This is a genomic window from Bacillus sp. BHET2 (assembly GCF_005938125.1).
Lineage (GTDB): Bacteria > Bacillota > Bacilli > Bacillales > Bacillaceae_B > Rossellomorea.
Window position 1 is genome coordinate 1,266,101 of sequence record NZ_VCQN01000001.1, and the last position, 57,671, is coordinate 1,323,771.

Here is a 57,671-nt window from a genome sequence, read left to right on the forward strand (position 1 = left end):
GAAAGCTTCGTTGGCCATACGAGACCGTTGCTATCATTGAATTGCTCTGCAACGGCTGCAAGGGTACGGGACACCCCAATACCGTAGCATCCCATGATAATGGATTGAGACCGCCCATTTTCATCCAGGAATGAACTTCCTAAAGCATCCGAATATCTTGTTCCCAGTTTGAATACATGCCCCACTTCAATGCCTTTTGCGAATACAATCGTACCATTCCCGTCTGGTGATGGGTCTCCTTCTTGAATAAAGCGAAGGTCGGCATACTGAGATACCTCAAAGTCACGTTCTGGGTTGACGTTTGTAAAGTGGAAGCCTGCTTCATTTGCCCCCGCTACTCCATTACGAATGTACTTAACTGCCTGATCAGCAATAATTTTAATGTTTTCTATTGAACAAGGGCCAATCGATCCGATCTCACACCCGATGAGAGCCTTCGTATCATCGGCAGATGCCATTTCAACCACACTTGCATTTAGAAGATTCTTTACTTTAATATCATTTATTTCGTGATCACCACGAGATAATACCAACACGTATTCATCATCCACTTTAAAAAGAAGTGATTTAATGCATTGGTCTTTATCTACAGAAAGGAAAGTGGATACGTCTTCGATTGTTTTACTATCAGGAGTAGAAAGCTTGTCTAATTCAAGCATCTCTTCCGCCTGTTGTGTGTAAAAATCCACCACTTCTGCCATTTCAATATTCGCAGCATAATTAGATGAATCGGAATATGCAATCGTATCTTCTCCTACTTCTGATAACACCATAAATTCATGGGTATCTTTACCGCCCATCGCTCCAGAATCAGCAATGACCGCCCTGAAATTCAACCCACATCGACTGAAGATATTCGAGTATGCTTGATATAATGTATCATACGTATCGTCCAGGCTTTCAAATGAGGAATGGAACGAATATGCATCCTTCATAATGAATTCCCTACCTCTAAGCAGTCCAAAGCGAGGTCGCTTTTCATCCCGGTATTTGGTTTGAATCTGATACATTGTGAGAGGCAGACGCTTATACGATTTTATTTCGTCTCGCACTAGGCTCGTAATGACTTCCTCATGAGTGGCCCCAAGTGCAAATTCGCGATCATGGCGATCATTCATACGCATCAGTTCCGGTCCATAAGTCCCCCAACGTCCCGATTCCTTCCAAAGTTCCGAAGGTTGAAGCGCAGGCATTAGTAATTCCACAGCCCCTGCTGAATCTAATTCTTCACGTATGATTTCTTCTACCTTTTTTAACACTTTATTCCCAAGTGGCAAAAAGCTGTATATGCCGCTTGCATTTTGTCTAATGAAACCTGCACGCAAGAGAAGCTGATGACTTTTTATCTCTGCATCGGCTGGAACTTCTCTTAGAGTGGGTATGAATGTATTTCGTTGCTTCATTTACTAGCACCTCAGTTACTATATAAATTAGTTATGTAGAGTAGGAAATTCCTTCTCACTATTTTATCTTAATTCAACAGGCAGTAACACCCTCATTTTTTGAGTACAGAGGGAGAAACTGCCTGTTATAAATTCATACGTTATATTTTACAAGAAAAATCTTTGGATGTCATTCCATGTAACGACAAGCATCAGAACCATGAGGAGGGCAAACCCGACAAAATGGACCATACCCTCCATTTGACGATCGACTGGTTTTCCTCTTACGGCTTCGACAACGAAGAACAGAAGCCTGCCTCCGTCAAGAGCCGGAATTGGTAGAAGGTTCATGATTCCAAGGTTTATGCTCAGGATGGCTGCCCACCTCATTAAATAGTAAATTCCGGATTTAGCAACTACATCTGTTGACTGATAGATCCCGACGGGTCCTGATAATGCATCGATTGAAAATTCACCGGATACCAGTTTTCCTAGAAGTACAAATATCATTTTGGTCCATTCATAGGTTTGCTGGGCACTATTGGATACCACCTTGAGAGGAGATTTTTCAACAGGACTATGGACACCGATAATTCCTATTTCTTCCCCTTCAATTTCTTGAGGCTTTGGCGTAACAGGTACCTCTGTGTTTGCGCCATTACGATCCACGTTAAATCTCAACTCATCTCCCGGGTGCTTCTGAATGACCGTCACAATATCATCCCAGGTGGAAATCTCTTTTCCATCGATGCTTAACACAACATCATTCTTTAGCAGGCCGGACTCTTTCGCTGCACCATCTTCAGTCAGTTCTCCCAGAACAGGGTCATTTGTCGGGACCCCTTGTAATAGACCGACGAGGATAAAAATGAAGAAGGCCAAAATGAAATTGAATAATGGACCTGCAAAGATTGCCAGTGCCCGCTGGGGAAGAGTCTTTGAAGCGAATTGACGATCCCAAGGTGCGATTTGCGTTTCCACACCGTCTTCAATAAATACAGCATCTCTCGAAATAGAAAATGTTTTCAATTCTTCTTCATCTTCTTCATATCCACGGATATGCAGCCTGTGTTCCAAGTCTGCTTCTTCCACTTCAATGACACGGATATTCGGATAGCGATCTTTGTTATTCAAGACAATTTTTTTTATTTTTTCATCTTGATCGATTACAAGACCAACACGATGTCCGGCCTTTAATTCGACCATTTCCGGGTCTTCGCCCGCCATTCGCACAAATCCCCCAAGAGGTAATAAGCGAATCGTGTAGGTTGTTTCATCTTTTTTATACGAAAAAACTTTAGGACCAAATCCTATGGCGAATTCACGACACAGAATTCCTGCACGTTTAGCGAAGATTAAGTGTCCAAGCTCATGAAAAAATACTAAAGCTCCAAAAATTACAACAAAGGCAATCACCGTTTGCAAATAAAAAACCACCTTTTTATAACCTGCTCGTAACAGATTTAAATGTTAAATGATAGACGGAAGTAACATGTCCACTATCATTCTACGCACAATTTCATGTGAACATGCCTCAATGACTATACTACTCTACAACCAACTAAAAACGAGTTGGCGAGTTTGTTGATCAATCTCATGAATGGTTTCAAGATCCGGTCTATGTATCACTTGGTGAGCACTCATGGCTTTTTCAATATACGTTTCAATGTCCAGAAATGAAATTTTATCCTCCAAGAACATTGCTACAGCTGCCTCATTTGCCGCATTTAATACCGTTGTCATGCTTCCACCGATGCGTCCTGCCTCATAGGCAAAAGCGAGACAGCGAAAACGGTCAAAATCCATCTTTTCAAAATGAAGTTTACCTATTTCAACTAAATTCAGCCTCTTACCTGGTCTATCAAGCCTGTCCGGGTACGTCATCGCATATTGGATCGGTACACGCATATCTGGTGTACCCAATTGCGCCATGACGGATGAATCATGAAATTGGATCATAGAGTGAATGATGCTTTCTCTATGTTGCACTACGTCAATTTGATCATATGGGATATCGAATAACCAATGAGCCTCTATGACTTCCAATCCTTTGTTCATCATTGAAGCTGAGTCGATTGTAATCTTTGCTCCCATGGACCAGTTGGGGTGATTCAGGGCTTCTTTTACCGTGACACCAATCAATTCATCCCTTGTCCGGTCTCTGAAACTGCCACCAGATGCAGTAATGATCAGCTTTTCGATATTTTTTTCCTTTTCCCCTTGCAGGGATTGGAAGATGGCTGAATGTTCACTATCAACAGGTAACAAAACAGTTCCTTTTTTCCTTGCAGCTTCCATCACTAAGTGTCCAGCAGTTACGAGCGTTTCCTTATTCGCGATTGCGATGGTTTTACCTGCCTCAATCGCCTGAAGGGTAGGATATAATCCAACACTTCCAAGAACCGCGTTAACAAGGATATCCGCCTCCTGGTGACAAGCCACCTCCACCAGTCCCTCTTCCCCGTAGAGAATCTTGACGGTAGAAGGGAATTCTCTGGACAATGATTCAGCATCTTCCTTGCGCTGTACCGAAACCATGTGAGGACAGAATTCTATCATGATTTTTCTGGCTTCTTCTATGTTTTTGCCAACAGACATAGCTGTCAGTTTGAATTCTTCAGGATGTTCTCTTATGACATCAAGAGTCTGCATGCCAATCGAACCCGTAGCACCCATTATACTAATTTTCTTCACCAACTACACTCCTCTCGCTGAAGCCTTCTTCCTATTATCAATGCTTGTTATAATAGAAAGTGAAGAAGGGGCAAAACAAATAATAAACTATCAAAACGATCCAGCATTCCACCGTGTCCTGGCAGCATTTGTCCGGAATCTTTCACTTTGTAATGTCTCTTTAGAGCAGATTCCACTAAGTCACCCACTTGCCCAAAGACAGATAGTATAGCAGTCACGATCATGAGTTTAGGGATCGACATATCAAGGTCTGCAAAGAACGTCATAATGACTCCAACGATCACAGCACACACGATGCCTCCTACAAACCCTTCAATCGTTTTATTCGGGCTAATTTCAGGCCACAGCTTCTTCTTCCCCATTGCTTTTCCAATGAAGTATGCCCCTGAATCTGTTGCCCATATGATGAATAGCGCATAGAATACAAACTGAACTCCATATTCCAAACGGATTTCCATAAAATAATAGTAACCAATTCCTACATATAAAACACATAAAATGGAATAAGCTACATCGTCAAAATTAAAACGATTCTTGGTAGCCACTGTATATGTTAAAAAAAGTAACACCGCAAGAAAAGCAAGCTCAATTTTGGAGTATCCGAAATCGGTTATGATTTCAATCGCTTCTCTCGGAATAAGGAAAACCCATAGCAACGCTAATGATAATAATCCTGGAATGGTAAAAATCCACTGCCCTCTCATCTTTAACGCTTCATATAAACTGATAGATGCAATGAGATACATTAAGAGCACAAATGGCAATTCACCAAAAATGATGATCGGTAAAAAAATCGCTGCCGCTACCACCGCTGTAATAATTCTTTGTTTCATTATGATTCCTCACTTTGTAACCCGCCGAATCTTCGTGAACGACCTTGATATGCTTCAATGGCTTCAATTAATTGCTCCTTGCCGAAATCAGGCCACAGTACATCTGTAAAAAAGAACTCTGTATAAGCCAGCTGCCACAGCATAAAGTTACTTAGGCGGATTTCTCCACTCGTTCGAATAAGCAGGTCCGGGTCTTTTAAATCTTTTGTCATTAAATAACTTGAAAATACTTGTTCATTCAGTTCGTTTTCATCTAGTATTCCATTCTGGACATCTTTTAAGACATGCTTCATGGAATCGATAATTTCTGATCGGCTTCCATAGTTTAAAGCAAAATTCAATATTAGCCCATCGTTATGTTTCGTCGCTTCCATTGCCTTTGTTACAGCTGTCTTGGTATGTTTAGGCAACGCTTCCGGAGATCCCATCATTTTCACTTGTACATTTTCTTCTACTAACTCAGGAAGGAACGTTCCCAAAAACTCCTCTGGTAGTTTCATAAGAAACTCTACTTCCATTTTCGGGCGTTTCCAATTCTCGGTTGAAAAAGCATATAAGGTCAATGCTTCTAATCCCAATTCATTTGCAAGTTTGGTAATCTTTCGCACGCACTTCATGCCTTCATGGTGTCCTGCTATCCTAGGCAGGGCCCTTTTCTTTGCCCATCTACCATTGCCATCCATAATAATGGCTATATGACCCGGAATCGGGTGATTTAATAATTCTTGAAATCGTTCATCCACTTCCTCAGAAGTCTGTTGTCGTTTCCATTGCTTAAGCTTGTTTAGCATAAAAAATCCTCCACCAACAATCAAAAAAATATTTGCCCTTACTATCATATCAAAAAATAAGGAAGATATCTTCAAGAAAATAGATTATGTATATCCCTATTAGTATAGAAACGTTTATTTGGTCCAAACGTACCGCTGATCATCACTAGATCAAAACATTCATTAAAGAAAAGCATTATTGCAAGTAACCCTACCCTAAACAAGCTAAAACAAAGGGACCGGCCCATAAGGAATATGAGTTCACTTATAGGACAGCCCCTTAGGTTTGAATTATGATTGATTATACTTCTAACATTTCTTGCTCTTTATTTTTTGCGACGGCATCTATTTTTACGATGTTTTCATCTGTTGCTTTTTGAACGTCATCAGAGAATCCACGAAGATCATCTTCAGTAATATCTCCGTTTTTCTCTTTTTTCTTAAGGTCATCATTAGCATCACGACGAATATTACGGATGGCTACTTTCGCTTCTTCCGCTTCTTTCTTCACAAGCTTCACAAGTTCCTTACGACGTTCTTCTGTTAAAGCAGGAACAACGATTCGAATAATATTTCCATCACTTGTTGGTGTAATCCCTAAATCAGATTTCAGAATTGCCTTTTCAATATCACCTAAAGCCGTTTTATCATAAGGCTGGATAACCAACATACGTGCTTCCGGAATCGAAATCCCTGCTAATTGGTTGACAGGTGTCGGTGCCCCGTAGTAGTCAACTGAGATTTTATCTAACAAAGAGGCATTGGCTCTCCCTGCACGGATACTCGCTAACTCACGAGAGAATGTTTGGACCGCTTTGGTCATTCTTTCTTTTGCATTTGTTATGATCGTGTTTGGCATTATGATTTCCCCCTTACGATTGTACCTATATTTTCACCAGTAATTGCTCTTTTGATATTCCCATTCTCCATAATAGAGAAGACGATAAGTGGAATATCATTGTCCATACAAAGAGAAGAAGCTGTCGAATCCATTACAGCTAATCCTTCTTTCAACACATCTAAATAGGAAAGTTCTTTGTATTTCACAGCCGTTTCGTCCTTCTTAGGATCTGCTGAATACACACCATCTACATTGTTCTTAGCCATTAGAATCACTTCAGCATCAATCTCCGCTGCTCGAAGTGCCGCAGTTGTATCCGTTGAGAAGTATGGATTTCCAGTTCCTGCTGCGAAAATCACAACACGTTTCTTCTCTAAGTGACGTATGGCTCTACGCCTAATGTATGGTTCTGCAACCTGACGCATATCGATGGAAGTTTGAACTCTTGTTTCGATGCCCATCTGCTCAAGACTGTCTTGAAGAGCCAAAGAATTCATGACGGTAGCAAGCATTCCCATATAATCGGCAGATGCACGTTCCATTCCCATTTCACTACCTATCTTACCACGCCAGATATTACCTCCGCCAACAACAACGGCCACCTCTACATCTAGTTCAGCAATTTCTTTTACTTCTTCTGCTACATTTTTAATGACAGAAGGATTAATTCCGAAGCCATCATCACCTGCTAATGCTTCTCCACTAAGTTTTAGAACGACACGCTTGTATTTTGGAACGCTCATGGAAACCTCCATAAAATAGAATTTTTCTTGAAAAATAGGGAACACACTAAGTGTTCCCTACAAAGAATTGTTTAACTTTAGCTGATTTTATTTGTTTACTTGGTTCATTACTTCTTCAGCGAAGTTTTCTTGACGCTTCTCAAGACCTTCTCCTACTTCGTAACGAATGAAATCAGTTAAAGTAGCTTTATTAGCTTCAAGGTATTGACGTACTTTCTGATCCGGATTCTTAACGAATGTTTGATCAAGGATACAGATATCCTCGAAGTATTTGCCAAGACGACCTTCCACCATTTTTTCAACGATATTTTCAGGTTTTCCTTCGTTCAACGCTTGTTGTTTAAGCACTTCACGCTCACGATCCACTTCTTCAGCAGATACTTGATCACGAGATACATATTTAGGGTTTAATGCAGCAGCGTGCATCGCAACGTCTTTCGCAACACTTGCATCAGTAGTACCTTCCACCACTGTAAGAACAGCGATACGGCCACCCATGTGCAGGTATTCACCGAAAGCAGCGTTATCATCTTTAGTACGGATTTCAAAACGACGCAGTGTGATTTTTTCTCCGATTTTAGCGATAGCAGCGTTGATGAATTCACTTACAGTAGAACCATTGGCCATTTTTTGCTCAAGAGCATCTTCAACAGAAGCTGGTTTGTTAGCAAGTAAGTGGTCAGATAATTCTTTAACAAGGTTTTGGAAGTTTTCGTTTTTCGCAACGAAATCTGTTTCTGCGTTCACTTCGAAAATAATAGCAGTGTTTCCTTCACTTGCAATGTAAGTAGTTCCTTCAGCTGCGATACGATCAGCTTTTTTAGCTGCCTTTGCAATCCCTTTTTCACGTAGGAAGTCAATTGCTTTATCCATATCTCCATCAGTTTCAGTTAACGCTTTTTTACAGTCCATCATTCCAGCGCCAGTTTTTTCACGAAGTTCTTTAACCATTTGTGCAGTAATTGCCATTGTAGGTTTCCTCCTTAGTTTGACTATGTAGACTTTTATCGCCAAATGACGACAGTCATAAAATATGCTGTCTCTGTATTTGAGTGCAGCACATGTGAATACTCTTTAAAAAAAGGTGATAAGGGTAAGCCCTCTTATCACCTTTCCTTAATTACTCAGCTGCTACAGCTGCTTCTTCACCTTGCTTAGCTTCTAAAATAGCATCTGCCATTTTACCTGTAAGAAGCTTAACCGCACGGATTGCATCATCATTCGCAGGAATTACGACATCAATTTCATCCGGATCACAGTTTGTATCAACGATACCCACGATAGGGATATGAAGTTTACGCGCTTCAGCTACAGCAATACGCTCTTTACGAGGGTCAATGATGAATAGTGCATCAGGTAGCGTGTTCATATCTTTGATTCCGCCTAGGAATTTAACCAAGCGTTCATGTTCTTTTTTCAGTTGTACAACTTCTTTCTTCGGAAGTACTTCAAACGTACCGTTTTCTTCCATCTTTTCGATGTCTTTAAGACGTGTAATACGCTTTTGGATTGTTTCGAAGTTAGTAAGTGTTCCACCTAACCAACGTTGGTTAATGTAGTACATACCAGCACGCTCTGCCTCTTCTTTAACAGACTCTTGTGCTTGTTTCTTTGTTCCAACGAAAAGAACTTTACCGCCGTTACCAGCTAATTCTTTCACGAATTTATAAGCTTCTTCAACCTTTTTAACTGTTTTTTGAAGGTCGATGATGTAGATGCCGTTACGCTCAGTGAAGATGTATCTCTTCATCTTTGGGTTCCAACGGCGAGTTTGGTGTCCGAAATGAACACCAGCTTCTAGCAATTGTTTCATAGAAATTACTGACATGTGTGTTTCCTCCTAATGGTTTTTGTTTTCTCCTCCGTTTCTGTCATTTTGAAAGTAGAAACTATTCTATTGAATAGCACCATCCACTTCAATCGAGAAACGTGTGTGATAACACCATGAATACTATAGCATACCTATCCCAACCAATCAAGAACTTCCTACATAATTTGTCGGAATTTTAACAGGAGCTCAATTTCTGTTTGACCTTTTCCTACGCTCTTAGCAATTTCTTCAATTGGCATCCCTTTTTCCTTAAGTAAGATGACTTGTTGAATAAGTGGATCGTTCTCTGGTTGTTTCATTTTCATTTGTTCGGTCGGGTGGGCAGGTTCCGATATGAGGTTATTCGTTTGTTGATACGCCTTCTGAGCAACCTTATAACCTGCGCCTGTCCGTATTGTCCGCGCGTCGGATGCTTGACCATTGTCTTGATTCATATCATTCGTCTGACCAAACCCCTCTGTTTCGTCCTGTACCTTGGTTTTGAAAGTCCTGATAAACTCATCATTTTCTTCTTTCATTTCTATCAGATAAGCTGAAATAACATCTTCCATATCACTTATCATTTTCTTTTGTTCTTTTTCCATGTGTACAAAACGATTTTGTCTGGAGTATAAAATAACGATCGAAAGCAGGGAAATAATATTTAGAAGAAAAGATAAAAAGAGTAGAAACGTTACCATGTCATCACCTAGTTTGTATGATTTGCACCCTTTGTATTAAGAGCCAAGCAGATTGCGTAATTTAAATATGGATTTGGAATGAATTTGAGAAATTCGGGAAGTAGATAGTTTCATGATTTCTCCAATTTCAGTCAATGTTAATTCTTCTTTATAGAATAAGCTTAACACAAGCTGTTCTTTATCTGATAGGGTCCTGATTGTCTTCTCAAGTTCACTCAGCTTCTCACCTTTTAGCACTTCCTCTTCAGGCGAAACTGTCTTGTCATCTTTAAGAGAATAGTTCTGCGTTTCGTGATCATCATCTGTTAACTGTTCATCCATGGACAGGACATTGGCAAAAAAATGCTCGTTCGTTGCTTGATACACTTCTTCTGGGGACATCTCCAGGGAAGCCGCTACCTCCTCAGCTGATACGTGACGCAATAGCGTCTGTTCCAATTCAACCGTTTTCGCTTCGATTTTTTTCGCTTTATCTCTAGTAGACCTGGGAAGCCAGTCCTCTTTTCTCAAGCCATCAAGTATGGCCCCCCTTACCCGAAATGAAGCATATGTATCAAATTTCAAATCTCTTGTCGGATCAAACTTCTGAAGTGCATCCAGTAATCCCATCAACCCAAGACTCTTTATATCTTCTCTCGAGACATTTCTTGGCAGCCCAACGGAAATTCGCTGAACATGATACGATACAAGAGGCATGTACTTCTTCACTAACATGTCTCCGGCTTCTATATCACGACTGTTAATCCATTTCTCCCAATATTGTTGTTCATCTGTTCGAGGGGGTTGTTGAGACATAAGAATCCTCCTTGCTACCTATTTTCTTTCTCAGAAACATTTAGATATTCGATTTCGGTCACTGAGGACGGTAAATGAATGATTTAATAGATGGAATTCACAATTCCTTTATCCCTTCATTGACTGTCCGAACCTGAAGAATCCCTGTAGAAGTGAAGAATTCAATGGTTCTGCCTTTGTTACCGCCTAAATCCTCAGCCACAATTGGTACCCCATGCTTCAAGAGGACCTCTTTGACCGCTTCTGCATTCCTCGGGCCAATTCTCATGACATCACTCTTGGATTGAAATTGGAACATTTGTGCTCCTCCTGCCATTTTGCATTGGAGCCTCCTCAAATTGGCGCCACGCGTTTTTAGTTGGCGGATAAGCTCTTCTATTCCTGTGTCAGCGTATTTGGCTAAATTCGGCTTAACTTCTTTTCCAATCGATGAATCGGGGAGCATCACATGCACCATCCCGGCCAACTTTATCCATTCATCATACAGAACGACACCGATGCATGAGCCCAGTCCTGACGTACGGATAGAGGTTTCACCATCAGCGATATTCATATCTGCAATACCGACTTTCACTACCGTACTTACACTCATCATAGTTTCACTCCGAGTGATTGGAAAATGATTTCGAATGATTCAGGGTCAGGCAGAAGGAAAAAATGTCCCTTCACACTCTCAGACGACATCCCTTCATCTTCTTGTAAAGCGGTATCAATGACGATTGCATAATCACTCACTTGAGATATTTCCAGTAAACCAAATCCGATTATTGCACCAGCCATGTCTACGGATAAAGCCGGAACAGATGGTAAAAGCATTAAATTTGTAAAATCAGACAGTGATGATAAGTAAGAACCAGAAAGGATATTACCTAATTCTTGCATAGCAGATAGCCCTAACTCTGAATAAGGAGGCTCATTAAAGGAAAACGAACGATCGTCAATCATCGTTCGTATGTACATGGACGCTTGTTCAACTGGTAATAAGAAAAACATGCTACCAGGGGCTTCACCTTCAATTCGCAAGAAAACACTTACGACGACATTGTCGGGACCCCCTGCCATATCCATCATTTCATCAAAGGAAACGACTTGTACACTCGGTACTTTCATATCAATCTTTTTTCCAAGAAGGGTGGAAAGGGCGGTTGCTGCATGCCCTGCCCCGATGTTACCTATTTCTTTCAATATATCCAAGTGCATTGAAGAAATTTGCTTTTCATAACCCATGTCTAATCGCCCCCCTTAGATGGATTGTAGTATTTTATCCAAATGGAGCAGAATCAGTAGTCTTCTGTTTTGCTTTACTACTCCACCTATATACTCTGCTTCGACTACTCCCACAACTTCTGGAGAGGGCTCTATCGATTCCCTTGTGACATCCAGTACGTCGTTTGCCGCATCCACTATCAAACCTACTTCTTTGTCTTCTACTCCTGCGATGATTACCCGTGTGCTTTCAGTCGGCTCTGAGGATGGTAATTCAAACCTGCTTCTTAAATCGATTATCGGTGTTACTACCCCTCGTAAATTTATAACACCCTTTACATATGAGGCGGTACTCGGCACTCTTGTAATATGTTGCAGCTTTTCGATTGAACGAACCTGATTGACCGGTATCACATATTCCTTATCCACTAATTGGAATACGATAAGTTTTAGGTCTTCCACTGTTTCTGTCACTTCACTCATTACCCTTACCCCCTATTTAATTAACGCATTACAATCAACAATTAACGCGACTTGACCATCCCCTAGTATCGTTGCACCGGAAATGGCAAATACATCATTCAAGTAATTCCCTAAAGATTTCAGGACAATCTCCTGTTGACCGATGAAGGAGTCGACCACTAACCCTGCCATCTTCTCTCCCTTACGTACAATGACAACAGAATACAAATCCTCTTCTTTTGAATCTTTAGGAACTTCAAATACATCTTCAAGGAATAATAACGGAACTACCTTCCCTCTGAAATCGATGACTCTTTGATTGTGGGCATTCATGATTTCTTCCTTTTTCACGATGGCTGTCTCTATAATGGAAGAAAGCGGTATTGCATATTTCTCTGCTTCGATTTCAACAAGCATGACAGAAATAATCGATAACGTTAATGGTAATTGAATCGAAAACAATGAACCATGTCCGACTGTGGAGTCAATAGTGATCGAACCACCTAAAGATTCAATTGTTGCTTTCACAACATCCAATCCAACACCTCTTCCGGAAATATCCGAAATTTGTTCGGCAGTAGAGAAACCTGATGCCAAAATTAGTTCATAAATTTGTCTGTCTGACAATGTATCGGCTATGTCTTCAGAAACGATTCCTTTTTGGATCGCCTTTTCCAACACCCGTTGCTTATTGATACCGGCTCCATCATCTTCAAGCTCAATAAATACATGATTTCCACTATGATATGCTTTCAATTTGACCGTTCCCTGTTCAGGTTTGCCATTTTTCACACGAATGTCCGGCATTTCAATCCCATGATCAAGGGCATTACGTATTAAATGGACAAGTGGGTCACCAATTTCATCTATTACTGTACGGTCAAGTTCGGTTTCGGCACCGATGATTTCAAGTTCGATTTTTTTATTTAAATCTCTTGCCAGTTGTCTCACCATTCGTGGGAATCGGTTAAACACCGTCTCTACAGGAACCATCCGCATATTAAGGATGATGTTTTGCAAATCTCCGGAAATCCTCGTCATTCTTTCTACTGTTTCATTAAGCTCTGGATTGTTCAAATCTTTTGAAATTTGCTCCAGACGACCCCTATCAATAACAAGTTCTTCAAAAAGATTCATTAGGACGTCAAGCCGTTCGATATTGACCCGAATCGTTTTACTGGTTGGGCTCGTTTGTTTGGCTGGATTGTTTGCTGGTTTAGGCGTCTGAACTTCTTCCTGCCCCTTATCCGCTATTTCCTTTCGTTCTGGTGCTGTGTCATTGAGGTTAATTTGAAGATGGTGGGACGTTAGTTCGAAAATTGAGACTTTTTCCACTTCAGAAACCTTGCGGATACTTTCCTCAATAACACGTGCATCTTCTTTTGAGACAACGGCGATAACGAAGGAATGGTCAAATTGCTCCTCTTCTAGCTGATCTACCGTTGGATGTGATTTTATTACTTCTCCAAGTTTCCCAAGCACCTCAAATACCATATAGACTCTAGCTGCTTTCAGTAGGCAATCCTCACGTAATGATACAGTAATTTCAAAACAGTTGAATTCTTGCTCAAAGGATTGTTGAATGACCGTTTGTTCAAATGCTTCGTATTGCATGGATACCTTCATGTCGGGAGCTGCTGTTGCAGCAACTTCATTGCTTGCAGAAGGTAATACGCTTTCACCTTTTTCAATCGCCTGTAGCATCGCCACTACTTCTGTTACATTTCGTTTTCCATCCCCTCCATCCGCAATGGAAAATACCATCGCTTCAAGATCATCCACAGATTTAAACACAACATCTAAGATTTCAGGTGTTACTTTTATTTTTTCATTCCGGATCGCATCCAGTACATTCTCCATTTTATGGGTGAGATTGGCTAAATCTTCATATCCCATTGTGGCAGACATCCCTTTTAAAGTATGAGCTGAACGAAAGATCTCATTGACAATAGCAAGATCTTCAGGATTTTTCTCCAATTCTAGTAACTGCTCATTGCAGGTTTGCAGATTTTCTTTACTCTCTTCTATAAAAACTTCTAAATATTGACTCAATTCCATGTGCTCCACACCTCTCTACATCATGTACTTCATTATTGATAGGGATATATCCTCGATATTTTCCACACTATCTACTAACTTAGTAGCGATAGCTGATTTCGGCATTCCAAACACAATACAGGTCTCTTTTGCTTCAGCAATTGCTTTAACTTCGCCCTGTTCTTTAAGCTTAATTAATCCTTCAGAGCCATCAGACCCCATCCCAGTCATGATGACAGCTATCTTTGCATAATTACGAATCAAACTTGCTGATTCGAATAAGGTATCAACGGAGGGTCTATGTCCATTTCTTGGTGCCTCTTCCTTAGTCAATTGAAAGGATAAATGTGAACCTAGATCCATCACCCTTGTGTGAAAACCACCAGGTGCTATATAGGCTGTTCCTTTTTGCAGGGTTTCTTCATGTTCCGCTTCTTTAACTTTAATAGCGGATTGACCGTCTAATCGATCGGCAAGTGATCTTGTAAATCCAGGCGGCATATGTTGTACCACTACTACCGGTGCATCAAGGTCAGGAGGTAATTCTGTCAGTACTTGCTGCAAAGCCCTTGGACCTCCGGTTGATGTCCCAATTAGGATTACTTTAGATGAATTCATGTTCCACTTACGATTGATTGTTTTCGGTGAGTTTGCTTCAAAGACACTTTGATTTGGTTCTATTTCTTCTGTCCTTTTTCGATACACTTTCGTCATTTTCTTTATGTTCACTTTGCTTGCGGCAACTACTTTATCAACGATTTCATCCTGTACTTTGTGAAGATCCAGAGAAATGGTTCCGGACGGTTTCGCGATAAAATCAACAGCCCCCAGTTCCATTGCTGTAACTGTTTCTTCTGCCCCTTCTTTCGTTGTGGACGAGAGCATAACCACAGGGAGAGGACAGTCCTGCATAATTCTCCTTAACGCTTCAATCCCGTTCATCTTCGGCATTTCAACATCCAGGGTGACGACATCAGGACGAAGTTTATGAATCTTTGCAATCGCATCTTCACCATTCCTGGCGATACCTATTACTTCTAGCTGATCTGAGGTCGTTAAGAAGTCACTAATGAGCTTTCTCATAAATGCTGAATCATCGACAACTAAAACCTTTTTCATTTAGGACTTTTACCTCCCAAAAAATAATTTTTTGATTTTTTTTACAAATCCGGTCTGGTTGTTAGCTGAAGGACTCGACGTGCCTGTCAGGTGATGCACCATCGTCCGCAGGCTTAAGGTCATAGCTGAAGCAGGATACCCCACCACTATTGGGGTTTGATCAATCACGGATCTCCTAACAGCTGCATCTTCTGGTAACACCCCTAAGGATACGATTTCTTTGTGAAGGAATTTTCTGACCGTCTCTTGTAATCTAGTGATGGTTTCAAGTCCTTCTTTCTTTATTTCAGCCCTATTACAAAGAAGGTAGAAATGCTTCTCTTGATCTCTCAAGTATATATATTTCATCATGGAGTAGGCATCTGTAATAGAGGTGGGCTCTGGTGTTGTGACAACAATGATCTCATCCATTGCGAGGAGAAACTCCAGCGTTTCTTTCGTCGCACCCGCTCCCATATCGAACAAAATATAATCATAATGATGGACAGCATAATCCATTACGTGGAAGAAGCGTTCGATCTGTCTATCTTTCCACTCCACTATATTTTTCAGGCCGTTCCCCCCACTAATGTAAGAAATACCATGAACATTTTCACATATAATGGTCTCGATTCCTAGTTCTTTTTCCTCGATATAATCCATAATAGAGTAGGGATGATGACTTCCTAGTAAGATATGAATATTCCCCATACCTATATCAAGATCAAATAACAATACCTTCTTATTCTCTTTCCCTAGTAAAATGGAAAGGTTAGTTGATATATTCGATTTACCAACCCCTCCTTTTCCGCTAACAATCGCAATCGTTTTCGCAGGTTCAGAGTCATTTAAGAGCATTTTCCTCCTTAGGTTGTATGCTTGATCATTCATAGCTATATCCTTTCATTAGCAAATGGGCAATTTCATCATCGTTCATCTCGATAATGTCTTCCGGGACATCCTGACCAGTCGTGACGTAAGCTGCACCGATCTTCACTTCTGTCATTACATTTATCATAGAGCCATAGCTTGAAGTTTCATCCAATTTCGTGAAAATAAAGCGGTCAATTCCAACAGAAGCGAATTGTGAGATGATTTCTCTCATATCCTGTTCTTTGCTCGTTAGAGAGAGAACCAAGTAAGTCTCCATTTGATGTTCGAAATCGATGATCTCTTTCAAATCATCTACATATTTCTTTTCTCTGAAATTGCGGCCAGCTGTATCGATGAATACATGATCATAATCCTGAAACTTTTCGATTGCTTTTTTAAAGTCATCCATTTTATATACAACTTCAACCGGAACATTTAAAAGACCTGCATACGTCTTTAATTGCTCAATGGCGGCAATCCTGTATGTATCCGTTGTGATGAAGGCGATTTTCATCCTTTTCTCAATGACAGCTTCAGCCGCCATTTTGGCTAAGGTTGTTGTTTTACCTACACCAGTCGGACCAATCACATTGATATATTTCTTCTTATAGCTCATTCCACCTGACTCGATACCCAAGAGATGATTCTGAAGAAATCGATTTACTTCTTTATGCGCCCACTCATCTTTAGGATCTGTGGAAAAAGAGCCAATGTTTATTCTTTCTTCCAGATACTCTCCGAGGTGAAACAGGATTGAATCATTTACCTCCTGCTTTTTAAGATAAAGGAGAATTTCCTGAACAATATCCGTGAATTTTTCAAATTGGTTTTTGGAATTCAAAGTAGAAATCATTTGTTTTAATTCCTTTAACTCTGACTCAACCGATTTATTGGAAGCCTTCTCAGTTTGTTTTTTTATGGGTGCTGTAGTGGTTGGCGGAGGAGGAGTCGCCTTTGTTTTCACCCTACTCATTTCAACCCTCTCATTTTCAACCTCTGGATCGATTGCTGCAATCACTTCAATCATTTTCTTTTTGAACAATCCCATAAACCCACCGGTATAAGTGACTTTAGAGTTCAATATGACTGCATCTTCACCTAATTCAGCCCTTACCCTTTTCATTGCTTCATTCATGGATGGAGCTCCATACTTCTTTACCTTCATCCTACATTCACCACCCCTAAGCTTTGTACTTCTACATTGGCTTCCAACTCGTTATATGAAATGATCGGCACTTGTGGGAAATACCTTTCTGTTAATTGTCTAACATACATTCTCACTGCCGGAGAGCAGAGAATGACGGGCGACTCCTCCATAAGAGAAAGCTGTTCCACTTGGGAGGCGACTGCTTCTAATATACCTTGCGAGTCATTCGGATCCATAGATAAATAATTTCCATGCTCTGTTTGTTGAATGGCATCTGCAATCATTTTCTCCACTTTTCCTGACACCGTTACCACCTTTAGTGATGCATCACCCTGCACGAATTGGTTTGTAATTTGCCTTGCTAACGATTGTCTTACATACTCTGCCAACAAATCTGTATCCGAGCTCATTTTCGCATAATCCGCCAGTGTTTCAAATATGATCGGCAAATTTCGTATAGATACGTTTTCCTTTAATAGCTTAGCCAATACCTTCTGAACTTCTCCCACGGTTAACGGATTTGGTGTCACTTCCTCCACGAGGATAGGATAGGAATCCTGTAAGTGATCAATGAGTTGCTTCGTTTCTTGTCTCCCTAGGAGCTCGTGGGCATTCGACTTGATCATTTCGGTGATATGTGTTGATACCACTGATGGGGGATCCACGACTGTGTATCCGAAAATTTCAGCTTGCTCCTTCATTTCTTCCGAGATCCATTTAGCAGGGAGACCGAATGAAGGTTCGATAGTATCGATTCCTTCAATCGAATCATCTTCTACTCCAGGGCTCATAGCCAGATAATGGTCGAGCAAGAGCTCTCCCCGTGCCATTTCATTTCCTTTAATTTTCAAGCGATATTCGTTTGGCTGTAGTTGTATATTATCCCGAATTCGCACAACAGGTATGACGAGACCCAGCTCAATGGCTAGTTGGCGTCTGATCATCACGATCCGGTCAAGGAGGTCTCCTCCCTGATTGGCATCAGCAAGGGGAATCAGTCCATATCCAAATTCGAATTCAATGGGGTCTACATTCAATAGATTCACAACGCTCTCAGGGCTCTTCATTTCATCCTGCTCTACTTCTTCTTCCATCTCCATAGCGTCAGCCTCATTTTCAGTAGGTGACCTCGAAAGCAAATATCCGCCGATTCCTAATAAAGCTGCAACAGGAATCGTTAAAATATCATTTATGGGTGTAGCTACACCGAGCATAAAGATCGTGAACGCCGATACATAGAGCATGATAGGATAAGCAAGGAGCTGGTTCATAATATCCTGTCCCAGATTTCCTTCCGATGCTGCCCTTGTGACGACGATACCAGTAGCTGTTGAAATCAGCAGGGCAGGAATCTGGCTGACGATGCCGTCGCCAACTGTTAATAATGAATATCGGGTTGCCGCTTCAGCAATTGGGAGCCCTTGTTGGGTCATCCCAATGATGATTCCGAATATTAAATTGATCAAAACGATGACAATTCCAGCGATCGCATCACCTTTTACAAATTTGGATGCCCCGTCCATAGCACCATAGAAATCGGCTTCTCTACCTACTTTGTCTCTTCGGTCTCTTGCATCATGCTCTGAAATCATGCCAGCATTTAAATCGGCATCAATACTCATCTGCTTACCGGGCATGGCGTCCAGGGTAAAGCGGGCCGCAACCTCAGAAACACGTTCTGATCCCTTCGTAATGACGATGAATTGGATAACGATCAAAATGATAAACACAACAAGTCCTACAAGTATATTTCCACCAACAACGAATGTTCCAAAGGTTTCCACAACGTCCCCTGCTTCACCCTTACTAAGGATCGATCTCGTTGTGGAAACATTTAGACCCAGTCTGAAAAGCGTCAAAAGCAATAATAAAGAAGGAAATATAGAAAATTGCAATGGTTCATTCATATTCATAGAAATTAGGAGGACAAGGAGTGCGAGTGAAATATTAATAATAATCAACAGGCTTAACAACCACGATGGGAATGGGATGATAAGCATAGCGACGATTAATATGACACTTGCTAGTACGGATAAATCTCTTGCTGACATTGTTTCTCTCCTAACTGCTTACAGCTGATTTTTTATACGATAAACGTATGCTAAAATTTCTGCCACTGCCTTGAAAAATTCTTCTGGAACGGCATCGCCTATTTCGGCCGATTCATAGAGGGACCTGGCTAACGGACGATTCTCTACCATTACGATTTCATTTTCATTGGCAATGTATTTTATTTTTTGTGCCAGGTAGTCCACTCCTTTTGCCACAACAAATGGAGCGTCCATTTTATTCTCATCATATTTTAGAGCAATGGCGAAGTGAGTGGGGTTAGTGATGACTACATCAGCATCAGGCACTTCCTGCATCATACGTCTCATGGCCATCTCACGTTGTCTTTGTTTGATCTTTGATTTAATCAGTGGGTCTCCTTCGATATTTTTATGTTCGTCCTTTAAATCCTGTTTTGACATTCGGATGTTCTTTTCAAAATCATATCTCTGATATAGAAAATCAAATAGGGACAAAAATAATAATGCCAAGGATGCCGCGATTCCCATTTGAACCGTCAAGCTCGCCATGGTGGCTAATGAATCACCGACTGATTTAAATGAGAGACTTAACACTTGTTCGATGTTCATCCATAGAATGACAAATGTGATCGCTCCCACAAATGAAATTTTTAAGATTGATTTCAAAAGTTCTACAATCGCGCGTATTGAAAAAATCCGTTTAAACCCCTTTATGGGATCGATCTTTTCTAATTTAGGTTGTAAAGGTTCTGTCGTAAACATGACACCTACTTGTATATAATTGGAGACCAATCCAGCAAGAAGTGCCACAAGCATAATGGGACCGAGAAGCAAGGCAACTTCCTTCATAATGTCCATAGTAATGACTTGTACGGTATTCTCTGTAAGCTCCATGAGCATATATTCCTGAAACGTTTGATGGAACAGATCAAAAACGATATTCCCGATATAGGAAGCACTGAAGGTAAGAAATAAAAAAACAGCAAGAAGGATAATGGCAGTATTGACATCCTGACTTTTCGCTGTTTGTCCCTTCTTTTTTGCATCTTCCCGTTTTTTCGGCGTCGCTTTCTCAGTCTTTTCCCCACTAAAATACTGTAGGTCTAATGATAGCCACTGCAATTTATGTGCCTCCAATAATTTTCATTAAATCTCTCATCGTCACAAACATCATTTCAAACAGTTGTTGCATGACCGTAAACGTGACCCCCATCACAATGAATAATACAATAAAGGCAACTGCAATTTTTATGGGGAATCCAACAACAAAGATATTCAACTGGGGTACGGTTCTTGCAACGATACCTAAAGCCACGTCCACCAGAAAAAGAGTGGCGACAACGGGAATGGACATCTGAAATGCAATGATAAACATAGAATTAAAGGATGTTATAACATAATCGATTAATTTCTCATCTCCAAAAGGAATCCATGGACTATCGATGGGAATGAGCTGATAACTATAAAAAATCCCATCCAATAATAGATGATGACCATTCAGTGCAAGTAACAATAAGAGGGCAAATGTATATAAATATTGTCCCGTTAAAGGACTTTGAGCTCCTGTTTGAGGATCAATCACGTTGGCTATGGCAAACCCCATTTGGAAATCAATGAACCCCCCTGCTATCTGAATAGCGGTAACAATCATATAAGCAACAAAACCGATTAACAATCCGATCATTGCTTCTTTCATTATTAACAGGAAGTACTGACCGTTGATTTCAAATGCCTTTGAATCTATCGTATAGTACATGACCCATGAAAGTACCACTGAGAAAGCGATGCGATGTTGTGCAGGTATATTCCGATATGAAAATAATGGCATGGTGACAAAAAAAGCGGACACCCTTACAAATACGAGTAAATATACCGATAGAATAGGTACAAGCTCTTCCATCCCTCTACCCTACGAACCTTGTTAAATCCGAGAAGATTTGGGATGTATACGTGACGAGCTTTGTCAGCATCCACGGGCCAAAAAAGACAATCCCGATCAAAACTGCAACGATTTTCGGTATGAATGCAAGTGTTTGTTCTTGTATTTGTGTTGTTGCTTGAAAAATACTGACGATTAACCCCACTACAAGGGCTAATAACAATAAAGGGGCAGAAACGATTAGGGTCACGTAAATCCCTCGTTCTGCTATGGCAATAACCGATTCAGCATTCATTGAAACTCACCTACTTAAAAACTTTGTAAAAGAGATTTTATTACTAAATACCATCCATCCACTAACACAAACAGTAAAATTTTAAACGGCAAGGAGATCATGACCGGCGGCAACATCATCATTCCCATTGACATCAAGACACTGGCTACGACCATGTCAATGACTAAAAAAGGAATAAAAACCATAAAGCCGATTTGAAACGCCGTTTTAATTTCACTTAATGCAAAGGCCGGCACCAAGGATGTGAGAGGGATATCCTTCACAGATTCTGGTCGTTCAGCCCCGGAATATTGTAGAAACAACTCAAGGTCCTTTTGTCTTGTCTGCTTACTCATGAATTCTTTAAACGGTATCGAAGCTTTGTCGTAAGCTTCATCAAGATTTATCTCTTCGTTAAAAAGAGGTGTCAATGCTTCATCGTTTACCTCTTGAAAAGTAGGAGCCATAATAAAGAATGTGAGAAATAAAGAAAGTCCTATCAAGACTTGGTTCGGTGGCATTTGTTGTGTTGCAAGGGACGTACGGACAAAGGATAGGACTATCATGATCCGGGTGAATGATGTCATCAAGATTAGAATGCTTGGAGCAAGTGAAAGAACGGTAAATAATAATAATAGCTTTACACTTGTGGAAACATTTTCTGCAGAACTACTGTTAAAAAACTCCATGAACTCATTCATCTGAATGATTCCCCTTGTTTTTCAAATCCTGAAGCATCTTTTTTCTCCCCTTGTTCATTTCTTCCAGTTGAGTTTTTAACTGTGATTGAAATGAGCCAGTGGGTTGAGGTGATCCTTTAACCTTTGTCAGCCAGCTTGATACCGCTGCCTTTGCATCGGGAAATTGAGTCTCCTGATAATAGGATAGAATCTCTTCCTTTTCCTTTTCATCCCGGACCTCTTTCAATAACTGAATATCCTCGCCTACGCCTAATACGAGTACTTGCTTGCCTACCTTCACAATTTGTACGGAGCGATTTCCCCCAAGAGGTGCTCCTCCTAAGTGATTGATTAATTTCGTTTGTTGAAAGGATCTTCCCTTTTGATTAATAAACTTCAATAAAAAATAGATAAGAGCTACGACAAAGATAAGAGCAATGATCATCTTTAGGTAATCTATAAATGTAATAGAGGTGGAAAGCCCTGTTTCAGAACCGTCCACTTCGTTTGTTTGTTGCCCGTTGCATTTTTCTGGTTGATCTATACAGTCTTTCACATTATTCACTTCTGCAAATGCTGTAACACTCCCAACAGATGCAGTTACGATGAATACCATTATAGCTAATAGAATTTGAAACTTCTTCAATCACATGCACCTTCTTATTGATCAGTTAGCTTAGAGCTTTCTGGATTGCTTCAATTACACGATCTGCCTGGAATGGTTTTACGATAAAATCCTTCGCACCTGCTTGAATGGCATCGATTACCATTGCTTGTTGTCCCATGGCAGAACACATGATGATTTTCGCGCCAGCATCAACTGCTTTGATTTCCTTCAAAGCTGCAATACCATCTTTTTCGGGCATCGTAATATCCATGGTGACAAGATCAGGTTTCAGCTCTTTATACTTATCAACTGCCTGATTTCCATCCGCTGCTTCTCCAACTACATCAAACCCGTTTTTCGTTAAGATATCTTTAATCATCATTCTCATAAAGGCTGCATCATCCACGATTAGAATTTTATTCGACATTACCTTCATCCTCCATCTTCTAGTTAAAATTAATTTGTTATTTTAGTTTTTTTATACGATCACTTTGACTAACAATATCTGTGATCCTGACACCAAAGTTTTCATCGATTACGACGACTTCACCCTTTGCCATCAGCTGGCTGTTCACGAGAATATCAACCGGTTCTCCCGCTAATTTATCAAGTTCAATAATAGATCCCGACGATAATTCCAAGATATCCCTGACTGATCGATTCGTCCTTCCAAGCTCAACCGTGACTTGCAAAGGAATATCCAACAACATATTTAAGTTGTTTGTTTCATTTTGTCCCAAAGTAGTAGGCTCAAAGTTACTAAATGTAGCAGGTTGTACATTGACTGGTTCAGATTGCATCCCTTGTCCACCCAGATGCTGTGGAGGTGTCTGCTGTGTTGAAGCAGCAGGCTGTGCCTGTCTTTCCTGATGTACAGGCTGGGGTGTTGCATGGGCTTGTTCAGGAGCTTGAGTAATAGTGGCTGCCACTTCCGCTTCCGTTTCTCCCCCATTCATTAATTCATCAACAAGACTCTTTGCAAAGTGTAATGGTAGAAGCTGCATTATGTTTGAATCAATGAGGTCTCCTATTTTTAATGAAAATGAGACCTTTAACAGCAAATCTTGATTGGGAATGTTTTCTTCCCCTTCCCCTTCAGGTATGTACATGAGGTCAATGGAAGGTGGTGAAATATCCACTTTCTTACTGAACACCGTTGACATAGAAGTCGCTGCGGAACCCATCATTTGATTCATCGCTTCTTGTACTGCACTAAGCTGAATTTCCCCTAATTCACCGGATGGATTTCTTCCATCCCCGCCGAGCATTAAATCAGCTATGATCGAGGCATCCGATTGCTTAATCACTAATAAGTTAGCTCCTGAGAATCCTTCTGTATATTTAACCTGGATGGCTGCATATGGATGAGGGAATTCCTCTTCTAAATAGTTCCTATCAATGATACTTACTTTAGGTGTCGTTATTTCAACCTTCTGATTTAATAACGTGGATAAAGCTGTTGCTGAACTCCCGAATGAAATATTCCCGATTTCACCTAAAGCATCCTCTTCCATGGTACTGATGTATTCACTCATGTCAATTTCTTCGCGGACTTCAACTTCCTCTTCTGGCTCAGCAGACCCCCGGAGCAACGCATCTATTTCATCTTGTGATAACATATCATCACTCATCATCGTCGTCTCCCTCCTTCAACGAATCTAAAATTTGCACAGCCAATTTTTTATTTGATTTACCTGGCTGAGCTGTGAATTTAGGAACCTCACCCACTCGTATTGTTAATGGATCATCGATTCGGGTATTCATCTCGATGACATCCCCGACACCAAGCACTAGGAATTCTTCAATCGTTATATCAGAATGTCCTAATTCAGCAACAATGGGTACTTGTGCTTTCTTGATTCTTCTTTCAAGTTGGGCGGTTTCTTCTGGATTACTTTCTTTCTTTTTGGATTCCATCCAATAACTTCCGGATAACTTCGGAAGGATTGGCTCTAAAACAACGTGTGGAATACAAATATTGATCATGCCGCTTGTTTCACCGATTGTTGTATTTAAAGAAATGACCACAACCGTCTCATTTGGAGACACCATTTGAAGGAATTGAGGATTCACTTCAAATTCAGCAAAGAATGGATCTATATCTGCGACCGTGCTCCACGCTTCCCTTAAGTTCTCGAACGCTTTTTCAAACAGCTGACTCATGATCCTGGTTTCAATTTCAGTTAAACTCTCTACTTTATTCACGCTGACACCTCTGCCCCCCATTACTCGGTCCATCATCGAGTAGGCAATATTCGGGTTGATTTCCATCAGGATCCTACCGTCCAGAGGGGGAAGTTCATATACGTTCAATATCGTCATTTTCGGGACAGACCTTATAAATTCTTCATAAGGAATTTGGTCGGCAGAGGCTACATTAATTTGAACATACGTCCTGAGCTGTGCAGAGAAGTAAGTCGTTAATATCCTGGCGAAATTTTCATGGATTCTGGTTAAACTTCTAATTTGATCTTTTGAAAAACGCAAAGCCCTTTTGAAATCGTATACTTTGACTTTTTTCTCTTCTTCTTCTTTCTTGAAATCGTCTGCACTCATCTCCCCTGTATTGAGGGCAGATAACAACGCATCGATTTCACTTTGAGATAAGATTTCACTTGCCATTCCTTCACCTCCAAACCTTCCGCCATAGGCTGCTTTATTGAATCATCATAGAGGTGATATAGACTTTTTCTACCATTCCTTCTTGCATAAGGGAATTCACTTTATCCTTGACCTTGGTCTCGATCAAATCTTTTCCCTTCTTCCCTTGCAGTTCTTGAGCTTTCAATTCTGAAAGCTCTTCTATGATGATATTGTTCACTTGAAAATTTCTCTTTTCTAATTCACTTTTCGCTTTCTTACTATCGGTTTGAATCTTAAAGGAAATTCGAATAAAGTCATTGCTCATTAAGTTCGTTGTCGTCTCAGGTATGTCCACTGAGTATTCAATCACTTCTTCGATGCTAGGTTCTTTCGATTCTTCATCTCCTGAGAATTTCAGAACCACGACTAATGCTATAACACCAACGAGAGTGATCGTCACTAACGAAATCATCATGATGGTTAGGGCTTTACTCTTCAACCTGTACTCCCTCCCTCATGTGGCAGACTGAGTACATTTACTTTTTGAAAGAAGGAAAGTGAAAGACTGTTGACCTCATTCACTGTTTCTTTCACAACATATCGTCTACCATTTGTTAATAGAATTGTCGTATCCGGGAACGCTTCAACTGTTTCTATGTATAGAGCATTCAATGTGAATGTCTTTCCATTCAGTCTTGTCAACGTGATCATTAGCTATTGGGACTGACCTAGCCATCTAGTGAAATTGCATCTTTACCGATTAGTCAGTCCCTTCCTCCCTTTTTTAAGGAATTATCGTTTTAAGTTTACAAGTTCTTGCAGAATTTCATCCGACGTTGTGATGATTCTTGTGTTTGCCTGGAATCCACGCTGAGCCGTGATCATTTCAGTGAATTCTTCCGACAAATCTACGTTTGACATTTCAAGCGATCCGGACTGGAGTGCCCCCCTACCCTCACCCGCAACTCCCAGGTTTGGAAGGCCGGAGTTGTTCGAAGCTTGGAACAAGTTATTGCCAGCTTTCGTCAGACCACCAGGGTTAGAAAATGTGGAGAGAGCAAGTTGGCTCAACACCCTTACTTCACCATTCGAAAATACTCCGTTCACTTCACCGGAGGAACCGATGTTAAAGCTTTCCAAATAGCCTTCTGAGTTTCCATCCACCGTATCGACATTAGCAGATGAGGAGCTGTCAAACTGAGTGATCTTTGAGAAATCAAGGTCAATTGCTTGGGTTGGGTTAGCACCAGTACTATTATTCAGTGTAACTTTATAAGGAGTATAGCCAGTTGTTGGTGCTATGACTTTTCCTTCGTTATCAAATTTTATGTTGGTGGAAGAAGTACCTGCATTAACCGCAACCCCATTTGTCAAACTTGATATGTCCACGCTCCACTCATTTAACCCAGTCTTTTTCATAACCATTTTTAAGCTAATATCTTGACCAAGAGAATCTTTCACCTTAGTCTCTAATTCTACTTCTGTAGCGTTTGGTGCACTTGACTTCAAGTTCCCATTGTAAGTGGCTTTGCTCGTAGCTTGAGGTGCCATCGTCGTATTTGTATCAATTTTGATATCTGCTACACCGCTTTTATTCACTTCTCCGTTTGCGTTAACCGGATACCCTTGCACAAGATTCCCCTGACCGGTTACAAGATTGCCGTTTGAGTCCAAGTAGAAGTTACCTGCACGGGTGAACATTTCGTTATTTCCTTGTCTTACTACGAAGTATCCATCACCTGATATGGCAACATCTAATGACCTTCCCGTAGTCTGAAGGCTTCCTTGAGTCTGGATTGTATCAATAGAAGAGAGAGATGAACCAAGTCCTATTTGCTTTGCATTTTGCCCTCCACGATTTTCAGTTGCTCGGCTTGCACCGGAAACGGTTTGGTTCATAAGATCCTGGAACGTGACGCGGCCTTTTTTATAGCCGTACGTATTCACATTGGCGATATTGTTGCCGATAACGTCCAGTTTTGTTTGAAAGTTTTTCATTCCACTAATACCTGAATACATTGAACGTAGCATGAATTTTTTCCCCTTTCGTATCTGCTGCTTCAGTCAATCCACAGCGTTAGGCTTCCATCGAAGGTCCAGCCTATGAATCGATTAATATGGTTCCATTAATATTAGTGAAGATTTGTGAGCTTGCTTCTTCACGGTCCAATGCTGTAATCACCGTTTTATTGGTTGCACTTACAATCAATGCGGCATCTTTCAATATCACCAGTGAATCCTTAACACCTTTGGATTTTGCTTCCTTCATTTTCTCCCCTATCTCTTCCCATGTTTGTGGTGAAATAGAGATGCCTCGTTGTTCCATTCTTATCTTTGCATGTTTACTGATCTGTATAGTGGGATCATCTTGAATCGCGTGATCCAATTGAACGGCAAAGGATGTTGACAGACGTGCAGAGTGTTTAGCTGTCTTTGAATGATAATTTGGCGTAATAGGTTGCGGTGAACGATGAAAGAAAGTCTTTTCCATACGGCCACCTCCTAAGATTCGATTTTAGTCAATGTTCCACTGGATACTTTCTCTCCTGCCTCCGTATGAATCCAAATCTGTGAATCCTTCTTGGAAACCGATTGAACCACTCCGCTCAGTTCCCCATCGTCGCCAGTCCAGGTTACCTTCTTGCCAATTAATAGAGAGGCATTTACTAGGGAAGACTCCCCTGTGCCAGTGGTATTTACTTGTGAAATATTTCCTGGATTCAAGATCGTTCCGTCCTCCATTATGAATTCCACAGAGTCTCCTTTAAAGCGAACTCCTTTAACAAGTCCTTGACCTTCCTGAATCTCTGGTACTTCATCAGCTTCTGACTCCTTGATTTTATGCCAGGTCACTTGTTTCCCTACAAATTGATTATAGGAGATCAATTGTGACTGACTTTGGTTCTCAACAAATTTCTCCATCGTTTTAGTGAGATTCGTCATTTGCTCCAAAGAAGAGAATGTAGCCATCTGTGCAATAAAATCTTTGTCTTGCATCGGGTTTAACGGATCTTGATTTTGCAGTTGTGTCATGAGGATTTTCAGGAAATCATCTTTCCCTAAAATATCCTTCCCTCCTTCACGCTGCTTCGCTTGAACGGTGGAATAAAGTAAATTGGGATCAATTTTCGTCATGTTATCACCTATATTTCGGTATTTACGAGATAATCTTTAAAAGATTGAATTTCTTCTTCCCGTTGTTCTGATTGCTCAGATTGATTTTGTTTTTGTTGTTGTGAAGAATGCTGCTGGGACTGACCTTTATATGGTCGTTCTGTATCTGCGAATGCCTGTGCGATCTCAATTTTTTCCACTTGCAGATTCTGAGCAGAGAAGGCATGTTTTAATCCCTGAATTTGAGAATCCAGCATTTCTTTCGCAGTTGAGGTCGAAGCTAGTATCTTCGCTGTCATAACTCCATTTTGTTGAAGTAGTTCAATCCGCAATGAACCCAATTGTTCTGGGTAGAGCTTAATTAATAACTTACTCATATTTGGTTGAGTCGTCATTTGTGCTTTACTTAGGATCTGTTGAAATTCTTTGACAAATTGCTCATATTGGATGGAGCGGTTGCTAGAAGTGAGATTCATAGAAAAGGTCTCCGTCTTCGGAAGAACAAAGTGAAGATTATTTCCTTGAATCCCTTGTGTACTTTTCTTTTCTACAGATATGACCTCATCTTTGGGATGGTTATCAAGAGACTCAAGAGATACTTGTCGTTGAAATGCTTCCTTTAGTAAACCTTTCCAATCCTTCGATTGTTTCATGAGGTTGACTATCGTGCCTTCAATACCAGCTTGAACGTTCTTTAACACATCTTTCAGCTCAGATGCTTTTGATGCATCTTTCACATGAAGATCTTGGGTTCCGGATAATAATTCGATTACCTTCGCAAGTTTCAATACCTCTTCTAGTTGTCTTCCGCTTCCATCGTTCCCATTCTGTTTCAGAACACCTTGTAATCCTTTACCATTATGATGAAGAGCAGATTGCATAAGCTGCATCATTCCAACCAATAGTTCATAAGGATCTTCCTCACTTTCAGAAGAGAAATCCTTCTGAGTACCAAGCAAGGTCGTCTGGAGATTCGTAAATAGTAACTTTATCTCATCCACATTCACCCCGATTATTTCAGCAATCTTAGCGAAGTCAAGATCGGTTATTTGCAAGAGTTCACCCTGCTGCTCTTCGGTAAGACCAAGCTCGTTCACATTCACTGCACTAATAATATCTTCCATGCGAATAAGAGAGGAAAGTGTTTCTGGTGGGTTCATTTGCTTCTGGTCAACACCTTGAGATGATATAAACCCTAACAGTTGCTGGGAAAAATCTTCGACTCCCCTTTTTGGTAAGGTAGATCCCTTGCTTACCGCCATAGGGGGACTGGTACTCTGATTAGCAATTCCGATTTCCACTGTTTCACCTCCTCTAAATAAATCTTTTATCATTCCTCAGTTGAAAGTAGTTCCGTATATCTAGCTGCATCTTCTGGAGGCATTTTCTCCAAAATATCTGCCAAGGTATTCGGTTTAATGCTTGATAGAATCTTCATCGCTTCGTCATCTTTCATATTCAAAAGAACAGGGGCTGCACTCTTCGCAGACATTTCCTCAAAGGTATTGACTACCTCTTTAAAGGCCCTTTTGTTTTCTTCTCCGATTTGTCTTAATTCTTCAAGCTCTTCTTTCTGCTGTTGAATAGTTGCCTGAAGCTGTCCGTTATCGCTATCTTTCGTTTCGATTTCGCTTTGAAGTTGAGCGATTTTGGCTTTTTGGTCTTCAATGGACGCCTTTAATGAAATCATTTTCTCTTGTAACTGTTCACTTTCCTGTCCTTCGTTTGACGGTATGACATCCGCCAAAAATGGGATGTCCGAGCCCAATGTTTGAGCTTTTTCGAAAACATTAATTCCTGCTACAGCCATGATGACAAGAGCGAAGGTTATGGCAAACAAGAGAGGAATCAAGATGATAAAAACGACCCTCTGGAAACGACTGTTTGACTCTTTCTCTTCTTTTTCGATTACCTTTGCCATGAACTCACCTGACTCCCCGCTTCAAATATTGTACAACCGACACTTCATCTAATTGTTTATTCTCAATATCTTTAATGTTTTGAAGGAAACGGTCGAAATCCTTTTCCTTCATCTTCTCGTATTTCTTAACTTCTACATTCATATCAACAAGTTTCTCTTCGTACCAGTTCATACGATTTCTCGCTTGTATCACCAAGTCCTGATAATAGGAAATGGTTTTTTCCAGATTAGTAATGAACTGTTGATGATGACGAATATCCAGTACAGATAAGCCTCCCTGTAACTTATTTTCTTGATGCTGTTCCAGGGTTTCTTTCTTTTTCAGAAATTCATACAGTTTCTCGGCAACTGTTTCAAACTTTTCGATGGATCCCCTGTACAATTCTTGGACCTCATCTTTTTCTTTTTCTTTTAACGTTAATATGCGTTGGAACTTGTATTGATAACTCATTGAATTCATCCACCTTTTTCCGATAGCTTTATAAGCTCATCAACACTCGCGGGAAGAGAAATCTGTTCGTAAACCCCCTGCTTCAAGAAGGAAATGATATCCGGATAGTATTGAATGGCTTCATCAATTTCACGGGAAGTTCCTTTTTTGTAGGCGCCAATTTGGATAAGATCCTCTGAGTTTATATAAGTACTTAACAATTCTCTTATTCTAGTGGCCGCTTGTAGATGTTCGCTTGTAGCTAAATGATTCATTAACCGACTTACACTCTTTAAAATATTGATGGCAGGATATTGCCCTCTATTGGAGATTTGCCGATCAAGCACGATATGGCCATCCAGGATCCCTCTAACAGTGTCGGAAATAGGTTCATTCAAATCATCCCCATCCACAAGGACTGTGTAAAATGCTGTGATACTTCCATGGAGATTCGTTCCGGTTCTCTCTAATAATTTCGGTAATATAGCAAAGACAGAAGGTGTATAACCTTTCGTCGTAGGCGGTTCGCCAACTGCCAATCCAATTTCCCTCTGTGCCATTGCCACACGTGTGGCGGAATCCATCATAAGCATGACGTTCAAGCCTTTATCCCGAAAATATTCAGCAATCGCTGTAGCCGTAAAGGCACCTTTTATTCTCATTAATGCGGGTTGGTCGGAAGTTGCAGCAACGACTATCGTTCGCTTCAATCCTTCTTCCCCTAGATCTCTTTCAATAAATTCTCTTACTTCTCTTCCCCGTTCGCCTACCAGTGCAATCACATTTATATCCGCTTTCGTATTTCGGGCAATCATTCCGAGCAACGTACTCTTACCCACACCGCTTCCAGCAAAAATACCCACTCTTTGTCCTTTACCCACTGTCAACATACTGTCGATGGCTCTGACTCCTACCTCCATTTTTTCGTCGATGGGAGGTCTTGATAAAGGATTGGGTGGCTCTTGCTCAGTATAAGCTGTACTTAAACTAGATGGCAGTTGACTGCCATCTAGTGGGTGACCAAGGGAATCAATCACTTTTCCAATCAATGATGGGCCTATTTTGATTTCAAGGGGCTTCGCGGTTGCTTCCACCAAACTACCTGGTGAAATGTCCTGCATATTCGTATATGGCATGAGGATTACTAAGTCATCATTGAACCCAACAACTTCCGCTAATATCACTTTTTGTTTCCCTCTGGAGAAGATATGGATATGACACACTTCCCCAACAGAACTTTCCGGGCCCTGAGACTCGATCATCAGCCCTACAACTCGTTTCACCTTCCCGAACTTTTTGAATGTAGGAATATGTGGGATATGCCCGATAAGATCTATAGCTTTCATTCTTCATCACCCTCTAGGAGATGATGAAGTTTCAGCTTTAATTCCTTTAATTGAGTATCGACACTCACGATGACACGCCCTTGATTCGTTTCGATGTAACATTCCTCATCGTTCAAGTCATCATTGGCATATATAAAACATTGAACATCTGTTGGAAACATGACCTCTAATTCAGTTTTATGATCAACAAGAAGTTTATGCTTTTTGGGGTGAACATGAATTTGTATATGTGGTAAATCCCTTACTTCCTTTAACCCACGTTCTACAATGGAAAGAAAGTGTTGAGGTTCTTCCTCAAGCTTTTGATTCATAATCTTCTCAGCACATGCTAACCCTAAGTTCAAAATGATCTTCTCTGCTCTTTGAATATAATCTTCATACAGTTGTTTATTGCGCTCATTTATCTCATTAGCCTCTATTAACCGATTACGATACTCCTGGTAGCCTTTGTTTCTTCCTTCTTCTTCTCCTTGAAGAAACCCCGTATTATAAGCCTCCTGCATAAGCTGTTCCCGTTCGATTATCCACTTCTCTTTCTCTTGTGACAACTCTTCTTCTGAATGAAGACTTTTTTCTTTTGCTGCTTGGATAATTCGTTGGGCTTCTCTTGTCGCTTCTTCTATCAATTGACTCCCTTGAGACTCCTCAAGGTAATCTTCACTACTTGATAAAAGATCCTCAAGTGGTCTTACACTTTTTAACCCAATGACCTTTTTGTTCTCTTCAATGGTTTGAGCTAAGGTAGACTTAATGATTCTAGACAATGATATCGTCTCCTCCACCACGGGCAATGATGATTTCACCTGAATCCTCTAATCTTCTTATTACAGCAACTATCCGTGACTGCGCTTCTTCCACATCCCGTAATCGAACCGGCCCCATGAATTCCATTTCTTCTTTAAGGGTCTCAACCATTCGATTAGACATATTTCTAAATACCACTTCTTTCACTTCATCACTTGATACTTTAAGCGACAACAGCAGATCTTCATTTTCACAATCTCTGATAACCCGTTGAATGGAACGTCCATCGAGGGTGACAATGTCTTCAAATACAAACATTCTCTTCTTGATTTCTTCTGCCAGTTCTGGATCTTGAATTTCAAGAGCATCGAGAATTGTCTTCTCTGTTGAACGATCAACCCCGTTCAACACTTCCACAACAGCCTCCACACCGCCAGTTTGTGTGTAGTCCTGTGTAACAGTCGCAGAGAGCTTTCTTTCTAATATGGCTTCTACCTCACTGATCACTTCTGGGGATGTACCGTCCATTATCGCAATCCGCCTTGCAATATCCGCTTGAACTTCTTGAGGAAGCTCTGAAAGGATTTGACCTGCTTGTTGTGGGTCAAGGTAAGATAAGATTAACGCAATCGTTTGTGGATGTTCGTTTTGAATAAAGTTAAGAATTTGCGCAGCGTCTGCTCTTCTTGCAAAATCAAAGGGCTTGACCTGTAAGGATGAGGTCAATCGATTGATGATAGCCGAAGCTTGTTCTGAGCCTAGAGCCTTTTCCAAAACGGTTTTCGCATAGCCGATTCCCCCTTGGGAAATATAATCCTGGGCGATCGCAATATTGTGAAACTCCTCGAGGATTCCTTCTTTGGCTTCCGTTTCTACCTTTTTCACTCCAGAAATCTCTAATGTTAACTTCTCGATATCTTCTTCCGACAAATGCTTGTACACTGATGCTGATACATCAGGACCAAGAGAGATCAGGAGGATGGCTGCCTTTTGTTTACCTGTTAACTCTCTCTCTCTTCTAACCATAAACTCATTCCTCCTAATCCTCTGTTAACCATGTACGTAATAACTTTGCAAATTCTTCTGGTTTGTCCTTAGCCATTCTTTCAAGCTGCTTCTTGCGTATCGATCCTTCTGTTTCTTCTTTCGGTTCGATTTCCGGGATCTCTGTCGGTTTCGTTTCTTCTACTTCGAATTCTTCTAGCTTCTCTTTCTTTCTTGAACGTAATAGGAAAAATACCAATAGGAGAATAACTACTAGCAGGATTCCTCCTACAACGTATGTCCACCAAGGTAGGAATGGCTTCTGTTCAGATGTAATATCCACCTTTCCATTAAATGGTTGAACGGATACCACGACCTTATCTTGAATCGCTTCTTCAGTTAACTCAGGATTTGCGTCTTTATCAATGGACGTACGCACAATGGTAGACAATACTTGACGTATATCATCTACTCTATCCTGTGGCAGTGAATTTACTTCATCAGGATTCGGAGGCTCAACCATAACCTGTATACCGAGATCCCTTATTTTATAGGGGCTTTCAACAATTTCTTTATGAATGCGATTAACCTCACTGTTGATTGTTTCTTCCATACGTTCATAATCACCGTTCGATTCTGAACTAGATCCGTATGTCACTCCACTATTTGTCGGTTCATTCGCATCGCCCGCTCCAGCTGTTCCTCCAGGATTTGCACCCTCACCTGAGAATGTTTCAGTTATTCTTTGAGCACTGACAGCGATTCCCTCAATATTTTCTTCATCAACAGGGGTTACGATGTTTTCTTCTCTGTTTTCTTGGGTAAAGTCAATATCGGTAGTGACCGATACAACCACCTTATTGAAACCGATTAACGTTCCAAGCATATTCTGAACTTGGCGTTGAATATCACGCTCAACTTCTTTCTTGATATTCATTTGACCGGCGAAATTACTGCCGCCCATTGAATTATTTTGAGATTCTAAGTCGAAATACTCAAAAAATTGATTCATTATGACGATATTGTCAGTAGGTAGATCCGGTACACTTTTGGATACAAGATGATAAAGTGATTTTATCTGCTTTTGATCAATGCTGAAGCCAGGATTCGTATTTAAGACGATGGAAGCTGATGCTTTTTGCACCTCATCATTTAAAAATACCTGCTTCTCAGGTAGATTGATCATGACTTTAGCATCCTGGATTCCTTCTATCCCTTTTATCAACTGAGCTAGCTCCGTTTGCATGGCGTCTAGTTTCATAACGTTGAACTCATTGTCTGTCATACCAAATCCAGCATTTTGACTAAAAAATGTATAATCGATACTTCCAGAATTAGGGATACCCTCCGCTGCCAATTCCACCTTTAATGTATCCACCTGTTCATTAGGAACCATGATGGTCGAGCCACCTTCTGATATTTCAGAAGGAATTCCTCTCCCATCTAGATTCTCCTTAATAGTCCCCGTCTCTGAAGGTGATAAATTACTATATAAGGGAACGAGGGTCGTTCTTGTTGCAAAGAAACTCACAACACTAATCAGAATGACCGAAATGAGGAAAATGGCTCCCATACTTATTTTTTGTTTTTTCGTTTTACTTGCCCAAAAAGACTTTACCTGTTCTGTGAATTTCTTAAACGATTCATTCATTACAATCCTCCGGTACTTGACTGCATGAGTCTACTACATTGGCATTCTCATTATTTCTTGATAGGCTTCCACTACTTTGTTGCGAACTTCCATAGTTGTTTGTAGAGTGATGCTTGCCTTCTGTGATGCAATCATCACTTGATGAAGATCGACATTATCTCCTCGCACTAACTTCTCGGTCAATTGATCGGATTGAACCTGCGTCTTATTGACCTCATCTATGGATTTTTTTAATAATTGACTAAAATCCTCTGTGGACTCTGATGGAGAAATATTTCTTTTTGCTATTGACGGACTAATAGATGCTGGATTGATCGAACTGATATTATATAATGCCATCGAACTATTACCTCGCTTTATTTACCGATTTCTAATGACTTCATCAACATCGCCTTGTTTGCATTAAACACCGTTACATTTGCTTCATAGGAACGTGTAGCAGAAATGAGATCGACCATTTCCCGTAATGGATCGACATTAGGTAACTGAACATATCCATCCCCATTTGCATCTGGGTGCTCAGGGTCATAGACCATCTTGAAAGGTGTTTCTTCGTCGTCTATTATTTTAGACACTTTTACTCCACTACCTATCGCGTCATTGTCTCTTGTATTTATCGCTTTGTTTAAAAAAGAAGAAAATGGATTTTCCTTCGGTGCCATTACAACGGACTTTCGTTTATAAGGCTGCCACTCCCCGTCCACCATTTTCCCTCTTGTGGTATCTACGTTCGCCATGTTGGATGAAATGACATCCATTCTTAAACGTTGGGCGGTAAGAGCAGAAGAGGTAGTATTCATTCCTGTAAATAAACTCATATTTACTTACCTCCCCTTACAACTGATTGAAGACTATTAAACTTTCCATTTAAGCGGTCCGTCAAGGCATTAAAGTAAATTTGGTTTGTTGCCATCTCTGACATTTCTTGATCCAAGTCCACTCCGTTTCCATTGTGATTATATTGGTAGGCTGCTTTTGTCTTAACAGCAGGATGTTGACTATCTGATTGAAAACTAAGATGACGTTGATTGGTCCGTTTCGCATCTAGTTGATGTATGGTTTGATTAAAAACCGTCTTGAATCCCACTTCTTTAGCTTTATAATTCGGCGTATCGACATTTGCTATATTCTGGGAAATGACCTTCTGATTTAAAGAGGCGTAATTCAACCCTCTTTCCAGAGTAGTGAAAGTATTGGAAAAAAGTTTCACTCCAGGCACCTCTATCCTTTTTTTTGACATGTTTCAACTATTTTTGACATATTTAGTATACAACAGTATTTATTGTAATGTTTAGCAAGAATAGTGTCTATGAATATTAGGTAAATTTTTGAGAAAGAGAGAGATATTAGACGGATTTGTGACTTTTAATCCATATTTAATACTAATATTTCCATGTATATTTTTTCTAATAAATGCTTATTTTTCTATATTTGTTACATTAATATTACAAAAGTTTGAATGCACCTAAGAAGAAGACGTTTTTTTCACGTCTGGTTCTCAATTCTTTTTTCTCTGAATAACATCCATCGTCCATTTTCACATGAAAATACACCCATAAAAAGGTGAATCGCTTGAATATTCAATTATCCCCCAGTTTCAGCTGGTAGTTGTCGAAAAAGGTCGTAACATTGTTGTAACTTTATTGTACTATTCATAGAATAGATGACAATACCTTAAGATAGATTATCGGTAGTTCATTCGGCTTATTTTAGCTAAACAATCAGATATTTTCGTTAATTAATAACAAGAAGCAAACAATTGCAATACTTCATTAAAAAATCCACCAATCTCCCTAACTCACGTACAGAAGGTTAAATGGATTACACCATAAATGACTTAGACAGAAGCTTCACCTATTATCCATTGTTCACACACAAAAAAAAGCTGTTTCCCGATGAAGGAAACAGCTTTTTAATTTCATTAGTTTGTTCGAAGTTTATCTAATTCAACTAAGAATTTGTTATTCAACACTTTAATGTAAGTACCCTTCATCCCTAATGAACGGGATTCAATAACGCCGGCACTTTCCAGTTTACGAAGGGCATTTACGATTACAGAGCGGGTAATCCCGACTCTATCGGCAATTTTAGAAGCGACTAAAAGTCCTTCATTCCCGTCCAATTCTTCAAAGATGTGCTCAATCGCTTCAAGCTCACTGTAAGATAACGAACTAATCGCCATTTGAACGACAGCTTTGCTTCTCGCTTCAACTTCGATTTCTTCAGCTTTTTCACGAAGAATTTCCATTCCAACTACAGTTGCTCCATATTCACCCATAATTAAATCATCATCTTCAAAGCTTGCTTCTAAACGAGCAAGGATCAATGTTCCAAGTCTTTCTCCTCCACCAATAATAGGAACGATGGTCGTTAAACCATTTTTAAAGAACTCTCTGTTTTCAACAGGGAAAGCAGTATATTGGCTATTCACATCAAGATTTGGAGATGTTTCTTGAACATTGAAAAGGTTTTGAGTATACTCTTCAGGAAATTGACGGTCAGCAAGCATTTGTTTCATACGCTCATTTTCAATTTGCTGATTGATGGCATATCCAAGTAATTTACCTCTACGGCTAACAACGAATACATTTGCTTCGATCACTTTGCTTAGAGTTTCGGACATTTCTTTAAAATTAACTGGTTTACCTGCTGCTTTTTGCAGCATTGCATTGATGGTTCTTGTTTTACTTAATAAATTCATTTCATTTCCTCCTACTACAACTTAAGTGTATCTATTATTTAATTTAGTATGATAATGATTTCATCTTTCTTTACCCCAATAAGGTTGTTCGAAAACTTATAGGATAAACTGGCTTAAATCTTTATCCTTGGAAATTTCCCCCAGTTTATCATCAACATACTTAGGTGTGATTTTGACCGTTTCAAGGGTAATATCCGGAGCTTCGAATGATAAATCCTCAAGGAGTCTTTCCATGATGGTATGAAGTCTTCTCGCGCCGATATTATCTGTGTTTTGATTTACATCATGAGCAATTTCAGCTAGTCTACGAATAGCATCGTCAGAAAATTCAATTTGTATACCTTCAGTTTCCATTAATGCAATATATTGTTTGATTATGGCATTATCCGGTTCAACTAGAATTCGGACAAAATCTTCTGTAGATAGCTTCTGAAGTTCCACCCTGATTGGGAAACGTCCTTGTAATTCGGGAATAAGATCCGAAGGTTTACTCATATGAAAGGCACCTGCCGCAATGAATAGTACATGATCTGTTTTCACTGACCCATATTTGGTGACGATCGTCGAGCCTTCAACAATAGGAAGGATATCACGCTGAACGCCTTCTCTTGATACGTCAGCAGATGATTGACCAGAGCTTTTGCTTGCTATTTTATCAATTTCATCTATAAAGATGATCCCCGATTGTTCTGCTCGGATAATTGCCTCTTGAGTTACCTCATCCATATCAATAAGTTTTTGAGCTTCCTCATTGGTTAGGACTACCCTTGCTTCTTTCACCTTTAATTTACGTTTTTTCTTTTTCTTTGGCATAAAATTACTCAACGCATCCTGCATATTCATGCCCATTTGCTCCATACCCGAGCCTTGGAGCATATCAAACATCGACGCTTGTTGTTCCTCCACATCAATTGTGATGAACTCTTCTTCGAGTTCACCATTCTCAAGCTTCTTCTCCATTCTTCGCCTTTGCTCCTGAAGGGAGATCTCCTCTTGTTTCTCTTCCTCTTCTTCTGTTGTCCCTTGTGTCTGGTTGCCGCCAAAGATCATTTCGAATGGATTTTTGTAAGAGGAAGCTTTTTTCTTCGAAGGAACGACAAGTTCTACTAAACGGCGGTTTGCATTTTCCGCTGCTCTTTCACGGACGCCAACCATCTTTTCCTCTTTCACAATGCGTACGGACGTTTCGACTAAATCTCTTACCATCGATTCGACATCACGACCCACATAGCCGACTTCCGTAAACTTCGTAGCCTCCACTTTGACAAAAGGCGCTCGGACTAGCTTCGCAATCCTTCTTGCAATCTCTGTCTTACCTACTCCTGTAGGACCCATCATCAGGATGTTTTTTGGAATCACTTCATCCTTTAATACATCGGAAAGAAGGCTGCGTCGATAGCGATTCCGTAAAGCAACAGCGACCGCTCTCTTTGCATCTTTCTGTCCTACAATATATTGATCTAAGCGTTCAACAATTTGCCTTGGAGTTAAGTGATCAGTACTCTTCATCGAATGGCACACTCCTTACTTTCTCAAGTAGTATGAAAGAAAATAATGTTCAACCTGCTGTATTAAAGTTCTTCAACGATAATTTGGTCATTGGTATATACACATATATCGGCAGCGATCTGCAGGGAAGATTTAGCGATTTCTGTTGCAGACAAATGATCACCTGCATATTGTTTTAGTGCTCTACCGGCAGATAATGCATAATTCCCGCCTGACCCGATGGCTAAAATGCCATCGTCGGGTTCGATTACCTCGCCTGTACCGGAAATTAACAGAAGGTGATTTGCATCCATCACGATTAACATCGCTTCAAGTTTTCTCAATATCTTATCGCTCCGCCATTGCTTAGCTAACTCTACAGCGGCCCGAGGTAGATTTCCGTTGAACTCCTGAAGCTTACCTTCAAACATTTCCGACAAGGTAAATGCATCGGCAACAGACCCTGCGAAACCAGCTAATACTTTCCCATTGAATAATTTTCGTACTTTTTTGGCCGTATGCTTCATGACAACTGAATTACCGAATGTAACCTGCCCGTCACCTGACATCGCGCATTTTCCATTATGCTGTACGGCAAAAATAGTGGTTGCGTGGAATTGTTCCATATCCTAAACCTCCAACTCTTCTAAGCACGTGGATGATGTGCTAAATACGTTTTTCTCAACTGATCCTTTGATACATGAGTATACACTTGAGTGGATGATAACTGAGAATGTCCAAGAAGCTCCTGGACCGTCCTTAAATCGGCACCATTATTCAAGAGATGCGTTGCAAATGTATGCCTTAACATATGGGGGTGGATTTTCCCGGTCAAGGAAGCTTTCTCGATAATCTTATTGAGGATTAAACGAACCCCTCTTTGGGTTAATGCCCCTCCACGATGATTAACCAGCAATTGGGAATGCGATTGGCTTTTCACCAACTTCGGCCGGGAGTGTGTTATGTATTGTGCTAGAGCATCGTGAGCATAACTGCCAAATGGGACATATCGTTCTTTGTTACCCTTTCCTTTTACAAGGATTGTAGACAAACCAAAATCCACATCTTTCACCTGCATATTCGTACATTCACTTACGCGGATGCCTGTCGCATAGAGAAGTTCAAAAATGGCCCGGTTACGAATATCCATTGGAGTCTCCCCTCCGCAAGCTTCTAACAGAGCTTCTATTTCTTCTTCATAAAAAAAGGTAGGCAGCCTCTGTTCTTTTTTAGGAAGGTTGACAAAGGAAAAGGGATTATCAAGCAGCTGTTTTTCCCGGTTTAGAAAACGGTAAAAGCTTCTTAAACTGGAAACCTTCCTAGATATGGAAGATCTCATTAAACCATGATCATGCAGCTTAGTTAAAAAAAGTCTCGCATCAGAATACTCGACATCTTTTAATGAACGTAAACCTTGTTCTTTCATAAATACGTAGAACTCTTCGATATCATGACGATATTGTTCAAAAGTGTGAGCAGAATAATGCTTTTCTATTTGTAAATATTCAGTAAAGGAATGTAGTTGTTCATCTAATTGATTTTTCATGTTTAACACCTCACAAGGGCTTCTAAATAGTAACACAAGCGGGCAACCCTTGCAACGAATTTCACACTTTTTTCATAAAGTTCTGAATTGTTTCCAAGGCCCTATTCGCATGTAGTTCATTACGCTCATTCTTCCCTTTTACCATCTTCGGTAAATCCGGGAAAAGACCGAAATTGGCATTCATCGGTTGAAAATTATTTTTGTTAGCCGTGGTAATATACCTTGCCATGCTTCCAATGGCAGACTCATGAGGAAAGACGACAGGTTCTTCACCCAATGCTAGCTTTGCCCCATTAATCCCCGCAATCAAACCGCTAGCAGCCGATTCAACATAGCCTTCCACACCAGTCATTTGACCGGCAAAGAGCAGGTTTTCATGATCTTTAAGCTGATACGTATCCTTAAGTACTCTTGGAGAGTTGATGAAAGTGTTTCTGTGCATTACTCCATAACGGACTATATCGGCATTCTCAAGGCCTGGAATTAATTGAAGCACTTCTTTCTGCGGCCCCCACTTTAAGTGAGTTTGGAATCCAACGATATTGTAGAGTGTTCCAGCAGCATCATCTTGCCTTAATTGAACTACCGCATATGGTCGCTTACCTGTTTTCGGATCTTCTAACCCTACTGGTTTCAATGGGCCGAACAACATGGTCTTCCTACCACGGGAAGCCATGACTTCAATCGGCATGCAACCTTCAAAGAAAATTTCCTTTTCAAATTCCTTTAATGGTACTGTTTCCGCGGAAATCAGTGCTTCATAGAATCGGTTGAACTCAGTTTCAGTCATAGGACAATTTAAGTAAGCAGCTTCCCCTTTGTCATACCTGGATTTCAAGTACACCTTATCCATATCGATGGAGTCCTTTTCAATGATAGGAGCGGCTGCATCATAGAAATATAAATGTTCCTCCCCGGTCAGTTGTTTAATTTTCTCAGAAAGGCTCTGACTTGTAAGTGGACCGGTTGCTACAATGGTAATCCCATCTGGTAAATCCGTGACTTCTTCATTATATACCGTGACATTAGGATGGTTTTTTACTTTATCCGTAACATGAGCTGCAAATTCATGACGGTCGACCGCCAATGCTCCTCCTGCTGGAACAGAACATGAGTCTGCAGCAGTCATAATGACTGAGTCCAGACGTCGCATTTCTTCTTTCAATACACCAACTGCATTTGTTAATGTATTCGCTCTTAGAGAGTTACTGCACACAAGCTCTGCAAATTTATCTGTATGGTGGGCAGGAGTTTGGCGAACTGGCCTCATTTCGAAAAGGTTTACCTTTATGCCCCTTTTCGCTATTTGCCACGCGGCTTCACTTCCCGCCAACCCTGCTCCTATAACATTTACTGGCATTTATATAGACCTCCTACAGTTCGAACCTCTTCATCTTCCAAATGGGATCGTGCATCAAGGATAAATGATAATCAAGGTGAAAGATTCGTTGAAAACAGAAAAAGGCTGACCCACCAGGCGTTAGAGAAATCACCTGTTGGGACAGTCCCTCGTTACATTGTATAAGTTCATTGTTCAACAATCAATCGTTTTTTATTTGGTACTGCTTACATTTTCTATCGGCATCCTAATTGTTGGATAATCCCGTCATTTAAAGCTAGTTTACTGCCATGACCTGTAGATAAACCCTGTGAACAATAGACATAAACTACTTTTGCGTTTCTTCTTTATAGTCACAAGTCGTACATTGGATTTGGTTACCTTTTTTAAGCTTTTTCTCCACGAGCAGTTCAGAACACTTCGGACATTTACGTTCAATCGGTTTATCCCATGATAGGAAGTCACAATCAGGATATTGATCACACCCATAGAATATACGCTTCTTCTTGCTTTTTCGCTCAATGATATTTCCTTTTTCGCATTTAGGACACTTTACACCGATTTCCTTGACGATTGGCTTTGTATTTCTGCAATCGGGAAAGTTGCTACAAGCCATAAATTTCCCATATCGCCCCATTTTGAACACCATCGGATTACCACACTCTTCACAGTCTTCACCTGCTGGTTCATCTCGGATTTCGATTTTCTCCATCTCATTTTCCGCTTTTTCCAAATGCTTTTCAAAATCCTGATAAAAACGTTCAATGATTCTTTCCCATTTCACATTCCCATCCTCAATATCATCCAGGCTGCGTTCCATGTTTGCCGTAAATTCTACATCAATGATATCAGGGAAAAACTCTCTCACTAGCTCTAATACGATCTCCCCAAGTTCTGTAGGGATAAATCGCTTATTATCCAGGGTCACATACCCTCTTCTTTGAACGGTATCAAGGGTAGGAGCGTAGGTTGAAGGTCTTCCTATACCTAACTCTTCCAATGTTTTCACGAGTCTTGCTTCAGTATACCTTGGAGGTGGCTGAGTGAAATGCTGATTGGGGTCGATGCTTTCACTTTTCACTTTATCGCTTTCTTCCAATGCTGGAAGGAATTTATCTTTTTCTTCCTTCTGATCGTCAGAACCTTCCACATATACTTTCATAAAGCCGGGAAATTTCACTTTGGAACCGGTTGCTCTAAACATGACAGATCCATTTATAAGATCAACACTCATCGTATCCATGATTGCTGGCGCCATCTCACTAGCCACAAATCGTTCCCAAATCAACTTATAGAGTCTGTATTGGTCTCTCGAAAGAAACTCTTTCACTGATGATGGGTCTCTTAATGTGCTGGTCGGGCGAATTGCTTCATGCGCGTCTTGAGCTTTTTGTTGTTTTTTATCTTTGCGCTCAGATTGCTTAATGAAATCTTCTCCATACTTATTCACGACGTATTCTTTGGCTTCTTTTTGAGCGACCTCTGAAATGCGGGTAGAGTCTGTTCTCATGTATGTGATAAAACCAACGGTTCCTTGTTTCCCCATCTCAATTCCTTCATATAATTGCTGGGCAAGCATCATTGTCTTCTTTGCCCGGAAATTCAATTTACGGGCCGCCTCTTGTTGTAGAGAAGAGGTTGTAAATGATGGAGCAGGATTTCTTTTTCTTTCTTTCTTCGTTACCTTATTCACTTCAAAGGATTTTCCTTTTACTTTACCAAGCACATCTTTAACGTCTTCTTCGGTCTTCAATTCAACCTTTTTTCCATCAATTCCATAAAATGAAGCTTGGAAGGTATCTTTTCCTTTCGTGAATTCAGCGTCAATCGACCAATACTCTTCTGGAGTAAAGCTCTTGATCTCATTTTCCCTGTCAATGATCAAGCGGACTGCAACGGATTGCACTCTTCCTGCACTGAGACCTTTTTTTACTTTTTTCCATAGAAGGGGGCTAATATTGTACCCTACCAGGCGGTCCAATATTCTTCGTGCCTGTTGAGCGTCAACCAAGTCCATGTTGATTGCACGGGGATGCTTAAATGACTCTTTAATTGCATCTTTCGTGATTTCATTGAAAACAACTCGACATTGGGATGTGGTATCCATATCAAGGCTATGAGCCAAGTGCCAGGCAATTGCTTCCCCTTCTCTGTCGGGGTCAGCCGCAAGAAAGATTCTTTTTACTTTTTTCGCGGCCGTTTTTAATTCTTTCAATACTGGCCCCTTACCACGGATCGTAATGTACTTCGGTTCGAATTCATTTTCGACATTGACGCCCATTTGACTTTTAGGCAGGTCTCTGACGTGACCCATTGAAGCCCTTACCTTATATTTCTTTCCTAAATAACGTTCAATCGTTTTCGCCTTAGCTGGCGATTCCACTATTACTAAATAATCTGCCATCCAATAAGCCTCCTTAAAGAGGAAAATAATCACTGTTTTATAGCACCTTGGAATGTGTCTAGCGAACGGAAACGGTTACACTTACATTCGCGATAGGTATAGAAATGATTTCAGTGTAGAGAATTACTGCTTTTGCTTATAACTTCTCTTATATATAGTTTTAGATACCTGTTGCAAAATGTATAACAGTTTTACCTTAATTGCAACCATTTTGTATAAAATACTTGTAATTACTCATTCATACCAAGAGAAAATGCGGCTTATTACATGATTCTATATCATTTTTCCTCCATTTATACTCGAAGCTCTGAATAAATATCTTCTATAGATAATACCATGGTGGCACCTTCTTGAATTAAACTGTTTGTTCCTTCTGCCAGTGGTTCATGAATCGAGCCCGGTATACATAAGACTCCCCTACCTTCATTTAATGCATAATCAGCAGTAATGAAGGTTCCACTTTTTTTCCTTGCCTCTGTGATCAGTACCGCTTCTGAAAGGCCGCTGATGATTCGATTTCGAAATGGGAATTGCCTTTTTTCCGGTTTGATATAAGGTGGGTATTCTGATAGAAGAAGATGGTCCATCATCATTTGATGCGCTAAGTATTCATTTTGTTTAGGATAGATGTGATTGAATCCACTTCCCAATACCCCAATTGTCCTTCCACCAGAGGAGATGGTTTCCTTATGGGCGATAGTATCTGCACCTTGTGCCAGGCCACTTACGATAACAATATCTTTTCGAACAAGTTTTGGAATCATGGTTTGAAGAACCTTTTCTGTGTAGGAGGTTGCATCCCTGGATCCTATTACTGCCAATTTCTTTGTAGCAACCAGAAGAGATTTATCTCCTTTTAAGAAGAGTAGCAATGGGGGATCATACACCTGATTCAGTAATGGAGGGTAGTCTGCATCCATGAGAGTAATCCACTCTATATCGTTTTCTGAATAGAGCTTCATATATCGTTCTGATGGGAAAGAATGAAGGTCTTTATAGAAGAGTTCTATATTAGCAGGAGTAGAGCGGGTTATCTGTCGAAGAGTTGATGGCTTAAGGTCAAATATTGAATGAAGATTCGGAAGTTTTTCCAGCAATCTTTTCGTCCCTTTTAACCCAATACCCCGGCAATGATGGATATGAAATAGGGTTTGTCGTATATCTTTCATATATGGCCTCCCTCATAATAACTAGTAGAATATATAAAACTGAGACTGATAGCATCATCGCTATCAGTCTCAAAAAATGATTAATGAGTTTTACACTTATCCAGAATTCCTTCTTCTTTCAGAACCTTGATCAATGTTTCACCCATATCTGAAGGTGTTGGTGCAACTTGAATACCGCACTCGTTCATTACACGGATTTTCTCATCAGCCGTTCCTTTACCACCAGAAATAATCGCTCCGGCATGTCCCATACGTTTCCCTGGAGGTGCCGTACGTCCACCGATGAATCCAACTACAGGTTTCGTCATATTGGCTTTTATCCATTCAGCTGCTTCTTCTTCAGCAGTACCACCGATTTCACCAATCATGATGACAGCATAAGTGTCTTCATCTTCATTGAATGCTTTCAATACATCGATAAAGTCTGTACCGTTCACAGGGTCTCCACCGATACCAACTGCAGTCGATTGACCGATTCCGGATTGAGAAAGTTGGTGAACAGCCTCATAAGTAAGCGTACCAGAACGAGATACGACACCTACATGGCCTTTTGTATGGATGTAACCAGGCATGATCCCGATTTTACACTCGTCAGGAGTGATGACTCCAGGACAGTTTGGCCCGACAAGACGTGTTTTCTTGCCTTCCATATACCGCTTAACCTTTACCATGTCTAACACAGGGATATGCTCTGTGATACAAATAGCTAAATCAAGCTCGGCATCTACCGCTTCCATGATTGCATCTGCTGCAAATGGTGCTGGAACATAAATGACGGAAGCATTTACACCAGTTGCTTTCTTTGCTTCTTCCACTGTATTGAAAACAGGCACGCCTTCAACCTCAGTTCCGCCTTTTCCAGGTGTTACACCTGCAACGATCTGTGTACCGTATTCAAGCATTTGCTTCGTGTGGAAAAGAGCTGTTGATCCTGTAATTCCCTGTACAACAACCTTGGTATCTTTATTAATAAATACGCTCATTAGTCCCCCGCCTTTCTTAGCCTACTTGCTCAACGATTTTTTGTGCGCCGTCTGCCATAGATTCAGCTGCAATAATATTCAATCCTGATTTATTCAGGATTTCTTTTCCTAAGTCAACGTTTGTACCTTCAAGACGAACAACCAGAGGTACTTGAAGACCGATTTGCTTAGCTGCTTCTACAACACCCGTTGCAATAACATCACATTTCATGATTCCACCGAAGATATTAACGAAAATACCTTTAACGTGTTCATCAGAAAGAATGATTTTGAACGCTTCTGTTACCTTTTCTGCTGTTGCGCCGCCCCCAACATCAAGGAAGTTAGCGGGATCTCCGCCATAATGCTTTACGATATCCATCGTAGCCATGGCAAGCCCGGCTCCATTAACCATACAACCGATATTCCCATCTAAGGAAATATAGCTAAGGTCATATTTAGATGCTTCAATTTCTTTTGCATCTTCTTCTTCAAGATCACGTAATGAGATGACATCTTTTTGACGGTATAAAGCATTTGAATCGAAGTTGAACTTCGCATCCAGTGCCATTACATCCCCATCTCCCGTTACAACTAGTGGGTTGATTTCAACAATTGAAGCATCCTTTTGGATGTACACATTATATAATCCCATCATGAACTTGGCTGCTTTTCCAACCAGTTTTTGAGGAATGTTGATATTAAACGCAATGCGTCGAGCTTGGAAGCCTGTTAAGCCGACAACCGGATCAATATACTCTTTAAAGATCTTTTCTGGCGTTTGTTCTGCTACTTCTTCAATCTCTGTACCGCCTTCTTCAGAAGCCATCAATACAACTTGAGAAGTCGCTCGGTCTAAAACTAGACCTACGTAATATTCTTTTTTAATATCACAGCCCTCTTCAACAAGTAAGCGTTTAACTTCCTTACCTTCAGGACCTGTTTGGTGAGTCACTAACGTTTTACCAATTAACTCATCTGCATATGTACGCACTTCGTCAAGGCTTTTGGCGATTTTAACCCCGCCAGCTTTTCCTCGACCACCTGCATGGATTTGAGCTTTTACTACATATACGCTAGAATCTAACGTTTTCGCCGCTTCTACTGCTTCTTCAGCTGTAAAAGCCACTTTACCATTTGGTACGGACACCCCGTAATTTCTGAGGATTTCTTTACCTTGATATTCATGGATATTCATTTTCCATCCTCCTATCAAACTCTTCAAAAAATAGACTGCGCTTTCATTGTATTAAATGACAGTATAGATGTCTACCATTATGCAAAAAATATTATATTAATTTAAAAATTCTGAACATAACTCACTAGAATTTGTCCATATTGCGCTATGTTTATTGAAGAGAATTCCATTCAATTATTATACTTAAAAAATATATTTCTTCGCATTACCAGATAGGATTCAACCAGTTCTTATTCAAACTGCATATTATATTTCACATCTTTTTAGAAATATCCCTGTCCAATCTGTAAATAAAAGCAAAAACTTCAGCTACTGCACCATATAATTCTTCAGGTATCGATTCTCCTACATCCAAATTCCCGAGAAGCGACAATAAGCTCTTGTCTTCTTGTACAGGTACTTTATGCTCTCTGGCTTTTGCAAGAATGTTTTCAGCTATGATTCCTTTCCCTTTTGCCAGTACCCTTGGGGCTGATCCTTTTTCTTGGTCATATCCTAGAGCAATTGCTTCTTTACGTGCTTGTTCCCTTTTCATATCTTTATATCAACTCCAGAGAATGTCCTACTAGCATGCTCCTCTATACTTGTTTCAGAAAGTCCAATATGTTTATCCGGTATTTTCACTTTCACAGTTGATAACCGGTAGTCCAGTCCTTCCAACCCTTCTTTTAAATCGGGAAGCAAGAAACGGGAGACTCTTTCGACATCAGGATGCTCGTTCCATACCGTTAAGGTGATCACACGGTTTTGAACTTGCATATCTACCAAGGTTTCATTCAAGCTATCTAGTTCCAAATAGAATAGTACCCGGCAGTAATCTTCATCAATGACCCCTTTTTCCTTTTCTTTTCCGGTCCATTGTAAAGTAATATCTGTGTCTCTGCCAAATAAAAAAAGAGGGAATTGTTGTACGATTGTGAGAAAAGGAGCATTCTCTTGTGATTGAAGAACTTGATGATTCATTTTCAGGACGATGTCATCAGCTAATTGGCGTATTTCCTGTAAAGGATGATTCCCGCTGAGCCCGACTAAATGCTCTTTTAATGTAAGGTTTTGAATGTCGTACCCATTATTCTGCAATTGAGCTTCGTAGTTTACCCCAAACGCACCGATTACCCTTTTCAAAACCTTTGCTAATTCGTCTCCTTGGATTTGATGGGTAATATCCTGCTCTAATTGATGATAAAGCTTCTGAAAGATCCGCTCCTGGTTGGATGCAGGTACACCATTGCTCCAAGTATTCTCGAGCTTTGTGTAGTTCACCTCCATCAACTGTCTCTTCTCCTCCCCGACAAGTCCCATCAGTAGTTTTGCCATATTTAAAGTGGGTTTGTCTGTATGATCATTCATAAAACCTTCCGAATCCTTCATGGCATTTATCCATTTATCTACAAAAGATCGGACTGCTTTCGGGATGTCAGATTTGTTGTTTACCATCGTTTCTTGTAGCTTTGTCACTTCATTACGAAGCTTTTCCCCAACAGGATTGCCTTCTACCGTTCCTTTCAAAAATTCAAGCTTCCTCTCTAATGGCTCATTAGAAGAAATTCCTTCCTGGATCGTAGCTGTTAAACCTTCCTTCCATTGATTCATGGCGACTTCTTCCTGAAAGAACCCGAGGGACTTCAATAAGTCGAAATGCCCTAATCGATTCGAGAAGGATTGGGACGGGTTAATCAATCCTGATAATGCTTTTATCACAAGCCTTTCTACCAAAACCATGCGCATTGGTTTCTGAAACTTCTGTAATAAAGCAAGGGAAGAGGCATCCCTTCCTGTTTCATTTAACTTCGAAGAGAGAATGTTTAACTTTGAGATGAAGCCGCTATTTGCTTCACCCGCTTTCATGGAAGAAAATATCCTTTCAGTGAACGGCAAGTCCCGTTTCGCCATCTCTAGCAATACCTTCACGTTCTCAGATGCACCTTTTCCAAAAATGTGCTTGTGTGCAAATAAAAGCATTTCTTTATTGACCGGTATTTTATTTTTCACTAACTCCATAACCAAAGAAGTCATCTCTTTTTCTTTACCAGTGAAGGACAAATGACGTAAAAGGTCTAACGCTATACTTTTTTCATCAATTTCACCAGGTTGAGCCCGAATCAGCCTGAGACTTACACCCGTTTCTGATTGCTTTACTTCCACCCAGTAACGTTCTCCTTCTTCCAGTGGGGCATCAAGTTTTGCTATGAACCGTTGCCCATTGGCAGATACTTCGGCAATACTTTCTCCTATTAGCTTATGAACCCGTATATTTAAAACTTTCCCATCCTGTAATGAGAAAGCATTGCCATCCCTGGAGGAGACTGGCTGATTACTAGTCGTACCATGAATGTGGGTCATCTTCCTATCTCCCGTTCCATGATTTATTGGCGTTTTACATTATCCTCGATTGAGTCAATTCAAATATTAACCTAAAAAAGAGTTAGAGTAGCTCTTTCACCGGCGCGAAACTCTTGCGGTGAAGAGGTGTTACGCCGTGTTTTTTCAGGCCATTCAAATGTTCCTTTGTACCATACCCTGCATTTTTCTCAAAACCATATCCCGGATATTTTCCAGCATGCTCCTTCATCATCCGGTCCCTCGTCACCTTTGCAATAATTGAAGCGGCCGCGATGGATATGCTCTTCGAATCGCCTTTGATGATGGATTGACTCGGATAGGGAGAATCGATTTTCATCGCATCAATCAGTAGATACTCTGGATGCATAGGCAAATTTGCGACTGCTTCATTCATCGCCTTTTTGGTTGCTTCATAAATGTTAATGGAATCGATCTCATTTGCATGAACCATTCCTATTCCAATAGAAACGGCATGCTCCTGGATGTAATCATGGTACTCTTCCCTTTTCGACTCAGATATCTTCTTGCTATCATTCAAACCTGCCAAATAGAAGTCAACAGGCAAGATGACGGCTGCCGTTACGACTGGACCTGCCAAGGGGCCTCTACCGACTTCGTCTATTCCTGCTATGAGTTTGAAGCCCTGAAGGCGTAAATTATTTTCATATTGAGTGAGTACTTTAAATTCTTCTAATTCCTTAACCCGCTTCATTCGAGCACGTTCAACTTGTAAAAGGAGTTTTTGTACACCTTTTCTGTCATCCCTCTTAAATTCTTTTAAAACCGGATCGGAATCTGAGACAGATCCGATTATTTCACTAATCTCTTTAATCGTTCTTTGTTCTTTCGCCAAATGGGCTCCTCCTCTATATATCGGATATACAATATAAAAATAAAGAGGCTGTGTAAAAGAGAGTCCTTCTCTCTATACAGCCTCTTTGTTTATTCATTATCCTGGTCTGATTCACCGATAAAATCAAACGTCATAGGACCTAATTGCACATTTCGGATATCCCTAACGATGATCTCAGACGTTTTGTCATAATTCACAGCTCCACCGGCCATCAGACAGCCTCTTTTGGCGCCGATTTCATTAAAGCTATCCACTACCTCTTCCGGTATTTCTTCGAGGCCGTATCGCTCTTCTAAGCGCTCAGGGTAGTGCTCTTCGAGAAATCTTAAACCGTATACAGCAATATCTTGTAAATTCAAGATTGTATCCTTAATGGCTCCGGTTAGAGCAAGTTTATAACCGACCTTGGGATCTTCAAACTTGGGCCATAAAATACCCGGTGTATCAAGCAATTCAAGCTCTTTCCCCACTTTGATCCATTGTTGGGCTTTCGTCACACCTGGTGTATTCCCGGTTTTTGCTATATTTTTCTTGGCAAGCCTGTTAATTAACGTCGATTTCCCCACATTTGGGATTCCTACGATCATCGCCCTTATGGCACGAGGTCTCATTCCCCTTGATTTCATACGGTCAAACTTCTCTTTAAGGATTTCTTTAGCGGCTTGAACAATAACCTGCAGTCCTTTGCCTGCTTGCGCATTGACGGCAAGCGCAGTTATTCCCTGTTTTCTAAAGTAGGCAATCCATTGATTCGTTCTATTTGTATCTGCCATGTCTGCTTTATTTAACAATACGAGACGGGGCTTCTCTCCAATGATCTCTTCAATCATTGGATTTCGTGACGATAACGGAATTCTTGCATCTACTAATTCAATCACAATGTCGACAAGCTTTAATTTCTCGGTAACTTGTCTACGAGCTTTAGCCATATGCCCTGGAAACCATTGTATTGTCATATGACCACCTCCAAACAATTTTTTCTTTTATTTCACCAATCTTATATCTTTAACAGGCCAATAAATCACTTTGGTGTCACCGATTACCTCATCGATACTAACCGTACCGATATGACGGCTATCTTTACTGAAACGACGATTATCACCCATTACAAAGATTTCCCCTTCAGGAACGGTCTCTTGTTCTGTAATATCCTTCAAGGTGAAATCTTCCGTTAACACGCCACCGTTTAATTGGTCTTTATATTCATTTAAATAGGATTCTTTATAGGCTTTACCATTTATATATAGTGTATCATTTTTGTACTCTACTTTATCTCCAGGCAAACCGATGACCCGTTTAATATAATCCTTTTGTTCAGGAGCATGGAAAACGACGATATCGAATCGCTCAGGTTCTCCGAGTTTATTTACAATCATTCGATCACCGTTATGTAAAGTAGGCATCATTGATAATCCATCTACAACTATTGGGGCAAATAAAAAGAATCTGATAATAGCAGCTAATCCCACTGCAATTAACAGGGCCTTCATCCACTCCCACCACTCATTTTTTTCTTTAACCACATCTCCACCACCCAAAGTATTTTACTATCTTTTTCTATTCTACTAGAACCTCTTCGATTTCTCATCATAAAAAGGTGGTTTCTTGAAAATAGTGAGTCATTCTAAAACAAGGAAAAGGAGCTTGTCTCCAAGCTCCTTTTCTTACGTTCTTATCGAATTTCTTTAATACGTGCCGCTTTACCACGTAGGTTACGTAGGTAATAAAGTTTCGCACGACGTACTTTACCGCGACGAATAACTTCTAATTTAGCGATTTTTGGTGTGTGTACTGGGAAAGTACGTTCAACACCAACACCGTAAGAAATTTTACGAACAGTGAATGTTTCGCTGATACCGCCACCGCGGCGTTTGATTACTACTCCTTCGTATACCTGAATACGTTCACGAGTACCCTCAACGATGTTAACGTGTACACGTACTGTATCACCAGGACGGAAAGATGGTAGATCAGAGCGAAGCTGTTCTTTCGTAATATCTTCGATTAATTTGTGCATCTTATTCAACTCCTTCCAACAGATGCTCTTACAAAAGCGATAGATTGCAGCGGAACATCGGGATCAATGGCTTAAAGAAGCTATCTCCTCAAGCCACAAAGAATATAATATCATACAGGAAACAAGGATGCAATAGCCTATTTAGACTTTTCCCATTCCTCTATCCATACCATTTGTCGATCTGTTAGTGGATAGGTTTCCAATAGATCTGGTCTTCTTTGGTAGGTTCTTCTCAGACTCTCTTTCTCTCTCCATTCATCGATCAATCGGTGATTGCCCGAGATCAACTCCTGAGGCACCTTCAATCCTCTGAAATCGGCGGGACGGGTGTATTGAGGGTGCTCCAGGAGTCCTGAAGAAAACGAGTCCAATATAGGAGAGTCTTCATTCCCGAGAACCCCGGGAAGCAGTCTGACGACACTATCAATGACCACCATGGAACCTAGTTCCCCACCCGTCAGGACGTAGTCTCCTATCGAAATCTCATCTGTTACGACATGTTCTCGAATTCGTTCATCATAGCCTTCATAATGACCACATATAAATACGAGGTGATCTTCCTTCGCAAGTTCCTCTGCTTTTTGCTGAGTATAGCGTTCTCCTTGAGGACACATGAGGATGACTCTCGGCTTTGACTTCTGTTCTTTCTTCAATGCATCAACAGCGTCAAAGATCGGCTGGGGCTTCAATACCATGCCAGCTCCACCGCCGTAAGGGTAATCATCCACTTTACTATGTTTATTATCTGCATAATCTCTGAAGTTGATCACATTATAGGTTACAGCTTCTTTTTCCGTTGCCTTTTTCAGAATCGATTCACCAAAGATCCCCTCGAACATGGCAGGGAATAGTGAAAGGACGTCAATTCTCATCATGATAACAAACCTTCCATCGGCTCGATCATGATAAGTTGTTTCTCGATATCAACGCTCTTAACAACATCTTCTATGTAGGGAATAAGATGTTCTTTACCCCGTTCTCCCTTGACGACCCATACGTCGTTTGCTCCCGGGCTAAGGATCTCTTTGATGACCCCGATGTCTTCTCCTGAAGTGGTCACAACCTTACATCCAACGATTTCATGGAGGTAGTATTCCCCTTCTTCTAGTTCCTGAAGTTGATCTTCCTGCACCTTCAGAATACCTTCTTTAAATTTCTCAACCTCATTAATATTTTCATATCCTTCAAAAGTTAGCAAATCAAAACTTTTATGATTTCGGTGAGATTTAATCACAAGACTGATCGGTTCCTGCTCCTGACCTTGGAACAAAAATAGCCTGTTTCCCTTTTGATAGCGTTCTTCGGGAAAATCTGTTGTCGAAACGATTTTCAATTCACCCTTCACTCCATGGGTGTTGACAATCTTACCTACATTAAACCACTTTTCCATCGCTTTCACCTCTTAACTTAACGAATTTCTTTCACTATACCATCTTCTATCACAATCGTCTTGGAAAGGGTTTCCTCTTCCCAATTGTCACCAACTTGAATATCCATCATACCTTGTACTTCTTTTTCCTTTAATTCGCTTCCTATGGGTAAAATCGATAATTGCTCAATCTGAAAATCCAACAATTTGATTTTTTCCGCACGATCATTCAACTCTTTTTCAAAATGCTGATTCAATTTATGTGAAGGATATTTTTTCCCTCTCTCAATCTTTTTCATCTCGAACTGTAACTGGTCACTTTCCTTTGCTAAATGAAACTTTTGGTTTTCATACCGTTTCATTAACAAGTTCTTACTTTTTTCTGTTAATACCTGTTTAATCGTAATTGTATGTATTACATTCAAACGTGATCCTCCTCCTTATCATTCACCCCACGCTGAAGTATGGATCTTTAGGGTGTTCTTAGGGGAGCAGTGAATTGTGTAAAGGGTTTATAGTCCCTATAGATCTTGCCATTTCTGGTCTTTGATTCCTATGAAAAAGGAGACTGACGTCTTAAGGCTATATAGTAACCTTTGTGTGTCAGTCCCCTAATTCCTAGAGCCGAAGCAAGTAGCTTATGAAAGCTTCCTTACTCCACAATCTCTAAAAAGATTTTCTTCTGTTGTGAAGATCCTGCTGCAGCGTATACCACAGTTCGAATCGATTTAGCTACTCTCCCTTGTTTCCCAATAACCTTACCCATGTCCTCAGGATGAACGGATAACTTATACGTTAAACCGTTCGTTCCTTCATCCAAGTCGACACGAACATCGTCCGGATGGTCCACTAAGGGTTTCACAATCGTTAGAATAAGATCTTTCATCGATCTAATCGATTACTTGCTGTTTTTAGCATTGTGGAATTTTTCCATAATGCCTTGTTTTGAGAATAGGTTACGAACTGTGTCAGATGGTTTCGCACCATTAGATAACCATTTAAGAGCTAGCTCTTCATCGATTTTCACTTCAGCTGGTTTGGCAACCGGGTTGTAAGTTCCAACTGTTTCGATTTGACGTCCATCACGTGGTGAACGAGAATCTGCAACTACGATACGATAGAAAGGTGATCTTTTTGATCCCATACGTTTTAATCTGATTTTTACTGCCATTATTAAAGCACCTCCGAATAGTTTCACACAAGTTAGTATAATATCAAATGTGTATTTTGTTTGTAAAGTGTTTTTTCTTAACAGTTCAATTTTTCTTTTGAAAAACCGAACAAAAGTCTTACATAAATGGGAATTTCATCCCTTTTTTCTTACCTTTTCCTTGCATACCACTCATCTGTTTCATCATTTTCTTCATATCCTCGAACTGCTTAAGAAGTCGGTTTACCTCTTGAATCGATGTTCCGCTCCCTTTGGCAATCCGTTTACGACGAGAGGCATTGAGGGTTTCAGGATGGATTTTCTCATCCTTTGTCATTGATTGGATGATGGCCTCAACATGACTAATTTGCTTGTCATCGACTTGAACCTTATCGAGACCCTTCATCTTGTTTGCTCCTGGCATCATCTTCAGCAATTCATCAAGAGGACCCATTTGTTTCACCTGACCTAGTTGCTCCAGGAAATCATCAAATGTGAAAGACATGGTACGCATTTTTTGCTCAAGCTCTTTAGCCTTGTCTTCATCCACGTTGGCCTGGGCTTTCTCAATAAGGGACAAAACATCTCCCATACCAAGAATCCTTGATGCCATGCGCTCAGGATGGAAGGCTTCCAAAGCATCCATCTTCTCACCCGTCCCAACAAATTTAATTGGTTTTTCAGTGACTGAACGGATGGACAGAGCTGCCCCACCTCGTGTGTCACCATCAAGCTTGGTCAAAACAACACCAGAAATGCCAAGAGCTTCATTGAAGCTTTGAGCGACGTTAACGGCATCTTGACCAGTCATGGCATCCACCACGAGGAAAATCTCATCTGGATTTGAGAGTTCTTTAATTTCTTCCAACTCTCCCATTAGATTTTCATCAATATGAAGTCGACCTGCTGTATCAATCAGGACATAATCGTGATGTTCTTCTTTTGCTTTTTCGATGGCGCTTTTCGCAATTTCCACCGGGCTTACCTGATCTCCCATAGAGAATACAGGGAGGCTCAGTTGCTTCCCGATTGTTTCCAGCTGCTTGATGGCAGCTGGACGGTAAATATCAGCAGCTACTAATAGTGGTTTGCGATTATGTTTCTTCCGAAGCAGGTTCGCAAGCTTTCCAGTGGTCGTCGTTTTACCTGCACCTTGTAAACCGACCATCATAATGACGGTTGGTGGACGTTTCGAAACAGCAATTTGACTCTGCTCGCCGCCCATCAAGTTTGTAAGCTCTTCTTGAACAACTTTAATGACCTGTTGTCCTGGTGTAAGACTCTTCATGACTTCCTGTCCTACAGCACGTTCACTTACTTTCTTGACGAATTGCTTGACCACTTTAAAATTAACGTCTGCTTCCAAAAGAGCAAGACGAACTTCACGCATCATTTCTTTAACATCCGCTTCTGAGATCTTTCCTTTACCGCGGATTTTTTGTATCGTACCTTGCAGTCGGTCGGCTAATCCTTCAAATGCCATTCATGCCGCCTCCT

64 protein-coding genes (2 of these 64 running past the window's edge) are annotated in these 57,671 nt (G+C 40.5%); all 64 read right to left on the reverse strand.

Annotated features, from left to right (window positions below; genetic code table 11):
- On the reverse strand, positions 1-1,403 hold the 5' portion of the coding sequence (locus FGG79_RS06475; RefSeq protein WP_138776901.1) for a proline--tRNA ligase. Its footprint begins 304 nt before the window's first position; 1,403 of the gene's 1,707 nt are visible here — the first part of the coding sequence; it begins with the start codon at positions 1,401-1,403; its stop codon lies off the left edge, out of view.
- A 147-nt stretch (positions 1,404-1,550) separates the two neighbouring features.
- Entirely contained in the window at positions 1,551-2,807 is a 1,257-nt protein-coding gene (gene rseP / locus FGG79_RS06480) for an RIP metalloprotease RseP (RefSeq protein WP_138776902.1), read from the reverse strand.
- A 126-nt stretch (positions 2,808-2,933) separates the two neighbouring features.
- Positions 2,934-4,076 carry a 1-deoxy-D-xylulose-5-phosphate reductoisomerase gene (gene dxr, locus FGG79_RS06485; protein WP_138776903.1) on the reverse strand — a complete coding sequence of 381 codons (1,143 nt, stop codon included), beginning with the start codon at positions 4,074-4,076 and terminating at the stop codon, positions 2,934-2,936.
- Positions 4,077-4,123: 47 nt separating this feature from the next.
- Entirely contained in the window at positions 4,124-4,909 is a 786-nt protein-coding gene (locus tag FGG79_RS06490; RefSeq protein WP_138776904.1) for a phosphatidate cytidylyltransferase, read from the reverse strand.
- Positions 4,909-5,700, reverse strand: coding sequence for an isoprenyl transferase (locus tag FGG79_RS06495; RefSeq protein ID WP_138776905.1), 792 nt, complete (start codon positions 5,698-5,700; stop codon positions 4,909-4,911). The genes FGG79_RS06490 and FGG79_RS06495 overlap by 1 nt, the downstream gene beginning before the upstream one ends.
- Before the next feature lie 280 nt (positions 5,701-5,980).
- Positions 5,981-6,538 carry a ribosome recycling factor gene (frr, locus tag FGG79_RS06500; RefSeq protein ID WP_138776906.1) on the reverse strand — a complete coding sequence of 186 codons (558 nt, stop codon included), beginning with the start codon at positions 6,536-6,538 and terminating at the stop codon, positions 5,981-5,983.
- Positions 6,538-7,263 carry a UMP kinase gene (pyrH, locus tag FGG79_RS06505; RefSeq protein WP_138776907.1) on the reverse strand — a complete coding sequence of 242 codons (726 nt, stop codon included), beginning with the start codon at positions 7,261-7,263 and terminating at the stop codon, positions 6,538-6,540. The genes frr and pyrH overlap by 1 nt, the downstream gene beginning before the upstream one ends.
- Before the next feature lie 87 nt (positions 7,264-7,350).
- A complete protein-coding gene (gene tsf, locus FGG79_RS06510) occupies positions 7,351-8,232 on the reverse strand; it encodes a translation elongation factor Ts (RefSeq protein WP_138776908.1) in 882 nt (293 codons plus the stop codon).
- 151 nt (positions 8,233-8,383) lie between these two features.
- Positions 8,384-9,091 (reverse strand): 30S ribosomal protein S2, encoded by a 708-nt coding sequence (rpsB, locus tag FGG79_RS06515; RefSeq protein ID WP_138776909.1) that lies wholly within the window; start codon positions 9,089-9,091, stop codon positions 8,384-8,386.
- A gap of 158 nt (positions 9,092-9,249) precedes the next feature.
- On the reverse strand, positions 9,250-9,774 hold the full coding sequence (locus FGG79_RS06520) for a hypothetical protein (protein WP_171050826.1): 525 nt from the start codon (positions 9,772-9,774) through the stop codon (positions 9,250-9,252).
- 36 nt (positions 9,775-9,810) lie between these two features.
- On the reverse strand, positions 9,811-10,569 hold the full coding sequence (locus FGG79_RS06525; RefSeq protein WP_138776911.1) for a FliA/WhiG family RNA polymerase sigma factor: 759 nt from the start codon (positions 10,567-10,569) through the stop codon (positions 9,811-9,813).
- A gap of 97 nt (positions 10,570-10,666) precedes the next feature.
- A complete protein-coding gene (locus FGG79_RS06530) occupies positions 10,667-11,164 on the reverse strand; it encodes a chemotaxis protein CheD (protein ID WP_138776912.1) in 498 nt (165 codons plus the stop codon).
- A complete protein-coding gene (locus tag FGG79_RS06535) occupies positions 11,161-11,796 on the reverse strand; it encodes a chemotaxis protein CheC (protein ID WP_138776913.1) in 636 nt (211 codons plus the stop codon). Before FGG79_RS06535 ends, FGG79_RS06530 begins: the two co-directional genes overlap by 4 nt.
- A gap of 15 nt (positions 11,797-11,811) precedes the next feature.
- Entirely contained in the window at positions 11,812-12,258 is a 447-nt protein-coding gene (locus FGG79_RS06540; RefSeq protein WP_138776914.1) for a chemotaxis protein CheW, read from the reverse strand.
- A 12-nt stretch (positions 12,259-12,270) separates the two neighbouring features.
- Positions 12,271-14,295, reverse strand: coding sequence for a chemotaxis protein CheA (locus FGG79_RS06545; RefSeq protein ID WP_138776915.1), 2,025 nt, complete (start codon positions 14,293-14,295; stop codon positions 12,271-12,273).
- 15 nt (positions 14,296-14,310) lie between these two features.
- Entirely contained in the window at positions 14,311-15,393 is a 1,083-nt protein-coding gene (locus FGG79_RS06550; RefSeq protein ID WP_138776916.1) for a protein-glutamate methylesterase/protein-glutamine glutaminase, read from the reverse strand.
- A 9-nt stretch (positions 15,394-15,402) separates the two neighbouring features.
- Positions 15,403-16,263, reverse strand: a complete 861-nt coding sequence (locus FGG79_RS06555; protein ID WP_138776917.1) for a MinD/ParA family protein — start codon at positions 16,261-16,263, stop codon at positions 15,403-15,405.
- Positions 16,256-17,410, reverse strand: a complete 1,155-nt coding sequence (gene flhF / locus FGG79_RS06560) for a flagellar biosynthesis GTPase FlhF (protein ID WP_138776918.1) — start codon at positions 17,408-17,410, stop codon at positions 16,256-16,258. The genes FGG79_RS06555 and flhF overlap by 8 nt, the downstream gene beginning before the upstream one ends.
- Entirely contained in the window at positions 17,407-19,443 is a 2,037-nt protein-coding gene (gene flhA, locus FGG79_RS06565; RefSeq protein WP_138776919.1) for a flagellar biosynthesis protein FlhA, read from the reverse strand. The genes flhF and flhA overlap by 4 nt, the downstream gene beginning before the upstream one ends.
- Positions 19,444-19,461: 18 nt before the next feature.
- The gene (gene flhB, locus FGG79_RS06570; RefSeq protein WP_138776920.1) at positions 19,462-20,544 is read right to left on the reverse strand and encodes a flagellar biosynthesis protein FlhB; all 1,083 of its coding nucleotides are present in this window, start codon (positions 20,542-20,544) and stop codon (positions 19,462-19,464) included.
- Between the two features lies 1 nt (position 20,545).
- Positions 20,546-21,322, reverse strand: coding sequence for a flagellar biosynthetic protein FliR (gene fliR, locus FGG79_RS06575; RefSeq protein ID WP_138776921.1), 777 nt, complete (start codon positions 21,320-21,322; stop codon positions 20,546-20,548).
- Positions 21,323-21,326: 4 nt separating this feature from the next.
- The gene (gene fliQ / locus FGG79_RS06580) at positions 21,327-21,596 is read right to left on the reverse strand and encodes a flagellar biosynthesis protein FliQ (RefSeq protein WP_138776922.1); all 270 of its coding nucleotides are present in this window, start codon (positions 21,594-21,596) and stop codon (positions 21,327-21,329) included.
- Positions 21,597-21,610: 14 nt separating this feature from the next.
- Positions 21,611-22,276 (reverse strand): flagellar type III secretion system pore protein FliP, encoded by a 666-nt coding sequence (gene fliP, locus FGG79_RS06585; RefSeq protein WP_138776923.1) that lies wholly within the window; start codon positions 22,274-22,276, stop codon positions 21,611-21,613.
- On the reverse strand, positions 22,269-22,901 hold the full coding sequence (locus tag FGG79_RS06590; RefSeq protein WP_138776924.1) for a flagellar biosynthetic protein FliO: 633 nt from the start codon (positions 22,899-22,901) through the stop codon (positions 22,269-22,271). The genes fliP and FGG79_RS06590 overlap by 8 nt, the downstream gene beginning before the upstream one ends.
- Before the next feature lie 25 nt (positions 22,902-22,926).
- Positions 22,927-23,289: a response regulator gene (locus tag FGG79_RS06595; RefSeq protein WP_138776925.1), complete on the reverse strand. Its 363-nt coding sequence runs from the start codon at positions 23,287-23,289 to the stop codon at positions 22,927-22,929.
- Between the two features lie 37 nt (positions 23,290-23,326).
- Positions 23,327-24,496 carry a flagellar motor switch phosphatase FliY gene (gene fliY / locus FGG79_RS06600; protein WP_138776926.1) on the reverse strand — a complete coding sequence of 390 codons (1,170 nt, stop codon included), beginning with the start codon at positions 24,494-24,496 and terminating at the stop codon, positions 23,327-23,329.
- Positions 24,486-25,484, reverse strand: a complete 999-nt coding sequence (gene fliM / locus FGG79_RS06605; RefSeq protein ID WP_138776927.1) for a flagellar motor switch protein FliM — start codon at positions 25,482-25,484, stop codon at positions 24,486-24,488. The genes fliY and fliM overlap by 11 nt, the downstream gene beginning before the upstream one ends.
- Positions 25,485-25,518: 34 nt before the next feature.
- Entirely contained in the window at positions 25,519-25,944 is a 426-nt protein-coding gene (fliL, locus tag FGG79_RS06610; RefSeq protein WP_138776928.1) for a flagellar basal body-associated protein FliL, read from the reverse strand.
- Entirely contained in the window at positions 25,941-26,156 is a 216-nt protein-coding gene (locus tag FGG79_RS06615) for a flagellar FlbD family protein (RefSeq protein WP_138776929.1), read from the reverse strand. Before FGG79_RS06615 ends, fliL begins: the two co-directional genes overlap by 4 nt.
- Positions 26,157-26,237: 81 nt before the next feature.
- Entirely contained in the window at positions 26,238-27,476 is a 1,239-nt protein-coding gene (gene flgF, locus FGG79_RS06620) for a flagellar basal-body rod protein FlgF (protein WP_138776930.1), read from the reverse strand.
- A 70-nt stretch (positions 27,477-27,546) separates the two neighbouring features.
- Positions 27,547-27,936 carry a TIGR02530 family flagellar biosynthesis protein gene (locus tag FGG79_RS06625; protein WP_138776931.1) on the reverse strand — a complete coding sequence of 130 codons (390 nt, stop codon included), beginning with the start codon at positions 27,934-27,936 and terminating at the stop codon, positions 27,547-27,549.
- Between the two features lie 11 nt (positions 27,937-27,947).
- Entirely contained in the window at positions 27,948-28,580 is a 633-nt protein-coding gene (gene flgD, locus FGG79_RS06630; RefSeq protein WP_138776932.1) for a flagellar hook assembly protein FlgD, read from the reverse strand.
- A gap of 8 nt (positions 28,581-28,588) precedes the next feature.
- On the reverse strand, positions 28,589-29,860 hold the full coding sequence (locus tag FGG79_RS06635) for a flagellar hook-length control protein FliK (protein ID WP_171050827.1): 1,272 nt from the start codon (positions 29,858-29,860) through the stop codon (positions 28,589-28,591).
- Positions 29,861-29,889: 29 nt separating this feature from the next.
- Positions 29,890-30,480: a MotE family protein gene (locus FGG79_RS06640; RefSeq protein ID WP_138776934.1), complete on the reverse strand. Its 591-nt coding sequence runs from the start codon at positions 30,478-30,480 to the stop codon at positions 29,890-29,892.
- A 4-nt stretch (positions 30,481-30,484) separates the two neighbouring features.
- Positions 30,485-30,931 carry a flagellar export protein FliJ gene (fliJ, locus tag FGG79_RS06645; protein WP_138776935.1) on the reverse strand — a complete coding sequence of 149 codons (447 nt, stop codon included), beginning with the start codon at positions 30,929-30,931 and terminating at the stop codon, positions 30,485-30,487.
- 5 nt (positions 30,932-30,936) lie between these two features.
- Positions 30,937-32,256 (reverse strand): flagellar protein export ATPase FliI, encoded by a 1,320-nt coding sequence (fliI, locus tag FGG79_RS06650; RefSeq protein WP_138776936.1) that lies wholly within the window; start codon positions 32,254-32,256, stop codon positions 30,937-30,939.
- Positions 32,253-33,020, reverse strand: a complete 768-nt coding sequence (gene fliH / locus FGG79_RS06655; RefSeq protein ID WP_171050828.1) for a flagellar assembly protein FliH — start codon at positions 33,018-33,020, stop codon at positions 32,253-32,255. Before fliH ends, fliI begins: the two co-directional genes overlap by 4 nt.
- On the reverse strand, positions 33,013-34,026 hold the full coding sequence (gene fliG / locus FGG79_RS06660) for a flagellar motor switch protein FliG (RefSeq protein WP_138776938.1): 1,014 nt from the start codon (positions 34,024-34,026) through the stop codon (positions 33,013-33,015). The genes fliH and fliG overlap by 8 nt, the downstream gene beginning before the upstream one ends.
- 13 nt (positions 34,027-34,039) lie before the next feature.
- Positions 34,040-35,635: a flagellar basal-body MS-ring/collar protein FliF gene (fliF, locus tag FGG79_RS06665; protein ID WP_138776939.1), complete on the reverse strand. Its 1,596-nt coding sequence runs from the start codon at positions 35,633-35,635 to the stop codon at positions 34,040-34,042.
- A 33-nt stretch (positions 35,636-35,668) separates the two neighbouring features.
- Positions 35,669-35,974, reverse strand: a complete 306-nt coding sequence (gene fliE, locus FGG79_RS06670; RefSeq protein WP_138776940.1) for a flagellar hook-basal body complex protein FliE — start codon at positions 35,972-35,974, stop codon at positions 35,669-35,671.
- Positions 35,975-35,991: 17 nt separating this feature from the next.
- On the reverse strand, positions 35,992-36,453 hold the full coding sequence (flgC, locus tag FGG79_RS06675) for a flagellar basal body rod protein FlgC (RefSeq protein WP_138776941.1): 462 nt from the start codon (positions 36,451-36,453) through the stop codon (positions 35,992-35,994).
- A 2-nt stretch (positions 36,454-36,455) separates the two neighbouring features.
- Complete coding sequence (gene flgB / locus FGG79_RS06680) at positions 36,456-36,845, reverse strand: flagellar basal body rod protein FlgB (protein ID WP_138777642.1); 390 nt, start codon at positions 36,843-36,845, stop codon at positions 36,456-36,458.
- A 711-nt stretch (positions 36,846-37,556) separates the two neighbouring features.
- Positions 37,557-38,336, reverse strand: a complete 780-nt coding sequence (gene codY / locus FGG79_RS06685) for a GTP-sensing pleiotropic transcriptional regulator CodY (protein WP_138776942.1) — start codon at positions 38,334-38,336, stop codon at positions 37,557-37,559.
- A gap of 96 nt (positions 38,337-38,432) precedes the next feature.
- The gene (gene hslU, locus FGG79_RS06690) at positions 38,433-39,845 is read right to left on the reverse strand and encodes an HslU--HslV peptidase ATPase subunit (RefSeq protein WP_138776943.1); all 1,413 of its coding nucleotides are present in this window, start codon (positions 39,843-39,845) and stop codon (positions 38,433-38,435) included.
- A gap of 62 nt (positions 39,846-39,907) precedes the next feature.
- A complete protein-coding gene (gene hslV, locus FGG79_RS06695) occupies positions 39,908-40,450 on the reverse strand; it encodes an ATP-dependent protease subunit HslV (RefSeq protein WP_138776944.1) in 543 nt (180 codons plus the stop codon).
- A gap of 20 nt (positions 40,451-40,470) precedes the next feature.
- A complete protein-coding gene (xerC, locus tag FGG79_RS06700; protein ID WP_138776945.1) occupies positions 40,471-41,370 on the reverse strand; it encodes a tyrosine recombinase XerC in 900 nt (299 codons plus the stop codon).
- A gap of 61 nt (positions 41,371-41,431) precedes the next feature.
- Entirely contained in the window at positions 41,432-42,730 is a 1,299-nt protein-coding gene (gene trmFO, locus FGG79_RS06705) for an FADH(2)-oxidizing methylenetetrahydrofolate--tRNA-(uracil(54)-C(5))-methyltransferase TrmFO (protein WP_138776946.1), read from the reverse strand.
- Positions 42,731-43,037: 307 nt separating this feature from the next.
- Entirely contained in the window at positions 43,038-45,113 is a 2,076-nt protein-coding gene (gene topA, locus FGG79_RS06710) for a type I DNA topoisomerase (RefSeq protein ID WP_138776947.1), read from the reverse strand.
- 293 nt (positions 45,114-45,406) lie between these two features.
- Positions 45,407-46,282, reverse strand: coding sequence for a DNA-processing protein DprA (gene dprA, locus FGG79_RS06715; protein WP_138776948.1), 876 nt, complete (start codon positions 46,280-46,282; stop codon positions 45,407-45,409).
- An 80-nt stretch (positions 46,283-46,362) separates the two neighbouring features.
- Positions 46,363-47,265, reverse strand: a complete 903-nt coding sequence (gene sucD, locus FGG79_RS06720; protein WP_138776949.1) for a succinate--CoA ligase subunit alpha — start codon at positions 47,263-47,265, stop codon at positions 46,363-46,365.
- Positions 47,266-47,281: 16 nt separating this feature from the next.
- Entirely contained in the window at positions 47,282-48,442 is a 1,161-nt protein-coding gene (sucC, locus tag FGG79_RS06725) for an ADP-forming succinate--CoA ligase subunit beta (RefSeq protein ID WP_138776950.1), read from the reverse strand.
- 253 nt (positions 48,443-48,695) lie between these two features.
- A complete protein-coding gene (locus FGG79_RS06730) occupies positions 48,696-48,977 on the reverse strand; it encodes an EscU/YscU/HrcU family type III secretion system export apparatus switch protein (protein ID WP_138776951.1) in 282 nt (93 codons plus the stop codon).
- A complete protein-coding gene (locus FGG79_RS06735; RefSeq protein ID WP_138776952.1) occupies positions 48,974-50,785 on the reverse strand; it encodes a hypothetical protein in 1,812 nt (603 codons plus the stop codon). The genes FGG79_RS06730 and FGG79_RS06735 overlap by 4 nt, the downstream gene beginning before the upstream one ends.
- A gap of 82 nt (positions 50,786-50,867) precedes the next feature.
- Positions 50,868-51,638, reverse strand: coding sequence for a ribonuclease HII (locus FGG79_RS06740; RefSeq protein WP_276607953.1), 771 nt, complete (start codon positions 51,636-51,638; stop codon positions 50,868-50,870).
- Between the two features lie 89 nt (positions 51,639-51,727).
- On the reverse strand, positions 51,728-52,594 hold the full coding sequence (ylqF, locus tag FGG79_RS06745; RefSeq protein ID WP_138776953.1) for a ribosome biogenesis GTPase YlqF: 867 nt from the start codon (positions 52,592-52,594) through the stop codon (positions 51,728-51,730).
- A gap of 27 nt (positions 52,595-52,621) precedes the next feature.
- Positions 52,622-53,161: a signal peptidase I gene (gene lepB, locus FGG79_RS06750; protein WP_138776954.1), complete on the reverse strand. Its 540-nt coding sequence runs from the start codon at positions 53,159-53,161 to the stop codon at positions 52,622-52,624.
- Positions 53,162-53,310: 149 nt separating this feature from the next.
- On the reverse strand, positions 53,311-53,655 hold the full coding sequence (rplS, locus tag FGG79_RS06755; protein ID WP_032088854.1) for a 50S ribosomal protein L19: 345 nt from the start codon (positions 53,653-53,655) through the stop codon (positions 53,311-53,313).
- 137 nt (positions 53,656-53,792) lie between these two features.
- Complete coding sequence (gene trmD, locus FGG79_RS06760) at positions 53,793-54,527, reverse strand: tRNA (guanosine(37)-N1)-methyltransferase TrmD (protein ID WP_171050865.1); 735 nt, start codon at positions 54,525-54,527, stop codon at positions 53,793-53,795.
- On the reverse strand, positions 54,527-55,045 hold the full coding sequence (rimM, locus tag FGG79_RS06765; protein ID WP_138776956.1) for a ribosome maturation factor RimM: 519 nt from the start codon (positions 55,043-55,045) through the stop codon (positions 54,527-54,529). Before rimM ends, trmD begins: the two co-directional genes overlap by 1 nt.
- Before the next feature lie 17 nt (positions 55,046-55,062).
- The gene (locus FGG79_RS06770; protein WP_138776957.1) at positions 55,063-55,449 is read right to left on the reverse strand and encodes a YlqD family protein; all 387 of its coding nucleotides are present in this window, start codon (positions 55,447-55,449) and stop codon (positions 55,063-55,065) included.
- 227 nt (positions 55,450-55,676) lie between these two features.
- The gene (locus FGG79_RS06775; protein WP_138776958.1) at positions 55,677-55,910 is read right to left on the reverse strand and encodes a KH domain-containing protein; all 234 of its coding nucleotides are present in this window, start codon (positions 55,908-55,910) and stop codon (positions 55,677-55,679) included.
- 12 nt (positions 55,911-55,922) lie between these two features.
- The gene (rpsP, locus tag FGG79_RS06780; RefSeq protein WP_113968244.1) at positions 55,923-56,195 is read right to left on the reverse strand and encodes a 30S ribosomal protein S16; all 273 of its coding nucleotides are present in this window, start codon (positions 56,193-56,195) and stop codon (positions 55,923-55,925) included.
- Positions 56,196-56,313: 118 nt separating this feature from the next.
- Entirely contained in the window at positions 56,314-57,657 is a 1,344-nt protein-coding gene (gene ffh / locus FGG79_RS06785) for a signal recognition particle protein (protein ID WP_138776959.1), read from the reverse strand.
- Between the two features lie 12 nt (positions 57,658-57,669).
- Positions 57,670-57,671, reverse strand: partial view of a putative DNA-binding protein gene (locus FGG79_RS06790; RefSeq protein ID WP_138776960.1) — a 2-nt sliver only. Its footprint extends 331 nt past the window's final position; just 2 of its 333 coding nucleotides fall inside the window; the start codon falls outside the window, past its right edge; its stop codon straddles the right edge of the window (only 2 of its three bases are visible, at positions 57,670-57,671).

Bases quoted from the DNA above. Each gene is read 5' to 3' on its own strand.
- flgD (WP_138776932.1), bottom strand. From the start codon at position 28,580: ATGACGAAAATTGATCCCAATTTACTTTATTCCACCGTTCAAGCGAAG.
- FGG79_RS06490 (WP_138776904.1), bottom strand. From the start codon at position 4,909: ATGAAACAAAGAATTATTACAGCGGTGGTAGCGGCAGCGATTTTTTTA.
- flhA (WP_138776919.1), bottom strand. From the start codon at position 19,443: ATGTCAGCAAGAGATTTATCCGTACTAGCAAGTGTCATATTAATCGTC.
- fliR (WP_138776921.1), bottom strand. From the start codon at position 21,322: ATGGAAGAGCTTGTACCTATTCTATCGGTATATTTACTCGTATTTGTA.
- FGG79_RS06735 (WP_138776952.1), bottom strand. From the start codon at position 50,785: ATGACCCACATTCATGGTACGACTAGTAATCAGCCAGTCTCCTCCAGG.
- hslU (WP_138776943.1), bottom strand. From the start codon at position 39,845: ATGAAGAGTACTGATCACTTAACTCCAAGGCAAATTGTTGAACGCTTA.
- sucD (WP_138776949.1), bottom strand. From the start codon at position 47,265: ATGAGCGTATTTATTAATAAAGATACCAAGGTTGTTGTACAGGGAATT.
- frr (WP_138776906.1), bottom strand. From the start codon at position 6,538: ATGCCAAACACGATCATAACAAATGCAAAAGAAAGAATGACCAAAGCG.
- FGG79_RS06530 (WP_138776912.1), bottom strand. From the start codon at position 11,164: ATGATGAGTGTAAGTACGGTAGTGAAAGTCGGTATTGCAGATATGAAT.
- hslV (WP_138776944.1), bottom strand. From the start codon at position 40,450: ATGGAACAATTCCACGCAACCACTATTTTTGCCGTACAGCATAATGGA.
- fliM (WP_138776927.1), bottom strand. From the start codon at position 25,484: ATGGCAAGTGAAATCTTATCTCAAAGTGAAATCGATGCGTTGTTATCT.
- topA (WP_138776947.1), bottom strand. From the start codon at position 45,113: ATGGCAGATTATTTAGTAATAGTGGAATCGCCAGCTAAGGCGAAAACG.
- FGG79_RS06525 (WP_138776911.1), bottom strand. From the start codon at position 10,569: ATGTCTCAACAACCCCCTCGAACAGATGAACAACAATATTGGGAGAAA.
- FGG79_RS06535 (WP_138776913.1), bottom strand. From the start codon at position 11,796: ATGGGTTATGAAAAGCAAATTTCTTCAATGCACTTGGATATATTGAAA.
- FGG79_RS06615 (WP_138776929.1), bottom strand. From the start codon at position 26,156: ATGATCACGTTGACAAGACTGAATGGAAAGACATTCACATTGAATGCT.
- FGG79_RS06730 (WP_138776951.1), bottom strand. From the start codon at position 48,977: ATGAAAAGGGAACAAGCACGTAAAGAAGCAATTGCTCTAGGATATGAC.
- fliE (WP_138776940.1), bottom strand. From the start codon at position 35,974: ATGGCATTATATAATATCAGTTCGATCAATCCAGCATCTATTAGTCCG.
- FGG79_RS06640 (WP_138776934.1), bottom strand. From the start codon at position 30,480: ATGGCAAAGGTAATCGAAAAAGAAGAGAAAGAGTCAAACAGTCGTTTC.
- FGG79_RS06775 (WP_138776958.1), bottom strand. From the start codon at position 55,910: ATGAAAGATCTTATTCTAACGATTGTGAAACCCTTAGTGGACCATCCG.
- ylqF (WP_138776953.1), bottom strand. From the start codon at position 52,594: ATGACAATACAATGGTTTCCAGGGCATATGGCTAAAGCTCGTAGACAA.
- trmD (WP_171050865.1), bottom strand. From the start codon at position 54,527: ATGAGAATTGACGTCCTTTCACTATTCCCTGCCATGTTCGAGGGGATC.
- FGG79_RS06545 (WP_138776915.1), bottom strand. From the start codon at position 14,295: ATGGAATTGAGTCAATATTTAGAAGTTTTTATAGAAGAGAGTAAAGAA.
- fliG (WP_138776938.1), bottom strand. From the start codon at position 34,026: ATGGTTAGAAGAGAGAGAGAGTTAACAGGTAAACAAAAGGCAGCCATC.
- codY (WP_138776942.1), bottom strand. From the start codon at position 38,336: ATGAATTTATTAAGTAAAACAAGAACCATCAATGCAATGCTGCAAAAA.
- pyrH (WP_138776907.1), bottom strand. From the start codon at position 7,263: ATGAGCGTTCCAAAATACAAGCGTGTCGTTCTAAAACTTAGTGGAGAA.
- FGG79_RS06555 (WP_138776917.1), bottom strand. From the start codon at position 16,263: ATGAATGATCAAGCATACAACCTAAGGAGGAAAATGCTCTTAAATGAC.
- sucC (WP_138776950.1), bottom strand. From the start codon at position 48,442: ATGAATATCCATGAATATCAAGGTAAAGAAATCCTCAGAAATTACGGG.
- trmFO (WP_138776946.1), bottom strand. From the start codon at position 42,730: ATGCCAGTAAATGTTATAGGAGCAGGGTTGGCGGGAAGTGAAGCCGCG.
- FGG79_RS06625 (WP_138776931.1), bottom strand. From the start codon at position 27,936: ATGGAAAAGACTTTCTTTCATCGTTCACCGCAACCTATTACGCCAAAT.
- fliY (WP_138776926.1), bottom strand. From the start codon at position 24,496: ATGATGAGTGATGATATGTTATCACAAGATGAAATAGATGCGTTGCTC.
- tsf (WP_138776908.1), bottom strand. From the start codon at position 8,232: ATGGCAATTACTGCACAAATGGTTAAAGAACTTCGTGAAAAAACTGGC.
- xerC (WP_138776945.1), bottom strand. From the start codon at position 41,370: ATGAAAAATCAATTAGATGAACAACTACATTCCTTTACTGAATATTTA.
- rplS (WP_032088854.1), bottom strand. From the start codon at position 53,655: ATGCACAAATTAATCGAAGATATTACGAAAGAACAGCTTCGCTCTGAT.
- rpsB (WP_138776909.1), bottom strand. From the start codon at position 9,091: ATGTCAGTAATTTCTATGAAACAATTGCTAGAAGCTGGTGTTCATTTC.
- rpsP (WP_113968244.1), bottom strand. From the start codon at position 56,195: ATGGCAGTAAAAATCAGATTAAAACGTATGGGATCAAAAAGATCACCT.
- fliP (WP_138776923.1), bottom strand. From the start codon at position 22,276: ATGAATGAGTTCATGGAGTTTTTTAACAGTAGTTCTGCAGAAAATGTT.
- FGG79_RS06495 (WP_138776905.1), bottom strand. From the start codon at position 5,700: ATGCTAAACAAGCTTAAGCAATGGAAACGACAACAGACTTCTGAGGAA.
- fliQ (WP_138776922.1), bottom strand. From the start codon at position 21,596: ATGAATGCTGAATCGGTTATTGCCATAGCAGAACGAGGGATTTACGTG.
- dprA (WP_138776948.1), bottom strand. From the start codon at position 46,282: ATGAAAGATATACGACAAACCCTATTTCATATCCATCATTGCCGGGGT.
- FGG79_RS06540 (WP_138776914.1), bottom strand. From the start codon at position 12,258: ATGAGTGAAGTGACAGAAACAGTGGAAGACCTAAAACTTATCGTATTC.
- flgF (WP_138776930.1), bottom strand. From the start codon at position 27,476: ATGCTACGTTCAATGTATTCAGGTATTAGTGGAATGAAAAACTTTCAA.
- flgC (WP_138776941.1), bottom strand. From the start codon at position 36,453: ATGAGTTTATTTACAGGAATGAATACTACCTCTTCTGCTCTTACCGCC.
- fliF (WP_138776939.1), bottom strand. From the start codon at position 35,635: ATGAATGAATCGTTTAAGAAATTCACAGAACAGGTAAAGTCTTTTTGG.
- flhF (WP_138776918.1), bottom strand. From the start codon at position 17,410: ATGAAGGTAAAGAAGTATGGAGCTCCATCCATGAATGAAGCAATGAAA.
- fliI (WP_138776936.1), bottom strand. From the start codon at position 32,256: ATGAAAGCTATAGATCTTATCGGGCATATCCCACATATTCCTACATTC.
- FGG79_RS06520 (WP_171050826.1), bottom strand. From the start codon at position 9,774: ATGGTAACGTTTCTACTCTTTTTATCTTTTCTTCTAAATATTATTTCC.
- FGG79_RS06550 (WP_138776916.1), bottom strand. From the start codon at position 15,393: ATGAAAAAGGTTTTAGTTGTCGATGATTCAGCATTTATGAGAAAGCTC.
- rimM (WP_138776956.1), bottom strand. From the start codon at position 55,045: ATGGAAAAGTGGTTTAATGTAGGTAAGATTGTCAACACCCATGGAGTG.
- fliJ (WP_138776935.1), bottom strand. From the start codon at position 30,931: ATGAGTTATCAATACAAGTTCCAACGCATATTAACGTTAAAAGAAAAA.
- ffh (WP_138776959.1), bottom strand. From the start codon at position 57,657: ATGGCATTTGAAGGATTAGCCGACCGACTGCAAGGTACGATACAAAAA.
- FGG79_RS06595 (WP_138776925.1), bottom strand. From the start codon at position 23,289: ATGTCGAATAAAATTCTAATCGTGGATGATGCAGCCTTTATGAGAATG.